The organism is Janthinobacterium sp. TND4EL3, assembly GCF_900156175.1.
Lineage (GTDB): Bacteria > Pseudomonadota > Gammaproteobacteria > Burkholderiales > Burkholderiaceae_D > Janthinobacterium.
On sequence record NZ_FTMV01000028.1, the window covers coordinates 1 to 41,396 of the forward strand.

Here is a 41,396-nt window from a genome sequence, read left to right on the forward strand (position 1 = left end):
CCGCTGTGCCTGCACGGCATCGCCGAGGCCGACGAGCTGTATCTGCTGGAATCAGAAAAGGGATCCAGGCATCTGACGCGTCCGGCACGCCGCCGGGGCGGCCACGCCCGCCAGCGCGGCATTTCCAGTGAACAAGTCTGCATCGTGGTGGCGCGCGACCGCACGGGACAAACCCTCGATTTCGTCACGGGAAAAGGGGCGCTGACCAAGGTGCAGCTGCATGCCTGCCTGCCACCCGTGATCGACAAGGACGTCTTGCTGCTCACCGACGGCCACGCTGCCTACCGGGCTTTCGCTGCGGAAGCGGGCATCAGCCACCAGGCCGTCAACTTGCACGCCGGCATCCGCGTGCAGGGCGCCGCCCACGTGCAGAACGTCAACGCGTATCACAGCCGCTTGCGGGAATGGCTGCGCATCTTCCATGGCGTGGCCAGCCGTTATCTGCCGAATTACCTGGGATGGCGCTGGATCCTCGACGCCAGGCGCATCCGCTCGCCTGAAGCGTTATTGAAAGCAACGGTGGGAGAGTTCCCACACCTGACGGTGACATAGCCTTTTTTTATGCGCGCGCGCCGCATTCCACCTGATGGCCGCCCGGGCTGTTTCGTGTTTCAATGTTTCAAATGGAATGATTGAAACATATTTGAAACGTCGTTGGAACATCGCTGACCTGAATCGTGACATCGCTGTTCCTTGGCGGGACAGCCCGTGCAGCGCCGCTGCGCGCCTGTTTTCCCTCGTGTTCACTGCGCCGTGGCACATTTTCCGCGCGGACGCACGGTGCTGGCACGGCATTTGCAATACCAATGCTCATAGCCACTCCATGAAACATTCGGGACCATCCGAAACCCATAAGGTGAACACATGACTCAATACTCCGCAGGTGCCGCATTCCGCAAGGCCGTCCAGGAAGAATCCCCATTGCAAGTCGTCGGCGCCATCAATGCCAATCACGCCTTGCTGGCCAAGCGTGCCGGCTATAAAGCCATCTATCTGTCCGGCGGCGGCGTCGCGGCCGGTTCGCTGGGCTTGCCCGACCTGGGCATTTCCAGCCTGGACGACGTGCTGACCGACATCCGCCGCATCACCGATGTGTGCGACCTGCCGCTGCTGGTCGACGCGGACACGGGCTTTGGCTCGTCCGCCTTCAACGTGGCGCGCACCGTGAAATCGATGATCAAGTTCGGCGCGGCCGGCCTGCACATCGAAGACCAGGTGGGCGCCAAGCGCTGCGGCCACCGTCCGGGCAAGGAAATCGTGAGCAAGGAAGAGATGGTCGACCGCATCAAGGCGGCCGTCGATGCGCGCACGGACCCGAATTTCGTCATCATGGCGCGCACCGATGCGCTGGCCGTCGATGGCCTGGAAGCGGCCCTCGAGCGCGCCGTCGCCTGCGTCGAGGCGGGCGCCGACATGATCTTCCCGGAAGCCATCACGGACCTGGACATGTACGCCACGTTTGCCAAGGCCGTCAACGTGCCTATCCTGGCCAACATCACGGAATTCGGCGCCACGCCGCTGTTCACCCTGGACGAGCTGCGCAGCGCCCACGTGGGCCTGGCCCTGTATCCGCTGTCGGCCTTCCGCGCCATGAACAAGGCGGCGGAAAACGTCTACCAGGCGCTGCGCCGCGACGGCACGCAAAAGAATGTGCTCGACACCATGCAGACGCGCATGGAACTGTATGAATCGATCAACTATCATGATTTTGAACAAAAACTCGACGCGCTGTTCGCCGCGCAAAAGAAATAAGTAAAGACGCAGGGGCCGCATGCCGGTCCCGCAGTGACGCCCCCGAGACCAGTCAATTTTTGGAGAAACCTATGAATGCACCGCAAGCCGCCACTTTCAAGCCTAAAAAATCCGTCGCCCTGTCCGGCGTCACCGCCGGCAACACGGCGCTGTGCTCGGTCGGCAAGACCGGCAACGATTTGCACTACCGCGGCTACGACATCCTGGACGTGGCCGACAGCTGCGAGTTCGAGGAGATCGCCTACCTGCTGGTGCACGGCAAGCTGCCCACCGCCGCCGAACTGAAAGGCTACAAGGCCAAGCTGAAATCCCTGCGCGGCTTGCCGTCGGCCGTGAAACTGGCGCTGGAAGCGCTGCCGGCCGCCGCCCACCCGATGGACGTGATGCGCACGGGCGTCTCCGTCCTCGGCTGCACCCTGCCTGAGAAAGACGACCATAACGTGCCGGGCGCGCGCGACATCGCCGACCGCCTGATGGCCTCGTTCGGCTCCATGCTGCTGTACTGGTACCACTACAGCCATAACGGCAAGCGCATCGAAGTGGAAACGGACGACGACTCGATCGGCGGCCACTTCCTGCACCTGCTGCACGGCGAAAAACCGTCGGCGTCGTGGGAAAAAGCCATGCATACCTCGCTGATCCTGTACGCGGAACACGAATTCAACGCCTCGACCTTCACCAGCCGCGTCATCGCCGGCACGGGTTCGGACATCCATTCGGCCATCACGGGCGCCATCGGCGCGCTGCGCGGCCCGAAACACGGCGGCGCGAACGAAGTGGCGCTGGACATCCAGAAGCGCTACGACAACCCTGACGAAGCGGAAGCGGACATCCGCGAGCGCGTCGCCAACAAGGAAGTGGTGATCGGCTTCGGCCACCCCGTCTACACGATCTCGGACCCGCGCAACGTGGTCATCAAGGAAGTGGCGCGCAAGCTGTCGCTGGAAGCCGGTTCCACGAAGATGTTCGACATCGCCGAGCGCCTGGAATCGGTCATGTGGGAAATCAAGAACATGTTCCCGAACCTGGACTGGTTCTCGGCCGTGTCCTACCACATGATGGGCGTGCCGACGGCGATGTTTACGCCGCTGTTCGTCATTTCGCGCACCTCGGGCTGGGCCGCCCACATCATCGAGCAGCGCATCGACAACAAGATCATCCGCCCGAGCGCCAACTACGTCGGCCCGGAAGACCTGGAATTCGTGCCGATCAAGGACCGCAAATAATGAGCACCGCCATGAATACCTTGCACCGCAAACGCTTGCCCGGCACCCAGCTGGACTACTTCGACACGCGCGCCGCCGTCGATGCGATCGCCCCGGGCGCCTACGCCGCCTTGCCCTACACCTCGCGCGTGCTGGCCGAAAACCTCGTGCGCCGCTGCGACCCGGCCACCCTGGACGCTTCGCTGAGCCAGTTCATCGAACGCCGCCGCGACCTCGATTTCCCGTGGTTCCCGGCCCGCGTCGTCTGCCATGACATCCTGGGCCAGACGGCCCTGGTCGACCTGGCCGGCCTGCGCGACGCCATCGCGGCCCAGGGCGGCGATCCGGCCCTCGTCAACCCCGTCGTGCCCACGCAGCTGGTGGTCGACCACTCGCTGGCCGTCGAATGCGGCGGTTTCGACCCAGACGCCTTCGCCAAGAACCGCGCCATCGAAGACCGCCGCAACGAAGACCGTTTCGACTTCATCGACTGGACCAAGAAGGCCTTTAAAAACGTCGATGTGATTCCGCCGGGCAACGGCATCTTGCACCAGATCAATCTTGAGCGCATGTCGCCCGTGATCCAGGTGCACAATGGTGTAGCCTATCCCGATACCCTGGTGGGTACGGATTCGCACACGCCCATGGTCGACGCGCTGGGCGTGATCGCCATCGGCGTGGGCGGCCTGGAAGCGGAAAGCGTGATGCTGGGCCGCGCCTCGTGGATGCGTTTGCCCGACATCATCGGCGTCAAGCTGACCGGCAAGCCGCAGCCGGGCATCACGGCCACGGACACCGTGCTGGCGCTGACGGAATTCTTGCGCAAGCAGAAGGTCGTCTCGTCCTACCTGGAATTCTTCGGCGAAGGCGCGTCGCACCTGACCCTGGGCGACCGCGCCACGATTTCCAACATGGCGCCGGAATTCGGCGCCACGGCCGCCATGTTCTACATCGACGCGCAAACCATCAAGTACCTGAAGCTGACGGGCCGCGACGACGAACTGGTCAAGCTGGTGGAGCTGTATGCCAAAGAGACCGGCCTCTGGGCCGACAGCCTGAAGGACGCGCAGTACGAGCGCGTCTTGAGCTTCGACCTGTCGTCCGTCGTGCGCAATATCGCCGGTCCGTCGAACCCGCACAACCGCGTGCCGACGTCGGAACTGGCCGCGCGCGGCATTTCCGGCGTGGTGGAAAACGAGCCGGGCAAGATGCCGGACGGCGCCGTCATCATCGCCGCCATCACCAGCTGCACCAACACGAACAACCCGCGCAACATGATCGCCGCCGGTTTGATCGCGCGCAATGCGAACCGCCTGGGCCTGACGCGCAAGCCCTGGGTGAAATCGTCGCTGGCGCCCGGCTCGAAAACCGTGGAACTGTATCTGCAGGAAGCGGGCCTGATGCCGGAACTCGAAGCATTGGGCTTTGGCGTCGTGGCGTTTGCCTGCACTTCGTGCAACGGCATGTCGGGCGCGCTCGATCCCGTCATCCAGGAAGAAGTGGTGTCACGCGACCTGTACGCCACGGCCGTCCTGTCGGGCAACCGCAACTTCGACGGCCGCATCCACCCGTACGCGAAGCAGGCTTTCCTCGCCTCGCCGCCGCTGGTGGTGGCCTATGCGATCGCCGGCACCATCCGCTTCGATATCGAGAAGGATGTGCTGGGCCATGACGCGGACGGCAAGCCGATTCTGCTCAAGGATATCTGGCCGTCCGACGAGGAAATCGACGCCATCGTCGCTTCCAGCGTCAAGCCGGAGCAGTTCCGCAAGGTCTATATTCCGATGTTCGCCGCGCAGGCGGATGACGGCATCAAGGTCAGCCCCCTGTACGACTGGCGTCCGCAGACGACGTATATCCGCCGCCCGCCATACTGGGAAGGCGCGCTGGCCGGCGCGCGCCCCTTGAAAGGCATGCGTCCGCTGGCCGTCCTGGGCGACAACATCACCACCGACCACTTGTCGCCATCGAACGCCATCATGCTCGACAGCGCGGCCGGCGAATACCTGGCGAAGATGGGCCTGCCCGAGGAAGACTTCAATTCCTACGCCACGCACCGGGGCGACCATTTGACGGCGCAGCGCGCCACGTTCGCCAACCCGACCCTGAAGAACGAGATGGTCATCGAGGACGGCAAGGTGAAGGCCGGTTCGCTCACGCGCATCGAGCCGGAAGGCAAAATCTCGCGCATGTGGGAAGCCATCGAGGTGTACATGGAGCGCAAGCAGCCATTGATCATCATCGCCGGCGCCGACTATGGCCAGGGTTCCTCGCGCGACTGGGCCGCCAAGGGCGTGCGCCTGGCCGGCGTGGAAGCCATCGTGGCCGAAGGTTTTGAACGCATCCACCGCACCAACCTGGTGGGCATGGGCGTCTTGCCGCTGGAATTCCTCCCTGGCGTGAACCGCAAGACCCTGGGCCTGGACGGCAGCGAAACGTATGATGTCGTGGGCGAGCGCACGCCGCGTTCCACCCTGACCTTGTTGATCCATCGCAAGAACGGCGACACGGTCGACGTGCCCGTCACCTGTCGCCTCGATACGGCGGAAGAGGTGTCGATCTACGAGGCGGGAGGCGTTCTTCAACGATTCGCGCAGGATTTCCTCGAATCGTCGAAAGCCGCGTAACGGTAGGTCGGATTAGCGCTTGCGCGTAATCCGACGCTGTCTGCCGAAACGCGCCAACAATGTGTCGGATTACGCGTGGCGAAGCCACGCTAATCCGACCTACCTCTTTCCAGGAAAACTCATGACCCACACCCCCCAAATCAAGATCCCCGCCACCTACATGCGCGGCGGCACCAGCAAGGGCGTGTTCTTCCGCCTGCAGGATTTGCCCGCCAGCGCGCAAGTGCCGGGCGCCGCGCGCGATGCGCTCCTGCTGCGCGTGATCGGCAGCCCCGACCCCTACGGCAAGCAGATCGACGGCATGGGCGGCGCCACGTCGAGCACCAGCAAGACGGTGATCCTGGCGAAAAGCAGCAAGCCGGAGCACGACGTTGACTACCTTTTCGGCCAGGTCTCGATCGACAAGCCCTTCGTCGACTGGAGCGGCAATTGCGGCAACCTGTCGGCCGCCGTCGGCTCGTTCGCCATTGCCAGCGGGCTGGTGGACGCAGCCCGCGCGCCTGCCGACGGCATCGCCACGGTGCGCATCTGGCAAGCCAATATCGGCAAGACCATCATCGCCCACGTGCCCATGACGCATGGCGAAGTGCAGGAAACGGGCGACTTCGAACTCGATGGCGTGACCTTCCCGGCCGCCGAAGTCAAACTGGAGTTCCTCGACCCGGCCGCAGACGAGGAGGGCGGCGATGGTGGCAGTTCCGCGATGTTCCCTACCGGCAACCTCGTCGATGAGCTCGACGTGCCCGGCATTGGAATCTTAAAAGTCACGATGATCAACGCCGGCATCCCGACGATTTTTGTCGACGCGGACGCCATCGGCTACACGGGCACGGAACTGCAGGACGCCATCAACGGCGATGCGGCCGCCCTGGCCCGTTTCGAGACCATCCGCGCGCACGGCGCCCTGCGCATGGGCCTGATTTCCCACCTCGATGAAGCGGCCAAGCGCCAGCACACGCCGAAGGTGGCCTTTGTCGCCAAACCGGCCGGCTATGTCTCGTCCAGCGGCAAGCGGGTGGAAGCGGGCGACGTCGACCTGCTGGTGCGCGCCATGTCGATGGGCAAGCTGCACCACGCCATGATGGGCACGGCGGCCGTCGCCATTGGCACGGCGGCGGCCATTCCCGGCACCCTGGTGAACCTGGCGGCCGGCGGCGGCGAAAAAAGCAGCGTGCGTTTCGGCCACCCGTCGGGCACCCTGACGGTGGGCGCGCAAGCGCAGCAGGCCGATGGCCAATGGAGCGTCACCAAGGCCATCATGAGCCGCAGCGCGCGCGTGCTGATGGAGGGATTCGTGCGCATTCCCGGCGACGCCTTTAACGCATAAGCCATGCAGGCCGGGCCGCCGCTGGCCCGGCCGATACCTGCCCTGCCTATGCCGGCACGGTGCGGAGGGCGCTTGCGCGAAAAGATCAGCAGAACAGGAACGAGCAGCAACTACAACAGATTGCAAGCCTACCGGAGGAGACATGAATTTCGCAGCATTTTATCAGCGCTCGATCGACACGCCAGAAGCGTTCTGGCGCGAGGAAGCGGCAAAGATCGCCTGGAATACCCCGTTTTCGCAAGTGCTCGACTATTCCCGGCCGCCGTTCGCCAAATGGTTCGTCGGCGGCACCACCAATCTGTGCCACAACGCCGTCGACCGTTGGGTGGGCAGCCAGGGCGACGCGCCTGCGCTGATCGCCATCTCCACCGAGACGAATACCGAACGCAGCTACAGTTTTCGCGAACTGCAGCGCGAAGTGGAGCGCTGCGCCGCCATTTTGCTGTCGCTGGGCGTGGTCAAGGGCGACCGCGTGCTGATCTACATGCCGATGATTGCCGAGGCGGCCTTTGCCATGCTCGCCTGCGCGCGCATCGGCGCCGTGCATTCCGTGGTGTTCGGCGGGTTTGCCGCCAACAGCCTGGCCAGCCGCATCGACGACGCACAGCCCAAGCTGGTGTTCTCCGCCGATGCCGGTTCGCGCAATGGCAAGGCGATCGCCTACAAGCCGCTGCTCGACGAAGCGATCCGCTTGTCCGCGCACCAGCCGCAGCACGTGCTGCTGGTCGACCGCCACCTGGTGCCGATGGCGCTGACGCCGGGCCGCGACGTCGATTACGCGACCCTGCGCGAGCAGCACCTGGACGCGCAGGTGCCCGTCGTCTGGCTCGAGTCGAACGAGCCGTCGTATGTGCTGTACACCTCGGGCACGACGGGCAAACCGAAGGGCGTGCAGCGCGACGTGGGCGGCTATGCGGTAGCGCTGGCGTCGTCGATGCAGTACAACTTCTGCGGCAAGCCAGGCGAAACCTTCTTCGCCACCTCGGACATCGGCTGGGTGGTGGGCCATTCCTACATCGTGTACGGCCCGCTGATCGCCGGCATGGCCACCATCCTGTACGAGGGCCTGCCCATCTGTCCCGATGCGGGCATCTGGTGGAGCATTGTCGAGAAATACAAGGTCACGCGCATGTTCTCGGCGCCGACCGCCATCCGCGTGCTGCGCAAGCACCCGGTGGAACTGATGCGCAAGCACGACCTGTCGTCATTGAAAGCGCTGTACCTGGCGGGCGAGCCGCTCGATGAAACCACGTCGCAGTGGATCGCCGATGAGCTGAAAGTGGACATCATCGACAATTACTGGCAGACGGAGACGGGCTGGCCCATCCTCTCGGTGGCGAAAGGCGTGGCGGACACGCCGACGCGCCTGGGCAGCCCCGGCATGGCCATGTACGGCTACCAGGTCAAGCTGCTCAACGAGGCGACGGGCGAGGAGTGCGGCGCCAACGAGAAGGGCGTGCTGGTGCTGGAAGGCCCGCTGCCGCCCGGCTGCATGCAGACGGTCTATGGCGACGACGAACGTTTCGTCGACACGTACTGGTCCACCTTCAGCGAGCGCCAGGTGTATTCCACCTTCGACTGGGGCATGCGCGACGCCGACGGTTACTACTTCATCCTCGGCCGCACGGACGACGTGATCAATGTGGCCGGCCACCGCCTGGGCACGCGCGAAATCGAAGAAAGCATTTCCAGCCATCCGAACGTCTCGGAAGTGGCCGTGGTGGGCATGGAGGACAAGCTCAAAGGCCAGGTGGCGATGGCATTCGTGATCCTGAAGCATCCGCAGGGCTACGACAGCGTCGACGCGAAAGCGGCCCTGGAGCGCGAGGTGATGGCCGTGGTCGACCGGCAGCTGGGCGCCGTGGCGCGGCCAGCGCGCGTGCTGTTCGTCACGCAGCTGCCGAAGACGCGTTCGGGCAAGCTGCTGCGCCGCTCGATCCAGGCCATCTGCGAAGGGCGCAGCCCTGGCGACCTGACGTCGATCGAAGATCCGGCATCGCTGCAGCAAATCCAGGCGGCCCTGGCTTAAGCATCGGGATGGAGCCGAAGTTTATCGTTCGATAAACTTCGGTCAGATCCGGTCGCTTTCCTTGCGCACGACCCTGCCCACGATCAGGCATTCATTGCCGCGGCATAGCTTGCGGTGGTATTTGCGCTGGTCCGGGTTGTCCGAGGTCAGCCACCACTCGCCGATATCGCGCGCCATGCGCTTGACCACCGGTTCGCCTTCGTAATTGATGGCAAACACGATGCCGTCGGCCGGCCGGTTGTCGGCCGTATTGATGATCACCACGTCGTCCTCGTACAGGGCCGGCTCCATGCTCTCGCCCTTGACCTTGATCGCCACCAGTTTTTCCGGGTGGTAGCCATTGCGCTCGACCCAGCTGCGCGGCACGCTGATGGTGCTGCCGTCGTGCGTTTCCGGTTCGATGGCAAAGCCCGTGATGCCGGCCGACAGGCGCAATTTCACCTTGCGGATCGGGTAGAAGCGCTCATCTTCGCCATCTTCCACGACGACGGGCTGCACGCCGGCCAGCGCGCGCGCGGCCATGGCCGCCTGGTCGGGCGCCGCGCCCTGGTCGAAGTACATGCTGGCCAGCTGCAGGTCCGCTTCCAGCTTGCGCGCGATCTTTTCGCTGAAGGCGCGGCCCTCGCGGTAGGTGGGCGAGAGTATTTGCGAAATGCGCGCCTCGCTCCAGCCGCTGGCGTCGGAGATTTTCTTGCGCGTGTTGTCATAGCGCTCGCGTATCAGGCCCAGCAGGCGGTCGCGTCTGTATTGATACATATTCATCTCCACATTAAACCCGAAATTTACCGTTTGATAAATTACCAAATGCTTGACTTTAACATTAGCGATTGATAAAGTCCATTCATTGCCTGTCGCAAACGCACTACAGCGTCTGTCGGCCGGCAACCATACGGGAGGTCAGGCGGATGTTGAACGGCAGTCAGGAAAGTGCAAGCAGGGCGGCGCCGCGCACGCCGCGCCAGTTACAGGGACGCAGCAAGAAGGCGCAGCTGCACATCGCCCGCATCGCGCAGTACATCGGCGAGCAGGGCCAGGCCAGCGCGGCGCAATTGTCCGCCTTGCTGGGACTCGATGCAGGCACCATGAGCCGCTATTTGCGCCACATGTGCGGCCTGGGACAGATCCACCTGGCGCAGCGCCATTGCACGGAGCCGGGGCGCCAGCGGCCCGCCCTGTACGCGCTGGGCGAGCAGGACGACGCGGTCGACGGCTGGGCCGAACTGCCGCCGCAGGTGCGCCGCACGGTCAGCTGGCCACGCGGCGCGGCATGCCGCGATCCGCTGGTGGCGGCGCTGTTCGGGCCGGCACAGGGGAGCAAAGGGACGGCAAGCCGCCTTGTAAAGCAATGACAGCAAGCACGCTGCCCGGCGCAGCCATTTTTCTCGCAACTGAAAGCACATCATGCATATCGACATCACCGCCGCCGGCGCCGCCTGGATCAAGCTGCTGGGCGTGCCCTTGCTGGCCGCCTGTTTTGCCACCTGGCTCAGCTTCATGGTCATGTGGCCACGCAGCTGCAAGGAGGCGCTCATCCGCATTTGCTCCAGCATCATCATCGCCACATTTGCCGGTCCCGTCCTGGTGTCGGCGCTGCTGTCGTGGTGGCCCGGCTTGTTTGACAGCGCGCAAACGGTGGCGTCGCTGTATGGCTGTGATCCGGCCATGGGCTTCCTGTTCATTGCCGCGCCGCTGATGGCGCTCGCCGGTTTGCCGGCATGGTGGCTGGTGACGGCCAGCGTGCGCTGGTTCGACCGGCGCCGCGACAAGGATATCGGCGAACTGGCGGCGGATGCAGCCGCCGCTGTCAAGAAGGTCAGGACGCGAAGCTGACGCGCCGGCGTCTTCTTTTGGTGCAGGCGCGGGGCGGCGTGCCTTGAATCGGTGCGAAGCGGGCGCCACGACGCATCGTGCTGCTGGTTTGTTGCCATGAATTGTATACAATTGACCTGGCACGATGCATGCATGACCAGCCGTGGGCTTTTCCCCATTCAAGGAGCTTCGCATGCATCGTCAGTCGTCGTTGTATTCCTGTTATCCCGTTTCTCTCTTGCTTTCCCCGTGCATCCGCGTCCATCCGGTCTGCGGCAACCCAGGAAATGGAGCGTAAATGGCCACTCCCCGCCTGAAATCCATCCACCGCAGCGTGCCGGGCGCGACGCCTGCGGCGCCAGCGCCCGTCGATGAAGTTTTGCCTGCAGGAAAACTGTTCACCCTGGGCCTGCAACATGTGCTCGTCATGTATGCGGGCGCCATCGCCGTGCCCCTGATCGTCGGACGCGCCCTCAAGCTGCCGCCGGAGCAGGTGGCGGCGCTGATCAGCGCCGACCTGTTCTGCTGCGGTCTCGTCACCCTGATCCAGTCCCTCGGCATCGGCAAGCACTTCGGCATCCGCCTGCCCGTCATGATGGGCGTCACCTTCGCCGCCGTCAGTCCCATGCTGGCCATGGCCAACAATCCCGCGCTGGGCATCACGGGCATCTTTGGCGCCGTGATCGGCGCCGGCGTCGTGTCGATGCTGATCGCGCCGTTCATCAGCCGCCTGCTGGCGCTGTTCCCGCCGGTAGTGACTGGCAGTATCATTGCCGTGATCGGCGTGTCGCTGATGCGCGTGGGCGTCAACTGGGCCATGGGCGGGCCGCCCGCCATGGCCCAGATTGCCGACCCTGCTTTCGTCAAGATGGCCGCTGCGGCCATGGCGGCTGGCTTGCCCGCGCCGGCCGGCCCCGCGCCCCTGATTGCCAATCCCGGCTATGGCGCGCTGGACAACATGGGCATCGCCTTTTTCGTGCTGGCTGTTATTTTGCTTGTAGCCAAGTATGGCAGGGGTTTCCTGTCGAATATCGCCGTCTTGATCGGCATCATCGCCGGTACGGCCCTGTCATTTGCGCTGGGCAAGGCCGATTTCGCCAAGGTGGCCAGCGCCAAGGCCTTTGCCATCGTCACGCCGTTCCAGTTCGGCATGCCGACCTTCGACCTGATGGCCATCATCACCATGAGCCTCGTGATGATCGTCGTCATGATCGAGTCCCTGGGCATGTTCCTTGCGTTGGGCGAGATGACGGGCAAGCGCATCGGGCAGGCCGATATCAGCCGCGGCTTGCGCGTCGACGGCCTGGGTACCCTGATTGGCGGCATCTTCAATACTTTTCCGTACACTTCGTTTTCGCAGAATGTGGGCCTGGTCGGGGTGACGGGCGTGCGTAGCCGCTGGGTCTGCGTGGCGGCCGGCCTCATCCTGCTTGTCATGGGCCTCATCCCGAAGATCGCGCAGACGGCAGAAGCCGTGCCCGCGTTCGTGCTGGGCGGGGCAGGGCTGGTCATGTTCGGCATGGTCGCCGCCACCGGCATCCGCATCCTGGCCGGCGTGGACTACAAGACCAACCGCAACAACCTGTTCATCGTGGCCCTGGCTATCGGCTTCGGCATGCTGCCGCTGGTGGCGGAACAATATGCGCAGCACATGCCCAAGGCCCTGTCGCCATTGCTGCATAGCGGCATCCTGCTGGCCGCCATCGTCGCCGTGCTGCTCAATTTGTTCTTCAACGGACTGGCGTCCGCAGATGCGGCGCGGGAGCAGGCGCGCACGAACAGCCATGGGAGCGAGTGAGGGGGACGGGCCAATTGCCAGGCAAGATGGTGCAATCCATGTCACTTGTGCTAGAATCTTGCCGCGCTGCCCGGATGGTGAAACTGGTAGACACTGGAGACTTAAAATCTCCCGCCTGTAAGGGCGTGCCGGTTCGATTCCGGCTCCGGGCACTCAGAACAAAAAACGCATAGTAATACAAAGCCCGCTTTTCTCTATTTTCATAGGGGAAAGCGGGTTTTTTTCGGCTGTAGAAAACGCAAAATACGGCATAGAACACCGAAATGCTGCTACCATTTGCCAAAATTTACCAATGGATTTACCAAAATGGCAGCTCCGGTCAAGGATGGCAAAATTTGGCGACATCGCCTCATGGTCAAGGGTGTTCGGGTGTCCGGCACCTTCGAAACCAAGGCGGCGGCGCTCGCTTGGGAGGCAGACCAGCGCGTGCAGCTTGCCAACGGCAAGGCCAAAGTTGTCGAAGAGACGTGCAAGGATGCGTTTGATCGTTACGAACGCGAGGTTTCCAGGCATAAGGCCGGCAAACGCTTTGAGGTCAACCGCCTGGCCGCCATGGGTGCAATGTCCCTTGGAGCCGTGAAAATCTCTGAGGTCGATGAGACCCACGTTGCCGCCTGGCGTGATGAGCGGCTCAGGACCGTATCCGGGGCAACGGTAAATCGTGAAATGAACCTGCTGTCGCATGTGTTCTCGGTAGCGCGCAAGGAATGGAAGTGGCTATCGAAAAGTCCCACTACCGACGTTGCACGGCCGAAGGCCAAGCCGCCCAGGGACAGGCTGATAAGCGAGGATGAAATCACGGCCATCTGCCTGGCCCTGGGTTGGGATCAAAAGGCCCCCGATATGGTACCGACGACGAAACAGCATCGCATTGCGCTCGCCTTCCTGTTCGCCATTGAAACGGCTATGCGTGCTGGAGAAATATGTGGACTGGGCAAGGCGGATGTATCGGGCCGCGTGGCCAGGCTGAAAATGACGAAGAATGGTTTTGCTCGGGATGTGGCGCTATCGCCGCGCGCGCAGGAGATATGGGCGATGGTGCCGGACGGTTTTGATATTTCCTCCGCCTCCCTCGATGCTCTTTTCCGAAAGGCCCGTAAACGTTCTGGCGTCGAAGGCCTTACTTTCCACGATACCAGGCACGAAGCCATCACGCGCCTGGCCGGCAAGCTGGGCGTGCTGGATCTGGCACGCATGGTCGGACACCGCGACATTCGGCAGTTGCAGACATACTACAACGCAACCGCCGACGATATCGCGGCGAAGCTATGAAGTGTGTTTTTCTGCCCAAGCTATAACCTCGCGTGCCTTGTAGAGCGCCTGCGAACGGCCCTCGACCGGCAAGCGGATAGGGCGTGGAAACGTCGGAAGGCATACGATATCGCTGCGCACCCGATGGGTTGAGCGCTTGAAGTAGGCGGCGAGACAGCTTGTATCCCAAAGATCTACAGACAATGGCAGGGCAGGGCGCTGCATTTTCTCAATTGCATCAGCCAATTTTGCCAATACATCGTTTTCAGTTGCTGTCATCATTATTCTCCAATTTTGCTTAATGTAGTGGCGCGGAGCAGGTCGAGCTGGCGCGGGTCGCTGTGGTCCAGCACGTAGATGTAGGTCATGCCGCCCGGCGAGCGGTCTTCGCAGTCCGGCTGGTCGTTGGCCACGGCCAGCGCCGCAGCGCTCGAGCACACACCCACGGAGCGCTCGAACAGACAGCCTTCGCAGCTGGGAGCGGTCGCTTCCTGCGCCTTGTAGCGCACGGTGGACGGGTTGACCGGCTCGTCGCGCTCGCCGCGCCATTTATCGCTGGTGATGCATTTCGTCATAGTTCATCCTCAGAAAAAAGCCTCGGCTGTACTGCTCCGTTGGCATAGACCGTATCCATGATCGTTGTGGCGATCGGCTCGTCACCGTCCCAGCCCTGCGGCCAAGTCTCCAGGGCGATCAGCTCGCGGATGCGCTCTTCCTCCTCGGCGTTGATCAGATCGATCTCAGGACGGCCAGTGGCGCGCGCCATCGCGTTGACTGTGGCCTGGATGGCCAGGATGCGTTCCAGCCCCATCAGCCGCGCCTCGAACGTCAATGGCCCCATGCGCTGGGGATTTGCCGCCACCGCGCCCGACTTTAGAATCTCGCGCCCAGCCTTGCGCAGACGGTGCTGTGGTTCGCGAAGTTCGCGCCACAATGGCTTGATGCCCTTGAGTGGAGCCAGGTAGGCCCATTGCGGGTTCAGCAGGATAGTATCGAGCGCTTTGTCTTCGGCCGCCAGCGGGCAGCCGATGCAGCCGGTGCGTGCGTTGACTTCTTCGGCCTCGTCGCCACCGTAGGCATCGGCGATGGTGCCCGTGCTCCAGTCGCCGAATTCGGCCTGTGGCGCCCAGTGGCGCAGCCATTCCCACACGTGGCAGACCCTCCAGTGCAGCAGCGGCGCCAGCGTGGACAGGCGGCCGCGCAGTCCTTTCGCGTTCGGCAGCACCTGCTGATACCAGCCCTGACCGCACTCGGCGCCATCCTTGCTGCAGCTCATTTCAATGCGGCGGTCTCGGATTGCGCTTTCGCCTTGGCGCACGCCGGTGATCATCAGGATCTGGCCGTCGAGCTGGTCCAGGCGGTCGCGCAGCGCCTGCTCCATTGGGTCGATCTTGATCTGGCGCGTGCACCAGCGCAGCGTGTTGTTGTTCGGTGGCGGCACGCCCCGGCCCAAGATGTAGACCATGAAGCGCTTATCCATCGGCGCCGTGACCACTTCGACGCGAATGCCGCGCTCTTCCAGCTCGTCCATGATCTGGCGCGCCGCGATGGCCAGCGGCGGCAGCTCTTGGCGGGTGTCGGCGTAGAACACGGTCAGCGATTTCGGGCGCGCGATCTTGCCGGTGTCGAGCAGGTATGTGATCAGCGTCAGCGTGGCGCTGGAATCCTTGCCGCCCGACCAGGCGATGCCCCAGTGCTCATGCGTGGCGCCGTAGGCCAGCAGCGATTGGATCGTCAGATCGATGGAATCGGTCATTTGCAGGCGCTGGGCGCCGGCAGAGAAAATGTCAGCTTGGTTCATCGTCAGTCCCCATCGCGCGCTTGATGCCAGCAGCATCGAGGCCAGCAGCCTTGCAGCCCATGCGCGTGGCGTAGAAATAGGTCATGTCGCCGCATGCGCGGCCTGCCGTAGCAAGGCCGGCGGCCACCAGGCGCTGCATCGCCTCATGCTGCTGGCCGCTGCCGGCGGCAAAATAGTTGCGCCAGCCCCACTTGCATTTCGGATATTGCTGCACGGCGCCCAGCATGTGCTGCAGCTTGGCGAAGTCGCCAGGCATGATCGTGGCGCGGACGGCCGCCAGCGAGCAGGCGGCGCATTTACCATGCTGGGTGAGCTGCTTGGCAGTGCTGGCCTTGCCGCAGGCGCAGCGCTTGCGGATCAACGAAAACACCGGCCCCTTATTGTTGGCAAGGTGCTGGCGTTCGACGCGGGCGAGGTCGTACATCATGCCGCAGCCTTTTCATCACTGACGATCTGGATCACTTTGTTGGGCGCGCAGTCCCAGCCACGCACTTCGTCGGCAGTAAATTTGCCGGCCTCCGAAAGGTCGCTTGTGTAGCCCCGTGTGCCGGCGCGGTGATACAGGCTGTGCTGCGCGTTCCAGATTGCGAACAGGGCGGGCTTACCTGGGAACAGGATGTCTCGCAGCACGGCCGCCCGCTCAAAGTTCATTGCCTTGATCGCCTTCGCCAGTTCACCTTCCAGCCGGCGGCGGCGCTGATCGCTGTTTCGCTTCACGCGCGGGTCGCCCGGGCATTCGGCGTAGACTTCCGTGTGCCATGCATACGTCAGGCCGTAGCGGCCGGTGACGATTTGCCAGTTGCCGTTGAGGCTATAGAAGGCGGTACCGCAAATCACGCGACCGGCGCGATCGAATGCAAAGACCTTACTGCCGTTCTCCAGTGCCACGCCATCGGCCGAGAATCCTTGCTCCTTGTTGCTGATATTGGCCCGATCAAGTGCCTTGACGTAGTGGCAGCTTGTACTGCGGGCGTGCGCAGCAACCTCGATTGCCGTGGCTCCGTTGATGCCCAACTTCGGGCTCGATGGCTTGAACTCGTAGTCGGTCAGCACATTGAGCAGGTAGTCGCGGATGCGGCGGCGTGTACGCTCCATTTCGATGCGCAGTAGATAGGGCATGCGAGCTTCCTTGCTGAAATCATAGCGGCCACCGTTGCTATTCTCGGACAGCGTGACGTCCTGCCACATCTCGAATTTGATGCAGCGGCCGGACACGTCGAGCTCGCCCTTGAGGTCGCCCTTGCTGCAAGTGCGATGACCGAGCGCGATCGCCTTGTACTGATCGGCCTTGTCCCAGGGCCCCACGGTCCAGCCGATCCGGTGCAGGGTCTGCACGATGCGAGCGAAGACCTCGCGCTTGAACTGGCGATTCCAGGCTTTCTCCGCCTGGTAGTTGCCAGCGGCGCGAATGCCTTCTTCCCAGATGCTCAGGGAGGCATCGCCAAAATTGATATTGCCAGCGCGATTGATGCGGCCGATGGTCATCACAGCACACCACCTTTCACGTCCAGCAGCTGCGCGATCTCGCGCTCCAGCCGGTTGCGGGTGGTGATCAGGCAGCTGGCCTGGATGCGGCGGCCGGTCTCGATGCTGGTCAGGCGGTCGATCTCGGCCTGCGACGACACGCTGCCGGCGCCCCAGCCCAGCACCAACACGGACAAGAGGATGATGGCTGCGCTGGCCGCTGGCTCGATTTCGCCCAGGCTCATGGCCAGGCTGCCGGTGATGGCGCCGATGATGGCCACGGCGATGATCAGGTAGATGTTGAACTTGAATTTCATGCTGCACCGCCTTCCAATGCGGCGAGGGCGGCCTTGAAGTTGAAGCGGGACATGCGCGCGTCGGCCTGGGCCTGATCCATGCCCCAGTTGTGCATGAACATGGCGCGGATCTCGGCGACGAGCTCGCTGTCCTCGGGCCACAGTTCGGCGTCGAGCAGGTTGTCGGCGATCAGGTCAATTGCGGAAGCTGACGCGACGCCTGGTCGATCATTGGCGTTGGCCTGGATGATTGCGTTGCATTCAGCGCAGGTGAGGTAGGGGATTTTGACGGTGGCGCTGGGTTCTGGCGTGCTGCTGGCGGCGTGTGACATTTTCTCTCCATCGGTTGAGGTGGTGCGTCGATGGATGTAAGTATAGACTGTCTATACTTTTGATGTAAAGAAAAACTATACTATTTTTTAGATTCGGCCAATTTTGATGTTGCGCACAAAAAATAGCCCGCGAAATGCGGGCATGGTAGTAGTGCCTCAAGAAGAGACTTGCTATGCCTCCCCATGACGGGGCTAACTTCTGTACATAGTAATCACCGAGCTTAGAATTATGAAAAGGACAATGAGTGAGATCCAGGTGCTTACTTGGCTTGAGCTGTTAATATTCTTCACAAGGTCATCATGGCTCTTTGCATGAATTGCAGTTAGTTGATCGGTCTGCGTGTTTGTTGATGCTCGTAGTTCCTCGGCATAGATGGTATAGAATTTTTGCTGATCGGCATCGTTTAGCTTGGCCGCAAAGTTGCTTATCTCATCTTGACGATCAAGTGATGTTTGGTAAACATTGCCGCCGGCGCGAGCAACCTCTACCATGCGTTCAGCATCTTGCCTGACTAGTTCACGTATTGACTGGCGATCAATGGAGTTAAGTGTAATGCCTCGGGCGCCCGTATCGTCTGTTGACATCGCTTCTTGTCCTGTTGCGCTTAGTTGAGCTCATCGTGCGGCGACGGGCGTGATTGAAATTTAAGTTTCGATGGCAGTGCATCGCCTTCCATACTGAACTACTTTCTTCGCGTCTTGCGCCGATGCTCAGCCATTACCCCAATAATGGTCAACGGGACCTCGTCACTACGCATAGTCGGGTAATCCTCGTTAAGGGGAACGAGTTCAAAGATGTCGTTTCCTTCCGCATTGCTTCCACGCTGACGGTATTTCTTAAACGTAGCTTCTTCTTTGCCATTTTTGGCCGCCACGCATTCCCCCGGCCGAGGCTCCCAGTCAGGCTCGATAATAACTATATCGCCTGGCTGAAAGTCCGGAAGCATCGAATTCCCCTCGATTTCTAATCCGAACGCCCACTGTGAGTAGTCACCATCTACAAATATAGTGGCATAACCATCCCCTACAGAGTAGGGCACTGTAATTTCCCTCATTGCACCAGCCTGAATGGCTGAAATTACGGGAATGGCACGTGCCCCGAGCTTGGCAGGCACTACATTGCTATCAAAGGCATTTTCACTTGCCAGCGGTGACGGCATGCTCTTTGTGATCAGTTGGCCACGGATTTCTTCTGGAAGATCCATTCCCGTTATTTTTGATATTGCAAGCAGCTGCTGAAGGTTCGGGCTGTGCTTGCCAGTTTCCCAGTGCGAGATATTTGCTTTGCTGTGTCCTCGTACGCCTCCTAAGGCTAGTGAAAGTTGTGCGCCTAAGTCAGCGCCAGACATGCCGGCAGATGACCGCGCAGATCTTATCCAATTGGCAATTACGTCTTTAAGTTCCATTTCAATATCGTATAGGTTATCTAAACAAAATTGGTATAGTTTCGCTTGACCTTAACGTATAGAATTACTATACTTTGGCAATCTCATCTACTGGCTAAAAAAAATGACTTCCGAAGAAGCGCTCGAATTGGCGATATCGATCACCGGATCAATGCAGGCACTGGCCGATCACCTTGGCATAACGAAAGGGGCTGTTAGCCAGTGGAAGCTCCCTGGGCGGCGGATACCAATCAAGCACTGCAGGGATATTGAGGTTCTGACTGAGGGGAAGGTCCGCAGGGAAGATTTGCGGCCTGATGTGTTTGGGGCGCGTGCATCTTGATTTCACCACATCGCCCAGAAGTTCGACAGGATGGGGAAATTCGATTTTTAGTTTCGCAATTTTGTTCATTCACCCAGCATAAATTACCTCACGGGAAAAAGCATGCGTAACGAGTCGCACAAAACCCTGATCGGCATCTTGCGCGAGCACGTGGCCGACTGGCGCCGGGCCGCTGGGCTGTCGAGCGCGAGCGCCATCGACATGATCGTCGCGGCGCATGCGCACGCCGGCGGCCCGGCCGTGACCGGTATCCGCTTCGATGCGCACACGGACGAGTTCCAGCGCATGAAGAACAACAGCGACCGCGTGCTGCGTTGGCTCGACGACGAGACCAAAGACACCAATTTTTTGCCGGCGAACTTCGTTTTCTCCATTCTCGCCGGCATGCCAGATGACGCGCGCGTGCACTGCCTGAACGACATGCTGCGCCGTTTCGGCCTGTTCGTCCGGGCCATCGAGTCGAGCGACGAGGCGGGCCTGGCCCTGGGCGATATCTGCGACCTGGCCAGCGCCGACGCTGACGCGTTGGCCTCGCTGGCCAACGTCATTGCGGCGCCCACCCCGGCTAACTACGAGATCGCGCTGCGCAAGGCGGCACGCGCGGCTGAGAAGAAGGCGCGCATCGTGCGCATCCTCACCGGCGCGCGCCGCGCCTTTTCCTGCACCAAGAACGTGCTGCAGCGGGTGCTGCATCGGGGGCGCGGGGCGAAGGAAAAGGCCTGATTAGAACGGTGTATCCGGGTCGATCTTACCGGTCTGACCGTAGTCCTTCGTGAATTGAATGGTCATGGAAATACCCGCAGGCGTTGTGAATGGGGCTGCTGAAGTCCACTTGAAGTCGATGTCTTCGATGTTGACCTCGCACTGGGAGCCAGTCAGTTTTTGCAAGGTCTCTGCGAGGGCAGTTTGAAGGTCAGTAACTGAAACTTTTTTTAAAGGATGTGTCATGGCAATTACTACTCCGTTGATGGATGAAATTTTGCAGCATTTCGCCAGGGTCTTTCCAATGCCTGGCCGTATTGATGGCCGCGAGGATTACCTGGCGCTGGTAAAGACCTGGTCCGACCAGCTCGAACCATACAGCGACGAGCAGGTGAAAGAAGCCTGCCGCCGGCTCATGGGCAAGCTGAAGCGCTTTCCCTATCCGTCGGACGTGCTCGACGAACTGGCGCCGGCGAGCGCCACGTCGACCATGGTCGTCAGTTTGTCGGTCGAGGTCGACAGCAGCTCGATCGATGCGGCGATGGCTAAGGTCGAGCAGTTGAAGACTGATCTACTCACCGCCCGCGACCAGTTGCAGCAACTGCTCATGTCGGCCGAACTGTGCGGCATTCTTGGCGAGCGGGCCGTCCAACGGATCGATAGGCAGACTACCGCTCTTTGTCGGGAGGTCAGCGAGCTCAGGCGGGAAGGTTAATTATTCAGAGCGAGCGATGGAGAGCGCATATTTTTTCCCCGAAATCTTTCTCGGAGATTCATCCGCTTCAACAATATTCGCCTCGATATTCGCTTCGATTGAGGCTAACAACTCCGGATGGGTGCGACGTAATTCGACAGATAGCGCCCTCAGAAACATGTTGATTCCAGTCAGATTGGAAATCATTTCGTCGCTAAGGACTGCTGTTTCTTCAAGCACCGATTTTATTTCAATGATCGGATTACTCATGGGTAGTTCCTTTTCGTAAATTGTTGAGTGGAATTGACAATTTAACACGCGGCAGGAACTACCCGCCCATTTCCCGGCCTTCGCGCCGGAACACGTTTCAAACGGGGCAGCGGCTGCGCAGCTGCGACCAGGCGATTCCAGCCCGCCGGTCACGCCCCGACCCCATCACGGCTGGATGGAAGGTTGGAGATGAATTTGAGTAACTACCTGATGGGAAAGCGAGATGGCTAATCCCTGGTGCCGGTTATGGGCCGATATGCCGAACGATCCGAAGTGGCGCACCATCGCGCGCGTTTCGAGGCAGCGCATCGGTGATGTGATGGCGGTGTATGTACACCTGATGGTGTGCGCATCGAACGCAGACGAACGCGGGCAAACGCATTCGTTCGTTTGTGAGGACGTGGCAACCGCACTCGACCTTGAAGAGGAAAACGTGACAGCAATTCTCAGCGCCATGCAGGGGCGTGTATTGAATGGTGAACGGCTTGCTGGATGGGAAAAACGTCAGCCGTTGCGTGAAGACGGCTCGGCCGAACGCGGAAAAGAGTATCGCGAGCGTCAAAAAGCCGAAAAAGAACGCCTGAAAGCGGAAGGAGAACAAAACCAAACGCAACCGAACGCACAAAAACGCCCAGATACAGATAAAGATACAGATACAGAAGAGAAGATAACTACAAAAGCAAAGTCAAGAGCAGAGGCGAACGCCACCGCGACGCGGTTGCCTGCTGACTGGGCTGCATCGGCCGAGGATATCGAGTTTTGCAAAACCGAGCGTCCGGAGCTGATTCCGGCGCAGACCGAGCAGCGCTTCCGTGACTATTGGATCGCCCAGCCCGGCGTCAAGGGCCGCAAGGCGGATTGGCCGGCCACCTGGCGCAACTGGGTGCGCAACGAGCGCGCGCCGCACGGTGCGGCAGCAGGGCGCCCGGCGAAATTTGACCCGACCGCATTCGTCAATCGTGGCCGGCCGCAACCTGGGAGCCCGACATGAGCGCACTTGCTGCAGTTGGCAGCCAAAATTGTTTTCTCGGCCAGTCCAGCACGGCGCCAGACTCGCGCTGGTTCGAGGTGCATCCGACCCTCAAGGTGTCGATGATCGAACACCTGTACAACCGTCTGGACGGTGCATACCCGCACTGGTGGGCATCCAATTTCGCCAGCGAAGTCGCGCTGCGGAACTGGGCCGAATCATGGGTCGAGGCCTTCGAGGACGAGGGCATCAGCCCCAAGGACGTTGCCGTCGGCCTGAAGGCCTGCCGTCTGCGCTACCAGAAGCCGCCGAGCTGCGCCGAATTCATCCAGGCATGCAAGCCGTTTGCCGACCCGGTACCGGCGTACCACGAGGCCATCGTCGGCATCGAAGCGCGCCACAAGGGCGAGTGGGGCGTCTGGTCGCACCCAGCGATCTACTGGTCGGCGATGCTGCTTTCTCGCGACCTGATGATGCATTCGTACGGCCAGGTCAAGGATCGCTGGGCGGCCACGCTGAGCGCGCAGTTGGCACGCGGCGAATGGGCCGAGATTCCGGCACCGGCGCCAGCGCTGCCAGCGCCGGGCAAGGGCAGTCTCTCCCGCGAGGATGCGGCCCGCATGCTGGCCGAGCTGGAGGCCAGCGGCGTCACCAAGTCGGCGCGGGCAACGCATTTCGATCACAAAACGTGGGCGCGAAAGATCATGGCGCGCCTGGCGAAAGGCGATCAGTCGCTGCACGCCATGCAGATCACCAACGCCAAGACCGCCCTTGGCATTATTTGAAAGATACGAATGAATTTTCACCTGTTCCGCGCCGGCAAGGCCAAGAATTACCACTACCGATTCCAGATCGCTGGCGCGCGCGTGCAGCGCAGCACCCGCGAGAGCAGCAAGGCGAAGGCCAACGTGGTGGCGCAGCGCGCGTACGACGAGGCATTGACCCTGACCAACGGCGGCAAGGTGGTGCCGACGCTGGCAGCGATGGCGCAGGAATGGCTGGAGGTGAACGGTCCGATCAGCAGCGCCGCGCACCAGCGCAGCGTCGAGACCACCGCCCGGCTGCACTTCTACGACCTGGGCGACCTGCCGCTGAACCAGATCACCACCAGCCACGTCGAGCTGGCGCGCAACCAGCACCTGCTCGACCACAAGCCAGCCAGCGCGAACCACTGGCTGCGCGTGCTCAAGCTGATAGCCAACTGGGCCGTGAAGCGCGAGATCATCCGCTCGATCCCATGGCAAGTGCGCATGCTCAAGGTGCAGAAGCGCCCACGCTCGATCCTGCCGATCGCCGCGGTGGCGGAGTGGTTTGCTGCGGTCGACCAGGTGACACGCGTCGACCCGTCGGTGGCCACGGCCATCCGCCTGATGTTCGGCCTGGGCCTGCGCGAGTCCGAGGCGGCCGGCGCGCGCTGGGAATGGCTGGACTGGCAGCGCGCCACCTACACGCCCGGCGTCACCAAGGGCCGCGAGGCCGAGCCCGTGCCTGTTCCTGCCTGGCTGGTCGAGCAGCTGGTGCCGCACCGCCAGGTGGAGGGTCTTATTGCCGGCAAGCGCGGCGGCGCCCAGCAGCACCCGCCCGGATTCGCGCGCAAGGCCATGAAGTCCGCCAACCTCGCCTGCAAGATCAAGGGGATCACCCCGCACAGGCTGCGCGGCACGTTCGCCACCATGCTGTCGGAGCAGGGCGTGCCGATCCAGACGATCCAGGCCGTGATGCGCCACAAGTCGCCGATGACCACCATGGCCTACCTGGAGAAAAACCGGGAGACAGCGGCGCAGGCGCAGAACGATATTGCCGAGAAAATCGGTTTCGGGCGTGGCGAGAAAGTGGCGAGCGCCACCTCGCAAACCCGCATGGATACACATGTTGATGATTATCATCAGTCATCAGTTGATGGCAATTCTGGCGCCGATTCGACGCCAAACGATCCAACCCCAGGAGAATAAATTGGAAGAGAAAACCGGCAAGCCGGCAGTGAAAGAGTGCCCGATGTTGTTCAGCGCGCCGATGGTGCGCGCGCTGCTCGACGGCAGAAAGACGCAGACACGGCGGATTGTGAAGCCGCAGCCATTCCGTGAAGACTACATGGCCGAAGAGGGAGTTCGCCGCCAGTTCGCGACGCTCGCACCGTACGGCCAACCTGGTGATCGCATCTGGGTGCGTGAGACGTTCCAAGGCCCACTGTTCGATGGCGAGCGCATGGACGAGTATAGGAGTGACTCAACCAAGTTTGAGACGCCCGAATTCTGCGTGTATGCAGCTGACGGTGGTGGCGCACCGGAATTCCAAGATGCCGACGACAACCTGGTTTGCCGCTGGCGCCCAAGCATCCACATGCCGCGCTGGGCCAGCCGCATCCAGCTAGAGATCGTGTCGGTGCGCGTCGAGCGGCTGAATGACTGCAGCCAGGCGGATGCTCTCGCCGAGGGTGTGGCTATCGACCGGTCAGGTTGCCATTTCATTGATGGTACCGACGGCCGGCACGTGTCGCCGGTCGGAGCTTCTGCTGTAGAGGCATTCGCGTCGCTGTGGGAATCCATCAACGGCGCTGGCAGCTGGGCGGCCAACCCTTGGGTGTGGGTGGTCGAATTCAAGCGGGTGGCGCCATGAGCCGCCGCAGCCCAGCACCGGCGCCTGAAACCCCGGCCGAGGCAGCGTACAAGCGCGATCGCGCTTTGCTGCGTGCGCTCTACACCTGCCAGCCCGTGCTGTTCGCCGGCAAGCAGCACCACCTGCACAGCATGTATCCCCAGGTGCAGGGCGGCGGGATCTCGACAATTATTTACCTGATGGGCGACGCGACACCGCGCCAGCCCAGTGAAATCACTTTTATGGAGCAAGCAGAATGAAAAAGGCTACCGATGACGAAATCCTGGCCGAATTGGCGAAGCGCACCAACATGATGACCTATCACCTGGCAAATTGTTTGACGCCTGTTGGCGGGCAGTTTATCGAGACGGCTTGGCTGCTACGCCAACTCAAGCGCATGGAAAAGATTGGCAAGGTTGTACGAGTCAGATCGAACTATGCCGTTCAAATCTGCTGGGCCGTCGCCAGCAAGGCGGCCGCATGATGGCAGCCGCCCAAGGAATTGGCGACGTGACCAGCCAAGCAAAGGGGAGTGGCGCCCGCTTCAACTACGGCAAGCCGGATTATTCACTGATCCCGCTGACCACCATGGCCGATGAGGCGCGCGTGTGGGCCTATGGCAAGGAAAAGTACGCGGCCTGGAACTGGACGAAGGGCATGGCCTGGTCGATCCCGTTCGCGTGCCTGATGCGTCACATGGCAGCATGGCAGGCTGGCGAGGAGTGCGACGCCGAATCGGGCCTGCCTCACCTGGCGCATGCCATGTGCAATCTGCGCATGCTTACGCTCTATGCGACCAATTATCAAGAGGGTGACGACCGCCCGGCAAAGGAACTGCAGCCATGAACCAGACCCGGCTCGGCTCGCTGATCGAGGCCATTATCAACGTGGTGATCGGCTTCGCCATCAACTTCACCGCCAACATGCTGATCTTTCCGCTGTTTGGCTTTCACATCACCGCGCGCGATAACCTGCTGCTGGGCCTGATCTACACAGTTATCAGTGTGGCGCGGTCGTACTGCATTCGCCGCTGGTTCAACGCAAAGCTGCACATGGTGGCGCAAGCGGCGGCCACGGCGATTAAGAGGAATTGAGCAAAAGCGCTGGCGGGAAAGTGGCGAAGACCACCCCGCAACGCCGCATGTTTCCTCACTTTCATGATTATTGTGAATCATCGGTTGTTATCAAATTCAGTACTGCCAGACGAGCGAAAGCAAAGGGATCGAAATGCAAGAGTTATTCAACAATACACACGATGCGCTAATGTTCGCATTCAATTATTCGTCTCAGCAGTATGCGCTGTCGCCGATGTCCAAGCTCATGAAGGGAGGAGGATCTGGCACAGGAAAAGGCCTCGTGTCTCTCGATGGTGCCGCACAGTCGGGCTTTATTTTGACTCGATTGCGCCAGATGAGCGAGCTTGAGCAGGCCTGCATTACTGCCCGGTATGCTCCTCGATATGAGGAATGCCCTTGTTGCCAAAATAAGGATAAGATGACGGAGCAGTATCGAGATGCTATTGCTACATTGACTGAGTGGGCATTGAGCACATGCACGGGGCTTACCATTAGGAACATGCGGGCTGCCATTATTCGTTCGTTCTTCGAGCGTGGTATATCTATCACTGCGGCGGCAAAAGACCTAAACGTGGCTAAAGCAACTGCGTACGATCAGAAAGCAAGGATTCATAAAGCGCTTAAGGAATTGGATGCGCATGCCCAACGGGAGGCGGATAGGAAATTAGGAATAAGTTCGTAAATGCGTAGTAGCGCTGCGGGAATTTATCTGGAGGCAGCATTAGTAATGTATTATTAAAAATCACATTACCAAGGGAGCTAGAAATGTCGGATCAAGAAGATGTTGTGGGTGAAGAGTCGATAACGAGAAGCTTTAACCAGCCCGACTTTGTACTGCAAAATCTCGTAGCAATCGTTAACTGTGCGAATGGCTTGGAAGTAGGGATTACGTTGCAAACTGGAGGAATGCTCGTCTCCGGCAATGTTATTGCTGGTGACGTGTACTTTAGGGAATATGCAGAATTACTCATCAAGTCCACGGGAGTAACTGATTTAACGGCCGATGCCGTTCGGGAATCCTATCGGAATCTGGGGGCGAAATTCGTTAAGGTCGATGCCAAGGGCGATGCAGATCTAGATTCGTCAGAAAATGTTGCGTACATTCACCTGAAAAATGCTAAGTTTGTTCATCAATCGGGTGGCAATATACCAACGAGCGGTGGAGTGTTATGGCGAGGGCGACTGATAGAAGTTGTCGGATTCTGCCTGGGAACGATTAGTAATAAAAACTAGCCAAAGAGCTTGCGCCGGACAAACGTGTCCGGTATAGTCCATTTTTATATACACGTGATAACTGCGTCATGCAGCTAGCCACATTAGAAAAGCCCGCCATGTTGCGGGCTTTTTGCATTCCAGATGTCCGCCTTTCCCTGGGCTTTAGCCGCTGAACGCAATCGTGCGTCAGCGGCCTTTTTATTTGAGGTGTTCGATGAACCCGCGCCACTACCGAGACATGATCATCCGCGCAGTGGCCGAGCCCGATGGCGAGACACTCGACCTGATCGTTAGCCACGTCATTGATGCCGAGCGCGCCAAGCAGATCCTGCGCGCCAACGGCTACGGCATGACCGGGTTGTCTGCCAGTGCGACGGCCGCCTTGGTGCCGGCTATATCGACACGAACGCGTGCGGTGATCCAGCACGCTGGCCGCGCGTCTGACACCGCAGGCGTGCCCCAATTTGCCGCCACCGATGGTGCATTTGTCCAGGCGGTGCGCGAGTGGGACGCTTTGTGTGCGGCCCAAGCGGTGCCACTTTCCCTGCTGCAGAATCCTTGATGGCACGCCTGCAGGCACTCAAGCCGCGCTTGCAGCAGCAGGCCATGAGCCGCGCGCCAGTGATGCAGCCAGGCTCATGGCGCACCGACCAATCGAGCAGCACCAAGCGCGGCTACGGCTACGCCTGGCAGAAAGCGCGCGCCGGTTATTTGCGCAGCCACCCGCTGTGCGTGTACTGCCTGCGCGACCCGGCCTATGCTGTTGTTCGCAATATGGCGCCCAGCACGGCCATCTTGCACTGTGCTGAGCTGGGCGTCGCTGCTCCCATGGCATCCGTGGTCGATCACATCGAGCCGCACCGTGGCGACCAGGTGCTGTTCTGGAATAAGGCCAACTGGCAGTCGCTATGCGGCACCCATCACAGCGCAGACAAGCAGCGCGAAGAGGCGGGCCATCGTCGAGGCGAATAGATGGCATCGAAGCAATATCGTGAAATGTTTCAAGAAAGAAACTCCAGCATCATTGCATAATAACAACGTGCATTAAAAGAAACATTGCATGGCGGTAATTAGGGGAGGGGGGCGAAAAGTTCCCGACCCCTCGCCGACCTAGACCGCGTCCTCTCCCACGCGCAGAATTTTTCCCTCACTGAGGATTTTGTTAATGGCTTTAACAGGCAAAAAGCGTGCGTTCGCCGATGCCGTTTTGGCCGGCCGCACCAATAAGGATGCGGCGATCGTGGCCGGGTACAGTCCGGCGACGGCATCGGCGGCCGGCTCGCGTCTTGTTAAACACCCGGCCGTGGCCGAGTACCTGAAGGCGGCGCGTGCCAACATCGTCCCTGGTGCGTCGGCGGCCCTGCCGCCAGCTGCTCCGCCGGCGCGCCCAACGTTCGATCTAAACCGCGCGCTGCAGCATACGGACCCGAAAACATTCTTGATGGCGGCGATGAACGATATCGAACTGGGCGAGAAGCTGCGCATCGATGCCGCAAAGGCGCTGATGCCTTTCGTGCACAAGAAGCCCGGCGAGATCGGCAAGAAAGAGGAAAAGCTAGACGCCGCGCAGAAGGCCGCCGGTGGCCGCTTCGGTGCGCCGCCACCGCCGCCACGCCTGGTGTCTGGCGGCAGTAAATGACGCCGTATCCGGAGTGGACTACGGCATGCCACGACTGGGAAGCTCGCATTGTTGCAGGCCTGCCGCTGACGCCATGCCCGCCACTCTATCCTGACCAGGCCGAGGCGGCGCTGGCAATTTTCAAAGAGCTGCGCATGGTCGACGCGCCGGGCAGCCCGCGCATGGGCGACGTGGTGCGCGAGTGGGTGCTGGACTTTGTAGCCGCCATCTTCGGCGCCTACAACGCCGAGACCGGGCGCCGGCTGATCAAGGAGTTCATGCTCCTGATCAGCAAGAAAAATGGCAAGTCGACCATCGCCGCCGGCATCATGATCACGGCGCTGCTGCTGAACTGGCGGCTGGAGGGTGAGTACATCGTCCTTGCGCCAACGAAAGAAGTGGCCGACAACAGCTACAAGCCGATGGCGGCCATGATCCGCGCCGACGACGAACTGGCCGTGCTGCTGAAGGTGCAGGACCATATCCGCACCATCACGCACCTGACGACCAACGCCACGCTCAAGGTGGTGGCGGCCGACGGCGAGACGGTGTCGGGCAAGAAGGCCATCGGCGTGTTTGTCGACGAGCTATGGCTGTTCGGTAAGAACCCGCGCGCGGACGCCATGCTGCTGGAAGCTACTGGCGGCCTGGCCTCGCGGCCCGAGGGCTTCGTGATTTTCGCCACGACGCAGTCGGACGATCCGCCGGCCGGCGCGTTCCTGTCGCGGCTGCTGTATGCGCGCGGTGTGCGCGATGGACGGATTCACGACCCGGCGTTTTACCCGGTTCTGTACGAGTTCCCGGAGCACATGCTCAAGGCCGGCGCGCATCGGGAGGTGGCGAACGCCTATGTAACGAACCCGAACATGGGCACATCGGTTGACGAGGAATTCATCGAGCGAGGCTTCCGCCAGGCGCAGGAAAAGGGCGAAGTGGAGTTCCGCGGTTTCCTGGCCAAGCACTTGAATGTGCAGATCGGCCTGGCGCTGATGTCGAACCGCTGGCCTGGCGCCGACTTTTGGGAGCAGCAAGGCCTGCGCCCGGCGTTGACCTTGGAAGACTTGCTGGCACGCAGCGAGGTGGCCACCGTCGGCATCGATGGCGGTGGCCTGGACGACTTGCTGGGCCTGGCGGTGATCGGCCGCGAGCGCGAGACGCGCCGCTGGCTGCTGTGGACCCGAGCATGGGCGCACCCTTCGGTGATGGAGCGGCGAAAAATCGAAGCCGCCCGCTTTGAAGACTTCGCCAAGCAGGGCGACCTGGTACTGGTCGAGCGTATCGGCGAGGACGTCGAGCAGGTAGCGGCTGCCGTGCTGCAAGTGGAGCAATCCGGACTGCTCGACAAGGTGGGAGCGGACTCGGCCGGCATTGGCGCCATCCTCGATGCAATGGTCGAAGCCGGCGTGCCGCAGGAAAAGATCGTTGCCATCTCACAGGGCTGGCGCCTCGGCGGTGCGATCAAGACCACCGAGCGCAAGCTGGCCGAGGGCGTGATCGAACACGGCGGCCAGCCGATGATGGCCTGGTGCGTGGGCAATGCCAAGGTCGAGCCGCGAGGCAATGCCATTTTAATTACCAAGCAGGCGAGCGGCTCCGCCAAGATTGACCCGCTGATGGCGACCTTCGACGCCGTCTCCCTGATGGAACTGAATCCGCCGGCGCAAGGTGGATCGGTGTACGAATCGCGCGGTATAAGGACTGTATAACCCATGAGCTTTTTAGATTTCTTCCGGCCCGCTGCAGCGCCGGAGGCACAGTCACGCCCAAGCGATGTGAACGAAGTCCCAGCGCCGGCCGCAGCAGCGCCGGTGGCGCCGAGTATCCAGGCGTCGACCGGGCACCTGTTTGCCGGCCTGGATGACCCCGACCTGCTGGCCTTCATGCGCACGGGTGGCGAAACCGCCTCGGGCGCTTACGTCAACGCCTCGAAGGCGCTGCAGAACATGGCCCTGCTGCGCTGCGTGACGCTGATCTCGGAATCGATCGGCATGCTGCCGCTCAACCTTGTCGAGCGCGGCGACGAGAAACGCTATGCCACCGAGCACCCGCTGTACGACATTTTGAAGGCCAAGCCGAACAGCTGGCAGACAGCCTACGAATTCAAGGCGCTGATGCAGCTGCGCGTGATGATGCACGGCAATGCCTACGCGCGCGTGATCTGGTCGCGAGGCCAGGTGCTGCGCCTGATCCCTATGTGTCCGGGCCGCGTCAAGGCAGAGTTGGATGACAGCTGGAACATGGTCTATACGTACACCCGCAAGGATGGACGCCAGGTCCCGATTCCGGCGGAAGAGGTATTCCACCTGCGCGACCTGTCCGAAGATGGCGTGACGGGCCTGTCGCGCGTGCGCCTGGCGCATGAAGCCCTCGGCATCGCGCAGCAGGCCCAGAAGGCTGCCGCGCGGCTGTTCAAGAACGGCGTGATGGCCGGCGGCGCACTGTCGGCGGCTGGCGCACTTACCGACAAGGCCTTTGGCCGCCTGCAAGACTCGATCAACGACAAAACCGGCGCCGAGAATGCCGGCAAATGGATGATCCTCGAAGAGGGCTTGAAGGCAGAACAGTTTGCCAACACGGCCGCCGATTCCCAGCACCTTGAAAACCGCAATCACCAGATCGAGGAAGTTGCCCGCGCCATGGGCGTGCCGCGCCCGCTGCTGATGATGGACGACACGTCCTGGGGTAGCGGCATCGAGCAGCTGGCCATCCTGTTCATCCAGTTCTCGCTGCAGCACTGGTTCACCATATGGGAGCAGGGCATCGAGCGCACGCTGCTGTCGAAGGACGATAACAAGAAGCTGCGCGCCAAATTCAACGAGCGCGCGCTGCTGCGCGGCACCCTGAAGGACCAGGCTGAATTCTTCACCAAGGCACTGGGCAGTGGCGGCCACGCGCCATGGATGACACAAAACGAAGTGCGCGAGCTGCAAGACTTTCCCCGTTTCAATGACAAGGGCGCAGACGAGCTGCGCGCGCCCGCCAACCAAGCGAAGACACCCAATGACCCTGTTAAAACTGCCTGAGATCAACGCCGCCCAGGGCCTGGGCAACATCCAGTTCGATATGCGCCCTGATGCGCTTGAACGCTGGGAGCCGGGTATCCGCGCCGCGGCCGACGACGGCGCCGCCACCATTTCCATCTACGACCGCATCGGCGAGTCGTATGACAGCGAGGGCGTGACCACCAAGCGCATTTCGGCCGCGCTGCGCAATATCGGCGCGCGAGACGTGACGGTCAACGTCAACTCGCCCGGCGGCGACTTCTTCCAAGGCGTGGCTATCTACAACCTGCTGCGCGAGCACAAGGCCAAGGTCACCGTCAAGGTGATGGGCATCGCTGCCTCGGCAGCGTCCGTGATCGCCATGGCCGGCGACGAGATCCTGATGGGCGACGGCGCCTTCCTGATGATCCACAACGCCTGGGCCATGGCGATCGGCAATCGCCACGACATGATCAAGGCATCCGAGCAGTTGGCGCCGTTCGATGCGGCCATGGCCTCGGTCTACGCGGCCCGGTCCGGGCTGAGCGCGGCGGAAGCTGCCGCCATGATGGACAAGGAAAGCTGGTTGGGCGCAGCCCAAGCCGTCGAACAAGGCTTCGCCAGCGGCATCCTGGCGCGCGAGCAGTTGGGCCACGATCCCGAAGCCAGCGCCGATACGAAATACCTTGCGATGGTGGAAGCGGCCATGGCCCGGGCGGGACATTCCCGTTCGGTGCGCCGCGAAGCCATCAAGTCCCTGTTTTCTGGCACGCCGGGCGCTGCTGGAAAAAACGCCACGCCGAGCGCTGGCACCAAAGAAGTGGCAGCGTCACTGCAAACCCTGATCAACAATTTGAAAGGCAAACAATGAAAAAAGTAAAGATGACCAGCATCGCTACGGCGATGATCGCCAGCGCCCTGGCGGCGCACGCCGGCCAGGTCAGCCAACCCATCCCGCGCGGCATCGTCGCCGTGCGTGCTGATGGCGACGTGAATGCCCTGATCACCGATCTGAACAAGGCATTTCACGCCTTCAAGGAAGAGCACACCAAGCAACTGGAAGACGTTAAGAAGGGCAACGCTGATGCCCTGCAGGCGTTGAAAGTCGACAACATCAACGCAGAAATCGCCAAGTTGCAGGCGTCGGTCGACGCAGCCAATGAGCGCATGGTTGCCGCTGCCATGAATGGCGGCGGTAACCAGTTGAAGGACAAGGAATACAGCGACGCCTTCCAGGCACACATGCGCAAAGGCGACGTTCAAGCCGCTCTGAGCAAGGGCGCCGCCGAGGACGGCGGCTACACCTCACCGGTTGAATGGGATCGCACGATCACTGACAAGCTGATCATTGTCTCGCCGATGCGTGCCTTGTGCTCCGTGCAAAAGGTCGGCGGCGATGGTTACAAGAAGCTGGTTAACCTTCGTGGAGCCACATCTGGCTGGGTCGGCGAGACCGACGAGCGCCCGGAAACCGGGACGCCGAAGCTGGCGCAGCAGGCGTACAGCTGGGGCGAGATCTACGCGAATCCTTCGGCCACCCAGCAGATGCTGGACGACAGCGAGATCAACATTGAAGCTTGGCTGGCTGGCGAAGTCGACGTTGAATTCGCTTATCAGGAAGGTCGCGCTTTCGTGTCGGGCGATGGCACGAAGAAGCCCCGCGGCTTGTTGACCTACGCTGCGGGCGGCGCCAACTTGCACCCGTTGGGCGGCATCGCTGTAACCAGCTCGGGCGCAGCCAATGGCATTGCTGCCGACGCGATCCTCGACCTGGTGTACGCTCTTCCGCAGGAATTTACCGGAAACGCAAAGTTCTCGATGAACCGCAACACCATGCTGAAGATCCGCAAGCTGAAGGATTCGGATAATAACTACCTGTGGCAGCCGTCGCTGCAGGCCGGCCAGCCATCCACGCTGGGCGGCTATGCGATTGCTGACATTGCGGATATGCCGGACGTCGCGGCAAACGCACTGGCAATTGCTTTCGGCGATTTCAAGCGCGCATACAAAATTCTGGATCGCGTCGGCGTCCGCGTGCTGCGGGACCCATATAGCAGCAAGCCATTCGTGTCGTTTTATACAACCAAACGAGTGGGCGGCGGCTTGGAAAATCCCGAATGCATGAAATTCATGCGGATTGCTGCAGCCTAAGTGAAATAGAGCCGGCAGACCAACAATGCAACCTTCGGGTTGCTTTTTTTTTAGGAAAAACCATGAAATTTATCAAAGAGTTCAAAGGCGTGCGCGACGGCGAAATCTATCCCGAGACGTTCCAGCCGGGCGAGGAATGCCCGCCCGAGCTGGTCGACGCGGCGCTGAGCCTGGAAGTGCTCGAAGTGCCTAAGCTGGTCGAGCCGAAGAAAAAGGACAAGTAATCCATGTTCCTGACACCTGAACTGGCCAAGGGCTACCAGCGCATCGTTGGCAACGATGAGGACGCCGTGATCGATCTGATCCTGTCGGCCGCTGAGCGCGCCGCGCTGGTCTACCTGAACCGCCAGGTGTTCGCCGACGTTGTCTCCATGGATGCGGCCATCACGGCCGGTACCGCGGGCGAGTTTCCGATGGTAATCGAGGACGATATCAAGCTCGGCATGCTGAAGATCTTCGGCGACCTGTACGAGAACCGCGAGGACAGCGTGCTGGCCGTGTCGGTGGCGCGGCTGCCGCTGGGCTCGCGCGAACTGCTGCGACCGCACCGCATCGGGAATGGCGTCTGATGCGCGCCGGCCAGCTGGACCGTCGCATCACGATTGAGCGCCCGGGCATGGTCGAGGGTGAGTATGGGCCGCAGCCTGGCGGTTGGGCGTCGTTCGCCACGCGCGTGCCGGCCCAGGTGCAGGACGCCTTGCCCAGCAAGTCGGAAACAGTGCAGGACGGTCTGGCCGTGGCCACGCGCCCGGCGCGCCTGCGCATACGTTATCTACGCGGCATCACCTCCGCCATGCGCATCACACTGCATGGCGAAACCGACGTGGTTTTCCAGATCGTCGGTGGACCGGCCGAGATTGGCCGCCGGGAATGGCTGGAAATGACTATCGAGCAGTATTCAACCCAGGGGCAATAATGGCAGATGACCGCAACATCACCGGCGGCAAGGCGCTGGACGACTTCCTCAAATCCTTGCCGGCCAAGATCGAGCGCAACATCATGCGCTCGGCGCTGCGCCAGGGCGCCAACGTGTTCAAGGCCGAGGTGCGGGAAAACATCCCGGTCGACAGTGGCGAGCTGCGCCGCAGCGTGCGCGTGGTGACCAAGGCCAAGGGCGGCAAGGTGACGGCATCCGTGCGCGTTGGCAACAAGCGCGCTTGGTACGGCCACATGGTCGAGTTCGGCACCAAGCCGCACAAGATCGTGCCGAAGAAGAAGGGCGCCCTGGTCATTGGCCAGACCCGCGCCATGGTGGTGGACCACCCGGGCGCCAAGCCGCGCCCATACATGCGGCCGGCGTTCGACACCAAGCCCGACGCCGCCATCGCTGCCGTGGGCGCGCAGATCCGCAAGCGCCTGACTGCCGAGGGCATCAATGTGCCGGCGGCCGAAACCGATTAGGACCACCATGAAAATCAAGATGCTCAAAACCATGCCCGGCTCGATTGACGGCGTGACCGTGATCGAGCTGCAGGCCGGTACCGAATACACCATGACCGACGCCGCGCGCGGCCAGCGCCGTGCTGCTGCCTACATCCGGCGCGCCGAGGCCGTCGAAGTCATCGACGCCGCCACCGGCAGCGACCAGGCGCAGGCTGCGCCCTTCCGCAAGGCCCGGGCCAAGAAATGAGCGCCATCAAAGTGATTCGCGCGCTGCTGGCCGCGCATGCGCCGGTGCTGGGCCTTGTACCGGTGGCCCGCATCGTGGCCGGTACCGTGCCGCAGGGCATGCCGCTGCCGGCCATCGGACTGACGGAGATCAGCCGGGTCGAGTTGCCCACCGTGTCTCGGGGCCAGCGCGCCGTGCAGGTCACCGCGCGCGTCCAGGTTACCGTGCACGCCAGCGCCTACCCGGAACAGAAGGCCGTGCTGCAGGCGGCCCGGCTGGGCCCGGGCGCGCATACCGGTGCCGTGGCCGGAGTTGCCGTGCGTAGCGTGATGCGCGATGTGGTCGGCCCCGATATGACCGACGACGAGGCCGGCGTTTATCAGCAGTCGCGCGACTTCAAAGTGGTCTTTGTCGAAGCAAATTAGCAATTTCAACAGGTTTTCCAGCCCGCCCGTACCGCAATCTGCGTGCGGGCTTTTTTATTGAAAGGTACCAACATGGCATTCCCCAATGATTTTGAGACAGTCGCCGGCACCAAGCTGTTTGTTTGCGCGACCCGTCCGGCAGACAATACGGTGGCCGCATTCGCGGCGCTCACCTGGGTCGAGGTCGGCGACATTACCAGCGTGGGCGGTGTAAAAGGCCGCGAATACAGCACTTCCACGCTGGCGACGGTCGGCAGTGCGCACGACCGCGAGAAAAAGGGTAGCTACAAGTTGCCAAACGCTGAAATGGAATGCGCCTGGGTCGAAGACGATGCCGGCCAGATCATCATCGAAGCTGCCGCCAACAACTACACCGTCCCCGCATTCAAGGTGGAAAAGCAGGGCGGCGGCGTGCGCTACTTCACGGCGCAGGTTTCCAAATTCATCGAAAACCTGGGCACCAGCAACGATACGGTCAAAGGCGCCTTCACCCTGCTGCGCCAGACCGATACCCTCACCGCGTAAGCGGCAATCCCTACGGCCTCAGGCCACCCCAGCACCGACCAGGCCCGCTTCGCCCTTCGAGGGGCGGGCGGGCCTGATACGGGCATTTTTATCTCCCTCGAAAGGAAACACCATGACCGATATCCGTAAATTCGCAGTAGAAGAAACCGCCGTCCTGCACCTGAAGGATGCCAACGATGAGCTGATGTACGCCGATGGCGCCGATGGCAAGCCCGACACCAATAAGCCGATGCGCATCACGCTGTACGGTCCCGGCTCCAAGAAATACGCCAAGGTACAGGCGGCCAACAACAACAAGCTGTTCACCCGCCTGAAGAAAAAAGGCAAGGAAGATCAGTCGGCCGACGACAAGGCGCAGGAAAGCGCCGATACGCTGACCCAGCTCACGCATTCGTTCGAGAACATCGGTTATGACTTGCTGGCCGGCGAAGCGCTGTACAAGGCCGTCTACCTGGACACCACCATTGGCTTCATCGCCAGCCAGGTCAATGCCTACCTGAATGACTGGGCAAATTTTACGAAGGCCTCGGCGACGAACTAAGCCTCTTCGTACGGCACAGTGCCTGGCTCGGCGCTGTGCCAGAGGCAAAGAACGGCGTGCCCGCCGATGCCGTCAAGCTGTCTCGCCGCGAGCGCATTGAGCGCGATGGCGGCGAGATTGAAATGCCGCCATTCGACGAGGGCGAGTACCTGATTGCCTATCTGTACGAGCTGGGCCCGACCGTGGCGGCTGGCATGGGCGCCGGACCGGTGACGTTTTCCGAGATGGCCTCCTGGCAGGCCGCGCGCGGGTTTGAGCTTGCGCCCTGGGAGGCACGCCTACTTCGGCGCCTGTCTGTCGACTACCTGGCCGAATCGCACCGCGCCACGCAGCGCGACTGCCGGCCGCCTTGGAGTGGATCTGTTGCCGTTCGCGTCAGCCATGACCGCGCAGCAGCACGCGCCCTTGAGTTGTTTCTTGCATAGACCGTCCACGTGGCGGTCTTTTTTTCGTCTGCCGCCCATGAGGTGGCTTTTGTATTGGATACGCGATGGTCGTCGGTGATCTTGAAATTCGCCTGCGGGCAGATATTGCCCGGCTGCAGGCCGATATGACGCAGGCGCGTCGTACTGTCACGGAAACCCAGGACAAGATCAATGCGGCCGCCAATGCCATGAAGACGGCGCTGGCCGGCATCGGCATTGGCGCCGGTCTGGCCGAAATCATCAAAATGGCCGATGAATACGCCAAGTTCACGGCGCAGCTGCGCCTGGCGTCGACGTCAGCGGCCGACTATGCGGCGTCCTATGACGCCGTCAAGCGTATTGCGAGGACGTCGCAGCAGGACCTGGCCAGCACGGGGGTGCTGTACGCCCGAATTGCCAATGGCACGCGGGAACTCGGGACGACGCAGAAGCAGGTGGCCGACATCACCGAGACCGTCAACCTGGCGCTGCGCGTGAGCGGCGCCACGGCGACCGAGTCGGCCTCGGCCCAGCTGCAACTGTCGCAGGCCTTCGCGTCCGGCACGCTGCGTGGGGAGGAATTCAACGCCGTAAACGAGGCCGCGCCGCGGCTGATGAAAGCGCTAGCCGACGGCATGGGCCTGCCAGTGGGTGCGCTCAAGGCAATGGCGGGGGAGGGGCAGATCACCTCCAATATCATGGCCACGGTGCTGCCGAAGGCACTGGAGTCGCTGCGTGAGGAAAGTAAAAACATCCAGACGATCGCTGGCGCATTTACAGTGCTCAAGAATGAAATGTTGGAATTTTTTGGCATACAGGCACAGGCCAACGGCACTGTGGCGCTTATTACTGGCGCTATTCGGCTGCTGTCTGAGAATTTGGGCGGACTGGTCATCATCCTCAAGACCTTGACGGCGTACCAGATCGGTACGTGGTTGGCAACATGGGTGACTAAAACGTATCAGCAGGTTTCGGCGAGCATTGCCCTGCGTGCAGCAACAGTGGCACAAGCTGAAGCAGAAATGGCAAGAACTACGTCTCTTGTGGCTCAGTCGCAGGCGGCAATCGCCGGTCTTGCCGTTACTCATGAGGCTACACTTGTCAGGCTTCGCTCGGCCAATGCTGACATGGTTGCCGCCCAAGCAGCAATTGCTGCCGCAAGTGCTGCTGGCGCATTGAGTTTCGCACTGCGCACGTTGCGCTTGGCCACCGCTGAACTTGCCGTCGCAGAAACGTTGCGCGCGGCATACCTGACAGAGTCAGCAGCACTTGACCGCGCCAAGGTGGCGGCTATTGGGCAACTTACAGCTGCGACAGCTGCTCAGGTTGCCGCTCAAGCTGCGTTAAATGGCGTAACTGCTGCAGGCATTACAGCTGCCGGTGTCGCATCCAAAGCGATTGGTCTTTTGGGCGGTCCGATCGGGGCCATCATTCTGCTACTTGGTACTGCTGCTCTGGCGTGGGAGGTTTTCGGGAAAAAGGCCAAAGTCGCCAGTGATCAAGCTGCGGAGTCTTTCGAGGAATCCCACGCTCGTATCATCAAGGCCCTTGATGCGCAGATTGATAAACAGGAAAACCTTCTGCAGTTGAAAAACTTGGGCCTGACGAATCAGCAGGCTGAAAAAGAACTTCCTATCATCAAGCAGTTGGAGGCCGCAACTAAAAGGATGGGCGACCTCAATGCGCGTACCGGTGAGTTTGCAGGAATCAGCAACGATGATGTGATTTTCAAGCGTATAGAGTTGAACAAGCAGATTAACGAGTTGCTTGAAAAGCAGGCTAAAGCTACCAAGGGCGCAGCCGACGTAGCGAAGGTTACAGGCAACGAAGCCTATAACGAGTGGAAAAAGACCTACGCCACCCGTGAAGAGCAGCGTGCCGCCGAGATCGCCGACCTGAAATCGCGCAACCTGAATGCCGAACAGTACGCCGACATTCTGGGACGCATCAATTTGAAGTATGCCGACAAGGATGCGGCCAAGGCCTTGAAGCAGGAAGAAAACGCTTACAAGACGCTGATCGCATCGATCCAGGAGAAGCTGGAGGCCAACAAGCTCGAGGCACTGGGCTTCGAAAGCATGACCGACGCGCAGAAGATGACGGTCAAGCTCAACGCCGCCATCCTTGCCGACAAGACTAAATTGAATAAGGCAGATATTGAGCGCGCACGCGTGTTGATCGCCCAAGTCGCTGCTGAGGATGCACAGCTGCTGTCGGGTAAGAACGTGAAAAAGGCCGTCCAGGAACTGAAGGACGAGCGTGACAAGGATGCCGCATCCGCATTCGATGAAATCGAGGCCAACAAGCAGGCGATCGCCACATTCGGCCTGACCAAGGCACAGATCGAGGCGCTGACGCTGGCTCGCATGGAAGAGCGCTTGGCGCGGCGCGGCCCGCAGGACTTGGATTTGGACGAGGCCGAAGTCAATCACCTGATCCGCATGATTGGCCTGCAAAAGGAAAAGGCCGCCACGGCCACCACTCTGGGGGCGCTCGATGCCGGAACCGATGTGACCAAGGCGAAGGAGTTGCTCGACATCCTGACGGCGGTCGACAACGCGGCCAAGGACGCAGCGTCGGGCATGGCGGCCAGCTTTGGCTCCGTAGGTTCCGCCATCGGTGGTATGACCACCGCCTTGAGCGGTTTTTCGCGCGACCAGGCTGCTATCGCTGCGCAGCTGGCAACCTCGATGAAGGATGCCGCAGGCGATCCGACCAAAATTGCTAGGGCGCAGGCTATGGCCGCGCAGCAGGGTGCCCAGGCGCAGGTGCGCTCGTATGGGGATATGGCCAGTGCCGCCAAAGGTTTCTTCAAGGAAAATAGTACCGGCTACAAGGTGATGCAGACCGCCGAAAAAGCCTTCCGTGCCTATGAAATGGCCATGGCAGTCGAGTCGATGGTCAAAAAGATCTTCTTCAAGGAGACCGAGGTGGCTGCCAATCTGACCTTGAATGCCACCAAGCTGACCGGCGAGGTAACAACCTCGGCAGCGTCGACCGGCCTGGCCGCGACCGAGGCCAGCGCCTGGGGCATTACGGCGGTGGTGAAAGCGCTGGCATCGCTGCCGTTTCCGGCGAATCTTGCTGCGGGCGCGGCCACGCTGGCGGCAGTGGTCGCCATAGGCGCCAAGCTCATGGGCGGAATGGGCGGCGGTAGCGTCAGTCTGTCCGAACAGCGCCAGGCTGCCACGGGCACCGGCACGGTGCTGGGCGATTCGTCCGCAAAATCGGAATCGATTGCCCACTCGCTGGCCATTATGGAGAAGAATAGCGGACTGGGCCTGGCCTATTCGGCATCGATGGCCAGCTCGCTGCGTCAGGTCGTGGCCGGTATTGGCGGGCTGGGAGGGCTGTTGGTGCGCAATGCCGGAGTGACTGGCAGTGTCGCCCCGGATTCCTATGGCGCTGCGCAGAATCTGTTCAATTCCACACTGGGGAAAATTCCCCTGATTGGCGGCATCCTGGGCAAAGTGGGTGGCGGCGTACTGGGCTCCATCTTTGGTGGCAAGACAACCACCCTCGATACGGGCCTGACGTTAAGCAAGGCCACGCTGGATAGCATTGCGGGGAGGGGCGTCTCGTCCAGCCAGTACACGGACACGAAGACGTCCGGCGGCTGGTTCTCCAGCGATAAGAACAGCACTGCCTTGAATGGCCTGGGCCCTGAGGCAAATGACCAGTTCACCAAGATCATCCTTGGGCTGCGCGACACCGTCCAGTCAAGCGCTACGGCGCTGGGCATCGGTGGCGATGCATTCAATGCTCGGCTGAAGACCTTCGTGGTCGACTTGGGCAAGATCTCGCTGAAAGACCTGAAGGGTGAGGAGATCCAGAAGGCGCTGGAGGCCGCGTTTTCCAAACTGGGCGATGACATGGCCTCGTTCGGCGTGGCTGGCCTGGAGCAGTATCAAGCAGTGGGCGAAGGCTACCTGGAAACCTTGGCGCGTGTTGCCAACGACTACATGCAGGTGTCCGACGTGCTGGCCGTGCTGGGCAAGTCGTTCAACACCACCGGCCTGGGCGCGGTGGCGCTCAGCGAAAGCCTGATCGCAGCTGCCGGCGGCCTGGAGTCGCTGACCAGCGGCACCGGATATTTCGTCGAGAACTTCCTGACCGAAGCCGAGCGCATGGCGCCGATTACCAAGTCGGTGAATGACGCCATGGGCAGGCTGGGGCAGTCTGGCGTGACGACGGTGGAGCA

At 61.3% G+C, this 41,396-nt stretch carries 52 protein-coding genes and 1 tRNA gene; 40 read left to right on the forward strand and 13 right to left on the reverse strand.

Going from position 1 to position 41,396, the window contains the following annotated elements; translation table 11 throughout:
• The 6 genes from BXA07_RS27155 to BXA07_RS27180 all read left to right on the forward strand — a co-directional run.
• The coding region (locus BXA07_RS27155; RefSeq protein ID WP_139335798.1) for an IS1595 family transposase at positions 1-552 on the forward strand (552 nt) is incomplete at its 5' end.
• Between the two features lie 312 nt (positions 553-864).
• Positions 865-1,752, forward strand: coding sequence for a methylisocitrate lyase (gene prpB / locus BXA07_RS27160; protein WP_076572711.1), 888 nt, complete (start codon positions 865-867; stop codon positions 1,750-1,752).
• Between the two features lie 71 nt (positions 1,753-1,823).
• On the forward strand, positions 1,824-2,978 hold the full coding sequence (gene prpC, locus BXA07_RS27165; RefSeq protein WP_076572712.1) for a bifunctional 2-methylcitrate synthase/citrate synthase: 1,155 nt from the start codon (positions 1,824-1,826) through the stop codon (positions 2,976-2,978).
• Positions 2,979-2,989: 11 nt separating this feature from the next.
• Positions 2,990-5,584, forward strand: coding sequence for a Fe/S-dependent 2-methylisocitrate dehydratase AcnD (acnD, locus tag BXA07_RS27170; RefSeq protein WP_076572787.1), 2,595 nt, complete (start codon positions 2,990-2,992; stop codon positions 5,582-5,584).
• 121 nt (positions 5,585-5,705) lie between these two features.
• Positions 5,706-6,911, forward strand: a complete 1,206-nt coding sequence (prpF, locus tag BXA07_RS27175; RefSeq protein ID WP_076572714.1) for a 2-methylaconitate cis-trans isomerase PrpF — start codon at positions 5,706-5,708, stop codon at positions 6,909-6,911.
• Positions 6,912-7,053: 142 nt separating this feature from the next.
• Positions 7,054-8,940: a propionate--CoA ligase gene (locus BXA07_RS27180; RefSeq protein WP_076572716.1), complete on the forward strand. Its 1,887-nt coding sequence runs from the start codon at positions 7,054-7,056 to the stop codon at positions 8,938-8,940.
• 42 nt (positions 8,941-8,982) lie between these two features.
• Here the strand turns inward: BXA07_RS27180 and BXA07_RS27185 are convergent, their stop codons facing one another.
• Positions 8,983-9,696: a S24 family peptidase gene (locus tag BXA07_RS27185; RefSeq protein WP_076572718.1), complete on the reverse strand. Its 714-nt coding sequence runs from the start codon at positions 9,694-9,696 to the stop codon at positions 8,983-8,985.
• Between the two features lie 149 nt (positions 9,697-9,845).
• Here BXA07_RS27185 and BXA07_RS27190 point away from each other — a divergent pair, with 149 nt between their 5' ends.
• The 5 genes from BXA07_RS27190 to BXA07_RS27210 all read left to right on the forward strand — a co-directional run bounded on the left by BXA07_RS27190 (position 9,846) and on the right by BXA07_RS27210 (position 13,819).
• The gene (locus tag BXA07_RS27190) at positions 9,846-10,289 is read left to right on the forward strand and encodes a hypothetical protein (protein WP_076572719.1); all 444 of its coding nucleotides are present in this window, start codon (positions 9,846-9,848) and stop codon (positions 10,287-10,289) included.
• 52 nt (positions 10,290-10,341) lie between these two features.
• Complete coding sequence (locus BXA07_RS27195) at positions 10,342-10,770, forward strand: hypothetical protein (protein WP_076572721.1); 429 nt, start codon at positions 10,342-10,344, stop codon at positions 10,768-10,770.
• Positions 10,771-11,047: 277 nt separating this feature from the next.
• A complete protein-coding gene (locus tag BXA07_RS27200; protein ID WP_244556419.1) occupies positions 11,048-12,547 on the forward strand; it encodes a nucleobase:cation symporter-2 family protein in 1,500 nt (499 codons plus the stop codon).
• Positions 12,548-12,615: 68 nt separating this feature from the next.
• Positions 12,616-12,699 (forward strand) — tRNA-Leu (locus BXA07_RS27205).
• Between the two features lie 124 nt (positions 12,700-12,823).
• A complete protein-coding gene (locus tag BXA07_RS27210) occupies positions 12,824-13,819 on the forward strand; it encodes a tyrosine-type recombinase/integrase (protein ID WP_244556420.1) in 996 nt (331 codons plus the stop codon).
• Here BXA07_RS27210 and BXA07_RS27215 read toward each other — a convergent pair.
• From BXA07_RS27215 to BXA07_RS31460, 10 genes are all read right to left on the reverse strand, one after another.
• Positions 13,814-14,080 carry a hypothetical protein gene (locus BXA07_RS27215; RefSeq protein WP_244556421.1) on the reverse strand — a complete coding sequence of 89 codons (267 nt, stop codon included), beginning with the start codon at positions 14,078-14,080 and terminating at the stop codon, positions 13,814-13,816. The two genes, BXA07_RS27210 and BXA07_RS27215, sit on opposite strands and share 6 nt — an antisense overlap.
• A complete protein-coding gene (locus BXA07_RS27220) occupies positions 14,080-14,373 on the reverse strand; it encodes a hypothetical protein (RefSeq protein WP_076572725.1) in 294 nt (97 codons plus the stop codon). The genes BXA07_RS27215 and BXA07_RS27220 overlap by 1 nt, the downstream gene beginning before the upstream one ends.
• Entirely contained in the window at positions 14,370-15,599 is a 1,230-nt protein-coding gene (locus BXA07_RS27225) for a phosphoadenosine phosphosulfate reductase domain-containing protein (protein WP_076572727.1), read from the reverse strand. The genes BXA07_RS27220 and BXA07_RS27225 overlap by 4 nt, the downstream gene beginning before the upstream one ends.
• On the reverse strand, positions 15,586-16,026 hold the full coding sequence (locus BXA07_RS27230) for a hypothetical protein (RefSeq protein WP_076572729.1): 441 nt from the start codon (positions 16,024-16,026) through the stop codon (positions 15,586-15,588). The genes BXA07_RS27225 and BXA07_RS27230 overlap by 14 nt, the downstream gene beginning before the upstream one ends.
• A complete protein-coding gene (locus BXA07_RS27235) occupies positions 16,023-17,084 on the reverse strand; it encodes a UvrB/UvrC motif-containing protein (protein ID WP_076572730.1) in 1,062 nt (353 codons plus the stop codon). The genes BXA07_RS27230 and BXA07_RS27235 overlap by 4 nt, the downstream gene beginning before the upstream one ends.
• On the reverse strand, positions 17,084-17,380 hold the full coding sequence (locus tag BXA07_RS27240) for a hypothetical protein (protein WP_076572732.1): 297 nt from the start codon (positions 17,378-17,380) through the stop codon (positions 17,084-17,086). Before BXA07_RS27240 ends, BXA07_RS27235 begins: the two co-directional genes overlap by 1 nt.
• A complete protein-coding gene (locus tag BXA07_RS27245) occupies positions 17,377-17,691 on the reverse strand; it encodes a hypothetical protein (protein WP_076572733.1) in 315 nt (104 codons plus the stop codon). The genes BXA07_RS27240 and BXA07_RS27245 overlap by 4 nt, the downstream gene beginning before the upstream one ends.
• A 192-nt stretch (positions 17,692-17,883) precedes the next feature.
• A complete protein-coding gene (locus tag BXA07_RS27250; protein WP_139335799.1) occupies positions 17,884-18,276 on the reverse strand; it encodes a hypothetical protein in 393 nt (130 codons plus the stop codon).
• Positions 18,277-18,374: 98 nt separating this feature from the next.
• The gene (locus tag BXA07_RS27255; protein ID WP_076572737.1) at positions 18,375-19,097 is read right to left on the reverse strand and encodes a S24 family peptidase; all 723 of its coding nucleotides are present in this window, start codon (positions 19,095-19,097) and stop codon (positions 18,375-18,377) included.
• A 148-nt stretch (positions 19,098-19,245) separates the two neighbouring features.
• Positions 19,246-19,488, reverse strand: coding sequence for a hypothetical protein (locus BXA07_RS31460; protein WP_244556422.1), 243 nt, complete (start codon positions 19,486-19,488; stop codon positions 19,246-19,248).
• A 33-nt stretch (positions 19,489-19,521) separates the two neighbouring features.
• Here BXA07_RS31460 and BXA07_RS27265 point away from each other — a divergent pair, with 33 nt between their 5' ends.
• Positions 19,522-20,142 (forward strand): hypothetical protein, encoded by a 621-nt coding sequence (locus BXA07_RS27265; RefSeq protein ID WP_076572741.1) that lies wholly within the window; start codon positions 19,522-19,524, stop codon positions 20,140-20,142.
• On the opposite strand, the gene BXA07_RS27270 is transcribed toward BXA07_RS27265, so the two are convergent.
• Positions 20,143-20,367 (reverse strand): hypothetical protein, encoded by a 225-nt coding sequence (locus BXA07_RS27270; RefSeq protein WP_076572742.1) that lies wholly within the window; start codon positions 20,365-20,367, stop codon positions 20,143-20,145.
• Between BXA07_RS27270 and BXA07_RS27275 the strand changes: the two genes are divergently transcribed.
• Positions 20,366-20,836: a hypothetical protein gene (locus BXA07_RS27275; RefSeq protein ID WP_076572744.1), complete on the forward strand. Its 471-nt coding sequence runs from the start codon at positions 20,366-20,368 to the stop codon at positions 20,834-20,836. The two genes, BXA07_RS27270 and BXA07_RS27275, sit on opposite strands and share 2 nt — an antisense overlap.
• Here BXA07_RS27275 and BXA07_RS27280 read toward each other — a convergent pair whose 3' ends face one another.
• Positions 20,837-21,085, reverse strand: coding sequence for a hypothetical protein (locus tag BXA07_RS27280; protein ID WP_076572746.1), 249 nt, complete (start codon positions 21,083-21,085; stop codon positions 20,837-20,839). It abuts the gene before it with no gap.
• Between the two features lie 223 nt (positions 21,086-21,308).
• Here BXA07_RS27280 and BXA07_RS27285 point away from each other — a divergent pair, with 223 nt between their 5' ends.
• The 27 genes from BXA07_RS27285 to BXA07_RS27410 form a co-directional block, all read left to right on the forward strand.
• On the forward strand, positions 21,309-22,076 hold the full coding sequence (locus tag BXA07_RS27285; protein ID WP_170909752.1) for a hypothetical protein: 768 nt from the start codon (positions 21,309-21,311) through the stop codon (positions 22,074-22,076).
• Positions 22,073-22,840 (forward strand): replication protein P, encoded by a 768-nt coding sequence (locus tag BXA07_RS27290; protein ID WP_139335802.1) that lies wholly within the window; start codon positions 22,073-22,075, stop codon positions 22,838-22,840. Before BXA07_RS27285 ends, BXA07_RS27290 begins: the two co-directional genes overlap by 4 nt.
• 9 nt (positions 22,841-22,849) lie before the next feature.
• Positions 22,850-24,007: a tyrosine-type recombinase/integrase gene (locus tag BXA07_RS27295; protein WP_076572751.1), complete on the forward strand. Its 1,158-nt coding sequence runs from the start codon at positions 22,850-22,852 to the stop codon at positions 24,005-24,007.
• Complete coding sequence (locus BXA07_RS27300; RefSeq protein ID WP_244556423.1) at positions 23,925-24,671, forward strand: hypothetical protein; 747 nt, start codon at positions 23,925-23,927, stop codon at positions 24,669-24,671. Before BXA07_RS27295 ends, BXA07_RS27300 begins: the two co-directional genes overlap by 83 nt.
• The gene (locus BXA07_RS27305; protein ID WP_076572752.1) at positions 24,668-24,910 is read left to right on the forward strand and encodes a hypothetical protein; all 243 of its coding nucleotides are present in this window, start codon (positions 24,668-24,670) and stop codon (positions 24,908-24,910) included. Before BXA07_RS27300 ends, BXA07_RS27305 begins: the two co-directional genes overlap by 4 nt.
• Positions 24,907-25,134, forward strand: a complete 228-nt coding sequence (locus BXA07_RS27310) for a hypothetical protein (protein WP_076572753.1) — start codon at positions 24,907-24,909, stop codon at positions 25,132-25,134. Before BXA07_RS27305 ends, BXA07_RS27310 begins: the two co-directional genes overlap by 4 nt.
• Complete coding sequence (locus BXA07_RS27315) at positions 25,131-25,496, forward strand: dATP/dGTP diphosphohydrolase domain-containing protein (protein WP_083708576.1); 366 nt, start codon at positions 25,131-25,133, stop codon at positions 25,494-25,496. Before BXA07_RS27310 ends, BXA07_RS27315 begins: the two co-directional genes overlap by 4 nt.
• A complete protein-coding gene (locus BXA07_RS27320; protein ID WP_076572755.1) occupies positions 25,493-25,744 on the forward strand; it encodes a DUF7220 family protein in 252 nt (83 codons plus the stop codon). The genes BXA07_RS27315 and BXA07_RS27320 overlap by 4 nt, the downstream gene beginning before the upstream one ends.
• Before the next feature lie 133 nt (positions 25,745-25,877).
• Positions 25,878-26,408: a hypothetical protein gene (locus BXA07_RS27325; protein ID WP_076572756.1), complete on the forward strand. Its 531-nt coding sequence runs from the start codon at positions 25,878-25,880 to the stop codon at positions 26,406-26,408.
• 83 nt (positions 26,409-26,491) lie between these two features.
• The gene (gvpU, locus tag BXA07_RS30525; protein ID WP_139335803.1) at positions 26,492-26,959 is read left to right on the forward strand and encodes a gas vesicle accessory protein GvpU; all 468 of its coding nucleotides are present in this window, start codon (positions 26,492-26,494) and stop codon (positions 26,957-26,959) included.
• Between the two features lie 196 nt (positions 26,960-27,155).
• Positions 27,156-27,503: a hypothetical protein gene (locus BXA07_RS27335; RefSeq protein WP_139335804.1), complete on the forward strand. Its 348-nt coding sequence runs from the start codon at positions 27,156-27,158 to the stop codon at positions 27,501-27,503.
• The gene (locus BXA07_RS27340) at positions 27,500-27,913 is read left to right on the forward strand and encodes an HNH endonuclease (RefSeq protein ID WP_212592374.1); all 414 of its coding nucleotides are present in this window, start codon (positions 27,500-27,502) and stop codon (positions 27,911-27,913) included. The genes BXA07_RS27335 and BXA07_RS27340 overlap by 4 nt, the downstream gene beginning before the upstream one ends.
• Before the next feature lie 193 nt (positions 27,914-28,106).
• Positions 28,107-28,580, forward strand: a complete 474-nt coding sequence (locus BXA07_RS27345) for a terminase small subunit (protein ID WP_076572761.1) — start codon at positions 28,107-28,109, stop codon at positions 28,578-28,580.
• Positions 28,577-30,265 carry a terminase large subunit gene (locus BXA07_RS27350; RefSeq protein WP_076572765.1) on the forward strand — a complete coding sequence of 563 codons (1,689 nt, stop codon included), beginning with the start codon at positions 28,577-28,579 and terminating at the stop codon, positions 30,263-30,265. Before BXA07_RS27345 ends, BXA07_RS27350 begins: the two co-directional genes overlap by 4 nt.
• Before the next feature lie 66 nt (positions 30,266-30,331).
• On the forward strand, positions 30,332-31,582 hold the full coding sequence (locus BXA07_RS27355) for a phage portal protein (protein WP_244556424.1): 1,251 nt from the start codon (positions 30,332-30,334) through the stop codon (positions 31,580-31,582).
• On the forward strand, positions 31,560-32,411 hold the full coding sequence (locus tag BXA07_RS27360) for a head maturation protease, ClpP-related (protein WP_076572767.1): 852 nt from the start codon (positions 31,560-31,562) through the stop codon (positions 32,409-32,411). Before BXA07_RS27355 ends, BXA07_RS27360 begins: the two co-directional genes overlap by 23 nt.
• Before the next feature lie 32 nt (positions 32,412-32,443).
• Positions 32,444-33,691: a phage major capsid protein gene (locus BXA07_RS27365; RefSeq protein ID WP_139335806.1), complete on the forward strand. Its 1,248-nt coding sequence runs from the start codon at positions 32,444-32,446 to the stop codon at positions 33,689-33,691.
• Between the two features lie 62 nt (positions 33,692-33,753).
• Complete coding sequence (locus tag BXA07_RS30975; protein WP_170909753.1) at positions 33,754-33,915, forward strand: hypothetical protein; 162 nt, start codon at positions 33,754-33,756, stop codon at positions 33,913-33,915.
• 3 nt (positions 33,916-33,918) lie between these two features.
• On the forward strand, positions 33,919-34,260 hold the full coding sequence (locus tag BXA07_RS27370; RefSeq protein WP_076572769.1) for a head-tail connector protein: 342 nt from the start codon (positions 33,919-33,921) through the stop codon (positions 34,258-34,260).
• A complete protein-coding gene (locus BXA07_RS27375; RefSeq protein ID WP_076572771.1) occupies positions 34,260-34,607 on the forward strand; it encodes a head-tail adaptor protein in 348 nt (115 codons plus the stop codon). Before BXA07_RS27370 ends, BXA07_RS27375 begins: the two co-directional genes overlap by 1 nt.
• Positions 34,607-35,092: an HK97-gp10 family putative phage morphogenesis protein gene (locus tag BXA07_RS27380; RefSeq protein ID WP_076572773.1), complete on the forward strand. Its 486-nt coding sequence runs from the start codon at positions 34,607-34,609 to the stop codon at positions 35,090-35,092. Before BXA07_RS27375 ends, BXA07_RS27380 begins: the two co-directional genes overlap by 1 nt.
• Before the next feature lie 7 nt (positions 35,093-35,099).
• Positions 35,100-35,321 (forward strand): hypothetical protein, encoded by a 222-nt coding sequence (locus BXA07_RS27385; RefSeq protein WP_076572775.1) that lies wholly within the window; start codon positions 35,100-35,102, stop codon positions 35,319-35,321.
• Entirely contained in the window at positions 35,318-35,725 is a 408-nt protein-coding gene (locus tag BXA07_RS27390) for a tail completion protein gp17 (protein ID WP_076572777.1), read from the forward strand. The genes BXA07_RS27385 and BXA07_RS27390 overlap by 4 nt, the downstream gene beginning before the upstream one ends.
• A 72-nt stretch (positions 35,726-35,797) precedes the next feature.
• The gene (locus tag BXA07_RS27395) at positions 35,798-36,250 is read left to right on the forward strand and encodes a hypothetical protein (RefSeq protein WP_076572779.1); all 453 of its coding nucleotides are present in this window, start codon (positions 35,798-35,800) and stop codon (positions 36,248-36,250) included.
• Positions 36,251-36,362: 112 nt separating this feature from the next.
• Positions 36,363-36,791 (forward strand): hypothetical protein, encoded by a 429-nt coding sequence (locus tag BXA07_RS27400; RefSeq protein WP_076572781.1) that lies wholly within the window; start codon positions 36,363-36,365, stop codon positions 36,789-36,791.
• Positions 36,792-36,847: 56 nt separating this feature from the next.
• Complete coding sequence (locus BXA07_RS27405) at positions 36,848-37,216, forward strand: phage tail assembly chaperone (protein WP_083708578.1); 369 nt, start codon at positions 36,848-36,850, stop codon at positions 37,214-37,216.
• Between the two features lie 65 nt (positions 37,217-37,281).
• Positions 37,282-41,396, forward strand: a 4,115-nt coding sequence (locus BXA07_RS27410) for a tape measure protein (RefSeq protein WP_076572785.1), incomplete at its 3' end; no start/stop codon positions are given.

Coding starts and splice junctions, on each gene's coding strand:
- prpB (WP_076572711.1), top strand. CDS start 865: ATGACTCAATACTCCGCAGGTGCCGCATTCCGCAAGGCCGTCCAGGAA.
- prpC (WP_076572712.1), top strand. CDS start 1,824: ATGAATGCACCGCAAGCCGCCACTTTCAAGCCTAAAAAATCCGTCGCC.
- acnD (WP_076572787.1), top strand. CDS start 2,990: ATGAATACCTTGCACCGCAAACGCTTGCCCGGCACCCAGCTGGACTAC.
- prpF (WP_076572714.1), top strand. CDS start 5,706: ATGACCCACACCCCCCAAATCAAGATCCCCGCCACCTACATGCGCGGC.
- BXA07_RS27180 (WP_076572716.1), top strand. CDS start 7,054: ATGAATTTCGCAGCATTTTATCAGCGCTCGATCGACACGCCAGAAGCG.
- BXA07_RS27185 (WP_076572718.1), bottom strand. CDS start 9,696: ATGTATCAATACAGACGCGACCGCCTGCTGGGCCTGATACGCGAGCGC.
- BXA07_RS27190 (WP_076572719.1), top strand. CDS start 9,846: ATGTTGAACGGCAGTCAGGAAAGTGCAAGCAGGGCGGCGCCGCGCACG.
- BXA07_RS27195 (WP_076572721.1), top strand. CDS start 10,342: ATGCATATCGACATCACCGCCGCCGGCGCCGCCTGGATCAAGCTGCTG.
- BXA07_RS27200 (WP_244556419.1), top strand. CDS start 11,048: ATGGCCACTCCCCGCCTGAAATCCATCCACCGCAGCGTGCCGGGCGCG.
- BXA07_RS27215 (WP_244556421.1), bottom strand. CDS start 14,080: ATGATGACAGCAACTGAAAACGATGTATTGGCAAAATTGGCTGATGCA.
- BXA07_RS27220 (WP_076572725.1), bottom strand. CDS start 14,373: ATGACGAAATGCATCACCAGCGATAAATGGCGCGGCGAGCGCGACGAG.
- BXA07_RS27225 (WP_076572727.1), bottom strand. CDS start 15,599: ATGAACCAAGCTGACATTTTCTCTGCCGGCGCCCAGCGCCTGCAAATG.
- BXA07_RS27230 (WP_076572729.1), bottom strand. CDS start 16,026: ATGATGTACGACCTCGCCCGCGTCGAACGCCAGCACCTTGCCAACAAT.
- BXA07_RS27235 (WP_076572730.1), bottom strand. CDS start 17,084: ATGACCATCGGCCGCATCAATCGCGCTGGCAATATCAATTTTGGCGAT.
- BXA07_RS27240 (WP_076572732.1), bottom strand. CDS start 17,380: ATGAAATTCAAGTTCAACATCTACCTGATCATCGCCGTGGCCATCATC.
- BXA07_RS27245 (WP_076572733.1), bottom strand. CDS start 17,691: ATGTCACACGCCGCCAGCAGCACGCCAGAACCCAGCGCCACCGTCAAA.
- BXA07_RS27250 (WP_139335799.1), bottom strand. CDS start 18,276: ATGTCAACAGACGATACGGGCGCCCGAGGCATTACACTTAACTCCATT.
- BXA07_RS27255 (WP_076572737.1), bottom strand. CDS start 19,097: ATGGAACTTAAAGACGTAATTGCCAATTGGATAAGATCTGCGCGGTCA.
- BXA07_RS31460 (WP_244556422.1), bottom strand. CDS start 19,488: ATGAACAAAATTGCGAAACTAAAAATCGAATTTCCCCATCCTGTCGAA.
- BXA07_RS27265 (WP_076572741.1), top strand. CDS start 19,522: ATGCGTAACGAGTCGCACAAAACCCTGATCGGCATCTTGCGCGAGCAC.
- BXA07_RS27275 (WP_076572744.1), top strand. CDS start 20,366: ATGGCAATTACTACTCCGTTGATGGATGAAATTTTGCAGCATTTCGCC.
- BXA07_RS27270 (WP_076572742.1), bottom strand. CDS start 20,367: ATGACACATCCTTTAAAAAAAGTTTCAGTTACTGACCTTCAAACTGCC.
- BXA07_RS27280 (WP_076572746.1), bottom strand. CDS start 21,085: ATGAGTAATCCGATCATTGAAATAAAATCGGTGCTTGAAGAAACAGCA.
- BXA07_RS27285 (WP_170909752.1), top strand. CDS start 21,309: ATGGCTAATCCCTGGTGCCGGTTATGGGCCGATATGCCGAACGATCCG.
- BXA07_RS27290 (WP_139335802.1), top strand. CDS start 22,073: ATGAGCGCACTTGCTGCAGTTGGCAGCCAAAATTGTTTTCTCGGCCAG.
- BXA07_RS27295 (WP_076572751.1), top strand. CDS start 22,850: ATGAATTTTCACCTGTTCCGCGCCGGCAAGGCCAAGAATTACCACTAC.
- BXA07_RS27300 (WP_244556423.1), top strand. CDS start 23,925: ATGTTGATGATTATCATCAGTCATCAGTTGATGGCAATTCTGGCGCCG.
- BXA07_RS27305 (WP_076572752.1), top strand. CDS start 24,668: ATGAGCCGCCGCAGCCCAGCACCGGCGCCTGAAACCCCGGCCGAGGCA.
- BXA07_RS27310 (WP_076572753.1), top strand. CDS start 24,907: ATGAAAAAGGCTACCGATGACGAAATCCTGGCCGAATTGGCGAAGCGC.
- BXA07_RS27315 (WP_083708576.1), top strand. CDS start 25,131: ATGATGGCAGCCGCCCAAGGAATTGGCGACGTGACCAGCCAAGCAAAG.
- BXA07_RS27320 (WP_076572755.1), top strand. CDS start 25,493: ATGAACCAGACCCGGCTCGGCTCGCTGATCGAGGCCATTATCAACGTG.
- BXA07_RS27325 (WP_076572756.1), top strand. CDS start 25,878: ATGCAAGAGTTATTCAACAATACACACGATGCGCTAATGTTCGCATTC.
- gvpU (WP_139335803.1), top strand. CDS start 26,492: ATGTCGGATCAAGAAGATGTTGTGGGTGAAGAGTCGATAACGAGAAGC.
- BXA07_RS27335 (WP_139335804.1), top strand. CDS start 27,156: ATGAACCCGCGCCACTACCGAGACATGATCATCCGCGCAGTGGCCGAG.
- BXA07_RS27345 (WP_076572761.1), top strand. CDS start 28,107: ATGGCTTTAACAGGCAAAAAGCGTGCGTTCGCCGATGCCGTTTTGGCC.
- BXA07_RS27350 (WP_076572765.1), top strand. CDS start 28,577: ATGACGCCGTATCCGGAGTGGACTACGGCATGCCACGACTGGGAAGCT.
- BXA07_RS27360 (WP_076572767.1), top strand. CDS start 31,560: ATGACCCTGTTAAAACTGCCTGAGATCAACGCCGCCCAGGGCCTGGGC.
- BXA07_RS27365 (WP_139335806.1), top strand. CDS start 32,444: ATGATCGCCAGCGCCCTGGCGGCGCACGCCGGCCAGGTCAGCCAACCC.
- BXA07_RS30975 (WP_170909753.1), top strand. CDS start 33,754: ATGAAATTTATCAAAGAGTTCAAAGGCGTGCGCGACGGCGAAATCTAT.
- BXA07_RS27370 (WP_076572769.1), top strand. CDS start 33,919: ATGTTCCTGACACCTGAACTGGCCAAGGGCTACCAGCGCATCGTTGGC.
- BXA07_RS27375 (WP_076572771.1), top strand. CDS start 34,260: ATGCGCGCCGGCCAGCTGGACCGTCGCATCACGATTGAGCGCCCGGGC.
- BXA07_RS27380 (WP_076572773.1), top strand. CDS start 34,607: ATGGCAGATGACCGCAACATCACCGGCGGCAAGGCGCTGGACGACTTC.
- BXA07_RS27385 (WP_076572775.1), top strand. CDS start 35,100: ATGAAAATCAAGATGCTCAAAACCATGCCCGGCTCGATTGACGGCGTG.
- BXA07_RS27390 (WP_076572777.1), top strand. CDS start 35,318: ATGAGCGCCATCAAAGTGATTCGCGCGCTGCTGGCCGCGCATGCGCCG.
- BXA07_RS27395 (WP_076572779.1), top strand. CDS start 35,798: ATGGCATTCCCCAATGATTTTGAGACAGTCGCCGGCACCAAGCTGTTT.
- BXA07_RS27400 (WP_076572781.1), top strand. CDS start 36,363: ATGACCGATATCCGTAAATTCGCAGTAGAAGAAACCGCCGTCCTGCAC.